Origin of the sequence: Williamsia maris, assembly GCF_024171815.1 — a bacterium.
Taxonomy (GTDB): Bacteria; Actinomycetota; Actinomycetes; order Mycobacteriales; family Mycobacteriaceae; genus Williamsia_A; species Williamsia_A maris.
This window is the reverse complement of the sequence record NZ_JAMTCJ010000004.1, coordinates 171020-228098: the sequence shown is the minus strand read 5'-3', so window position 1 is coordinate 228098 and position 57079 is coordinate 171020. Positions and strand designations below refer to the sequence as shown.

At 64.4% G+C, this 57079-nt stretch carries 59 protein-coding genes and 1 pseudogene (2 of these 60 cut by a window edge); 31 read left to right on the top strand and 29 right to left on the bottom strand.

Annotated features, from left to right (window positions below):
* The 8 genes from LX13_RS19715 to LX13_RS19680 all read right to left on the bottom strand — a co-directional run.
* A protein-coding gene (locus LX13_RS19715; RefSeq protein ID WP_253663037.1) for an MCE family protein crosses the window boundary here: on the bottom strand, positions 1 to 635 show its 5' portion. 619 nt of this gene lie to the left of the window's left edge; the window shows 635 of its 1254 coding nt (coding positions 1-635); it begins with the start codon at positions 633 to 635; the stop codon falls past the left edge of the window.
* Positions 636 to 1270: 635 nt separating this feature from the next.
* Entirely contained in the window at positions 1271 to 1972 is a 702-nt protein-coding gene (locus tag LX13_RS19710) for a TetR/AcrR family transcriptional regulator (RefSeq protein ID WP_253663036.1), read from the bottom strand.
* 96 nt (positions 1973 to 2068) lie between these two features.
* Positions 2069 to 2683, bottom strand: coding sequence for a hypothetical protein (locus LX13_RS19705; protein ID WP_253663035.1), 615 nt, complete (start codon positions 2681 to 2683; stop codon positions 2069 to 2071).
* Positions 2684 to 3119: 436 nt separating this feature from the next.
* A complete protein-coding gene (locus LX13_RS19700) occupies positions 3120 to 4004 on the bottom strand; it encodes an alpha/beta fold hydrolase (protein WP_253663034.1) in 885 nt (294 codons plus the stop codon).
* Positions 4001 to 5251 carry an MCE family protein gene (locus tag LX13_RS19695; protein ID WP_253663609.1) on the bottom strand — a complete coding sequence of 417 codons (1251 nt, stop codon included), beginning with the start codon at positions 5249 to 5251 and terminating at the stop codon, positions 4001 to 4003. The genes LX13_RS19700 and LX13_RS19695 overlap by 4 nt, the downstream gene beginning before the upstream one ends.
* A 179-nt stretch (positions 5252 to 5430) precedes the next feature.
* On the bottom strand, positions 5431 to 5898 hold the full coding sequence (locus LX13_RS19690) for a hypothetical protein (protein WP_253663033.1): 468 nt from the start codon (positions 5896 to 5898) through the stop codon (positions 5431 to 5433).
* A 13-nt stretch (positions 5899 to 5911) separates the two neighbouring features.
* Positions 5912 to 7399: a GMC oxidoreductase gene (locus tag LX13_RS19685; protein ID WP_253663032.1), complete on the bottom strand. Its 1488-nt coding sequence runs from the start codon at positions 7397 to 7399 to the stop codon at positions 5912 to 5914.
* Positions 7396 to 8043: a carboxymuconolactone decarboxylase family protein gene (locus LX13_RS19680; RefSeq protein ID WP_253663031.1), complete on the bottom strand. Its 648-nt coding sequence runs from the start codon at positions 8041 to 8043 to the stop codon at positions 7396 to 7398. Before LX13_RS19680 ends, LX13_RS19685 begins: the two co-directional genes overlap by 4 nt.
* A gap of 76 nt (positions 8044 to 8119) precedes the next feature.
* Here LX13_RS19680 and LX13_RS19675 point away from each other — a divergent pair, with 76 nt between their 5' ends.
* The 4 genes from LX13_RS19675 to LX13_RS19660 all read left to right on the top strand — a co-directional run bounded on the left by LX13_RS19675 (position 8120) and on the right by LX13_RS19660 (position 12724).
* Positions 8120 to 8893 carry a TetR/AcrR family transcriptional regulator gene (locus tag LX13_RS19675; RefSeq protein ID WP_253663030.1) on the top strand — a complete coding sequence of 258 codons (774 nt, stop codon included), beginning with the start codon at positions 8120 to 8122 and terminating at the stop codon, positions 8891 to 8893.
* A gap of 283 nt (positions 8894 to 9176) precedes the next feature.
* Positions 9177 to 11393, top strand: a complete 2217-nt coding sequence (locus LX13_RS19670) for a molybdopterin-containing oxidoreductase family protein (protein WP_253663029.1) — start codon at positions 9177 to 9179, stop codon at positions 11391 to 11393.
* Positions 11394 to 11403: 10 nt separating this feature from the next.
* Complete coding sequence (fdxA, locus tag LX13_RS19665) at positions 11404 to 11721, top strand: ferredoxin (RefSeq protein ID WP_253663028.1); 318 nt, start codon at positions 11404 to 11406, stop codon at positions 11719 to 11721.
* Entirely contained in the window at positions 11714 to 12724 is a 1011-nt protein-coding gene (locus LX13_RS19660; RefSeq protein WP_253663027.1) for an NAD(P)/FAD-dependent oxidoreductase, read from the top strand. Before fdxA (LX13_RS19665) ends, LX13_RS19660 begins: the two co-directional genes overlap by 8 nt.
* An 8-nt stretch (positions 12725 to 12732) precedes the next feature.
* Here the strand turns inward: LX13_RS19660 and LX13_RS19655 are convergent, their stop codons facing one another.
* The gene (locus LX13_RS19655) at positions 12733 to 13746 is read right to left on the bottom strand and encodes a helix-turn-helix domain-containing protein (RefSeq protein ID WP_253663026.1); all 1014 of its coding nucleotides are present in this window, start codon (positions 13744 to 13746) and stop codon (positions 12733 to 12735) included.
* Between the two features lie 204 nt (positions 13747 to 13950).
* Between LX13_RS19655 and LX13_RS19650 the strand changes: the two genes are divergently transcribed.
* The 4 genes from LX13_RS19650 to LX13_RS23565 are packed head-to-tail and all read left to right on the top strand — an operon-like array spanning position 13951 to position 17024.
* On the top strand, positions 13951 to 14511 hold the full coding sequence (locus LX13_RS19650; RefSeq protein ID WP_253663025.1) for a molybdopterin synthase catalytic subunit: 561 nt from the start codon (positions 13951 to 13953) through the stop codon (positions 14509 to 14511).
* Entirely contained in the window at positions 14508 to 15527 is a 1020-nt protein-coding gene (moaA, locus tag LX13_RS19645; protein ID WP_253663024.1) for a GTP 3',8-cyclase MoaA, read from the top strand. The genes LX13_RS19650 and moaA (LX13_RS19645) overlap by 4 nt, the downstream gene beginning before the upstream one ends.
* Positions 15528 to 15566: 39 nt before the next feature.
* Positions 15567 to 15809, top strand: a complete 243-nt coding sequence (locus tag LX13_RS19640) for a MoaD/ThiS family protein (RefSeq protein WP_253663023.1) — start codon at positions 15567 to 15569, stop codon at positions 15807 to 15809.
* Positions 15810 to 17024, top strand: coding sequence for a molybdopterin molybdotransferase MoeA (locus LX13_RS23565; protein ID WP_253663022.1), 1215 nt, complete (start codon positions 15810 to 15812; stop codon positions 17022 to 17024).
* A 314-nt stretch (positions 17025 to 17338) separates the two neighbouring features.
* On the opposite strand, the gene LX13_RS19630 is transcribed toward LX13_RS23565, so the two are convergent.
* The 3 genes from LX13_RS19630 to LX13_RS19620 form a co-directional block, all read right to left on the bottom strand.
* Positions 17339 to 17527 carry a hypothetical protein gene (locus tag LX13_RS19630; protein ID WP_253663021.1) on the bottom strand — a complete coding sequence of 63 codons (189 nt, stop codon included), beginning with the start codon at positions 17525 to 17527 and terminating at the stop codon, positions 17339 to 17341.
* Between the two features lie 13 nt (positions 17528 to 17540).
* A complete protein-coding gene (locus tag LX13_RS19625) occupies positions 17541 to 18260 on the bottom strand; it encodes a MucR family transcriptional regulator (RefSeq protein WP_253663020.1) in 720 nt (239 codons plus the stop codon).
* A gap of 79 nt (positions 18261 to 18339) precedes the next feature.
* Entirely contained in the window at positions 18340 to 18714 is a 375-nt protein-coding gene (locus LX13_RS19620) for a hypothetical protein (protein WP_253663019.1), read from the bottom strand.
* Positions 18715 to 19090: 376 nt separating this feature from the next.
* Between LX13_RS19620 and LX13_RS19615 the strand changes: the two genes are divergently transcribed.
* The 4 genes from LX13_RS19615 to LX13_RS19600 all read left to right on the top strand — a co-directional run bounded on the left by LX13_RS19615 (position 19091) and on the right by LX13_RS19600 (position 22088).
* Positions 19091 to 19744: an MspA family porin gene (locus LX13_RS19615; RefSeq protein WP_253663018.1), complete on the top strand. Its 654-nt coding sequence runs from the start codon at positions 19091 to 19093 to the stop codon at positions 19742 to 19744.
* A complete protein-coding gene (locus LX13_RS19610) occupies positions 19741 to 20970 on the top strand; it encodes a hypothetical protein (protein WP_253663017.1) in 1230 nt (409 codons plus the stop codon). Before LX13_RS19615 ends, LX13_RS19610 begins: the two co-directional genes overlap by 4 nt.
* A 423-nt stretch (positions 20971 to 21393) precedes the next feature.
* On the top strand, positions 21394 to 21597 hold the full coding sequence (locus tag LX13_RS19605) for a hypothetical protein (protein ID WP_253663016.1): 204 nt from the start codon (positions 21394 to 21396) through the stop codon (positions 21595 to 21597).
* Positions 21594 to 22088, top strand: coding sequence for an Rv0361 family membrane protein (locus LX13_RS19600; RefSeq protein ID WP_253663015.1), 495 nt, complete (start codon positions 21594 to 21596; stop codon positions 22086 to 22088). Before LX13_RS19605 ends, LX13_RS19600 begins: the two co-directional genes overlap by 4 nt.
* A gap of 466 nt (positions 22089 to 22554) precedes the next feature.
* Here LX13_RS19600 and LX13_RS19595 read toward each other — a convergent pair whose 3' ends face one another.
* Positions 22555 to 25074, bottom strand: coding sequence for a molybdopterin-dependent oxidoreductase (locus LX13_RS19595; protein WP_253663014.1), 2520 nt, complete (start codon positions 25072 to 25074; stop codon positions 22555 to 22557).
* Between the two features lie 211 nt (positions 25075 to 25285).
* On the opposite strand from LX13_RS19595, the gene moaA (LX13_RS19590) reads away from it, so the two are divergent.
* Complete coding sequence (gene moaA / locus LX13_RS19590) at positions 25286 to 26350, top strand: GTP 3',8-cyclase MoaA (protein ID WP_253663013.1); 1065 nt, start codon at positions 25286 to 25288, stop codon at positions 26348 to 26350.
* Positions 26343 to 26603, top strand: a complete 261-nt coding sequence (locus LX13_RS19585) for a MoaD/ThiS family protein (protein ID WP_253663012.1) — start codon at positions 26343 to 26345, stop codon at positions 26601 to 26603. The genes moaA (LX13_RS19590) and LX13_RS19585 overlap by 8 nt, the downstream gene beginning before the upstream one ends.
* Positions 26604 to 26609: 6 nt before the next feature.
* Here the strand turns inward: LX13_RS19585 and LX13_RS19580 are convergent, their stop codons facing one another.
* The 3 genes from LX13_RS19580 to fdxA (LX13_RS19570) are packed head-to-tail and all read right to left on the bottom strand — an operon-like array spanning position 26610 to position 28613.
* On the bottom strand, positions 26610 to 27050 hold the full coding sequence (locus LX13_RS19580) for a molybdenum cofactor biosynthesis protein MoaE (protein ID WP_253663011.1): 441 nt from the start codon (positions 27048 to 27050) through the stop codon (positions 26610 to 26612).
* Positions 27034 to 28263 carry a molybdopterin molybdotransferase MoeA gene (locus LX13_RS23560; RefSeq protein WP_253663010.1) on the bottom strand — a complete coding sequence of 410 codons (1230 nt, stop codon included), beginning with the start codon at positions 28261 to 28263 and terminating at the stop codon, positions 27034 to 27036. The genes LX13_RS19580 and LX13_RS23560 overlap by 17 nt, the downstream gene beginning before the upstream one ends.
* A gap of 20 nt (positions 28264 to 28283) precedes the next feature.
* Positions 28284 to 28613, bottom strand: a complete 330-nt coding sequence (gene fdxA / locus LX13_RS19570; protein ID WP_253663009.1) for a ferredoxin — start codon at positions 28611 to 28613, stop codon at positions 28284 to 28286.
* Positions 28614 to 29133: 520 nt separating this feature from the next.
* Here fdxA (LX13_RS19570) and LX13_RS19565 point away from each other — a divergent pair.
* The gene (locus tag LX13_RS19565; RefSeq protein ID WP_253663608.1) at positions 29134 to 30390 is read left to right on the top strand and encodes an MCE family protein; all 1257 of its coding nucleotides are present in this window, start codon (positions 29134 to 29136) and stop codon (positions 30388 to 30390) included.
* Between the two features lie 998 nt (positions 30391 to 31388).
* On the opposite strand, the gene LX13_RS19560 is transcribed toward LX13_RS19565, so the two are convergent.
* Entirely contained in the window at positions 31389 to 31847 is a 459-nt protein-coding gene (locus tag LX13_RS19560) for a hypothetical protein (protein ID WP_253663008.1), read from the bottom strand.
* A 390-nt stretch (positions 31848 to 32237) separates the two neighbouring features.
* A complete protein-coding gene (locus tag LX13_RS19555) occupies positions 32238 to 32405 on the bottom strand; it encodes an antitoxin (RefSeq protein WP_253663007.1) in 168 nt (55 codons plus the stop codon).
* A gap of 501 nt (positions 32406 to 32906) precedes the next feature.
* On the opposite strand from LX13_RS19555, the gene LX13_RS19550 reads away from it, so the two are divergent.
* From LX13_RS19550 to LX13_RS19540, 3 genes are read left to right on the top strand one after another with little or no spacing between them, the layout of a single operon-like run.
* Positions 32907 to 33074: a hypothetical protein gene (locus tag LX13_RS19550; RefSeq protein ID WP_253663006.1), complete on the top strand. Its 168-nt coding sequence runs from the start codon at positions 32907 to 32909 to the stop codon at positions 33072 to 33074.
* Between the two features lie 12 nt (positions 33075 to 33086).
* Positions 33087 to 33227: a hypothetical protein gene (locus tag LX13_RS19545; RefSeq protein WP_253663005.1), complete on the top strand. Its 141-nt coding sequence runs from the start codon at positions 33087 to 33089 to the stop codon at positions 33225 to 33227.
* Positions 33224 to 33460 (top strand): hypothetical protein, encoded by a 237-nt coding sequence (locus LX13_RS19540; protein ID WP_253663004.1) that lies wholly within the window; start codon positions 33224 to 33226, stop codon positions 33458 to 33460. The genes LX13_RS19545 and LX13_RS19540 overlap by 4 nt, the downstream gene beginning before the upstream one ends.
* A gap of 100 nt (positions 33461 to 33560) precedes the next feature.
* Here LX13_RS19540 and LX13_RS19535 read toward each other — a convergent pair.
* The 6 genes and pseudogenes from LX13_RS19535 to LX13_RS19510 all read right to left on the bottom strand — a co-directional run.
* Positions 33561 to 33885 (bottom strand): annotated as a pseudogene (locus tag LX13_RS19535) (Mce/MlaD family protein); the annotation flags it as partial.
* A gap of 629 nt (positions 33886 to 34514) precedes the next feature.
* On the bottom strand, positions 34515 to 35753 hold the full coding sequence (locus LX13_RS19530; protein ID WP_253663003.1) for a condensation domain-containing protein: 1239 nt from the start codon (positions 35751 to 35753) through the stop codon (positions 34515 to 34517).
* Positions 35754 to 35892: 139 nt separating this feature from the next.
* A complete protein-coding gene (locus LX13_RS23555) occupies positions 35893 to 37212 on the bottom strand; it encodes a phthiocerol/phthiodiolone dimycocerosyl transferase family protein (RefSeq protein WP_253663002.1) in 1320 nt (439 codons plus the stop codon).
* 21 nt (positions 37213 to 37233) lie between these two features.
* On the bottom strand, positions 37234 to 39330 hold the full coding sequence (locus tag LX13_RS19520; RefSeq protein WP_253663001.1) for a VC0807 family protein: 2097 nt from the start codon (positions 39328 to 39330) through the stop codon (positions 37234 to 37236).
* Positions 39327 to 40772, bottom strand: coding sequence for a phthiocerol/phthiodiolone dimycocerosyl transferase family protein (locus LX13_RS19515; protein ID WP_253663000.1), 1446 nt, complete (start codon positions 40770 to 40772; stop codon positions 39327 to 39329). Before LX13_RS19515 ends, LX13_RS19520 begins: the two co-directional genes overlap by 4 nt.
* Positions 40765 to 41520 carry a phthiocerol/phthiodiolone dimycocerosyl transferase family protein gene (locus LX13_RS19510; RefSeq protein ID WP_253662999.1) on the bottom strand — a complete coding sequence of 252 codons (756 nt, stop codon included), beginning with the start codon at positions 41518 to 41520 and terminating at the stop codon, positions 40765 to 40767. The genes LX13_RS19515 and LX13_RS19510 overlap by 8 nt, the downstream gene beginning before the upstream one ends.
* Positions 41521 to 43201: 1681 nt before the next feature.
* On the opposite strand from LX13_RS19510, the gene LX13_RS19505 reads away from it, so the two are divergent.
* The 6 genes from LX13_RS19505 to LX13_RS19480 all read left to right on the top strand — a co-directional run bounded on the left by LX13_RS19505 (position 43202) and on the right by LX13_RS19480 (position 46503).
* The gene (locus LX13_RS19505; RefSeq protein ID WP_253662998.1) at positions 43202 to 43981 is read left to right on the top strand and encodes a DUF2382 domain-containing protein; all 780 of its coding nucleotides are present in this window, start codon (positions 43202 to 43204) and stop codon (positions 43979 to 43981) included.
* Positions 43982 to 44191: 210 nt separating this feature from the next.
* Positions 44192 to 44500 carry a GlsB/YeaQ/YmgE family stress response membrane protein gene (locus tag LX13_RS19500; RefSeq protein WP_253662997.1) on the top strand — a complete coding sequence of 103 codons (309 nt, stop codon included), beginning with the start codon at positions 44192 to 44194 and terminating at the stop codon, positions 44498 to 44500.
* Between the two features lie 81 nt (positions 44501 to 44581).
* Positions 44582 to 45232, top strand: coding sequence for an LGFP repeat-containing protein (locus LX13_RS19495; RefSeq protein ID WP_253662996.1), 651 nt, complete (start codon positions 44582 to 44584; stop codon positions 45230 to 45232).
* A gap of 11 nt (positions 45233 to 45243) precedes the next feature.
* A complete protein-coding gene (locus LX13_RS19490) occupies positions 45244 to 45810 on the top strand; it encodes a DUF2382 domain-containing protein (protein WP_253662995.1) in 567 nt (188 codons plus the stop codon).
* Positions 45807 to 46172 (top strand): P-II family nitrogen regulator, encoded by a 366-nt coding sequence (locus tag LX13_RS19485; RefSeq protein ID WP_253662994.1) that lies wholly within the window; start codon positions 45807 to 45809, stop codon positions 46170 to 46172. Before LX13_RS19490 ends, LX13_RS19485 begins: the two co-directional genes overlap by 4 nt.
* Before the next feature lie 64 nt (positions 46173 to 46236).
* Positions 46237 to 46503: a hypothetical protein gene (locus LX13_RS19480; RefSeq protein WP_253662993.1), complete on the top strand. Its 267-nt coding sequence runs from the start codon at positions 46237 to 46239 to the stop codon at positions 46501 to 46503.
* A gap of 33 nt (positions 46504 to 46536) precedes the next feature.
* Here the strand turns inward: LX13_RS19480 and LX13_RS19475 are convergent, their stop codons facing one another.
* Positions 46537 to 47253 carry a TetR/AcrR family transcriptional regulator gene (locus tag LX13_RS19475; RefSeq protein ID WP_253662992.1) on the bottom strand — a complete coding sequence of 239 codons (717 nt, stop codon included), beginning with the start codon at positions 47251 to 47253 and terminating at the stop codon, positions 46537 to 46539.
* Complete coding sequence (locus tag LX13_RS19470) at positions 47250 to 47705, bottom strand: hypothetical protein (protein ID WP_253662991.1); 456 nt, start codon at positions 47703 to 47705, stop codon at positions 47250 to 47252. The genes LX13_RS19475 and LX13_RS19470 overlap by 4 nt, the downstream gene beginning before the upstream one ends.
* Before the next feature lie 146 nt (positions 47706 to 47851).
* Here LX13_RS19470 and LX13_RS19465 point away from each other — a divergent pair, with 146 nt between their 5' ends.
* From LX13_RS19465 to LX13_RS23605, 4 genes are all read left to right on the top strand, one after another.
* Positions 47852 to 49108, top strand: coding sequence for an MCE family protein (locus LX13_RS19465; RefSeq protein ID WP_253662990.1), 1257 nt, complete (start codon positions 47852 to 47854; stop codon positions 49106 to 49108).
* 247 nt (positions 49109 to 49355) lie between these two features.
* On the top strand, positions 49356 to 50084 hold the full coding sequence (locus tag LX13_RS19460) for a hypothetical protein (RefSeq protein ID WP_253662989.1): 729 nt from the start codon (positions 49356 to 49358) through the stop codon (positions 50082 to 50084).
* Positions 50085 to 50291: 207 nt separating this feature from the next.
* Positions 50292 to 53228: an MMPL family transporter gene (locus LX13_RS19455; RefSeq protein WP_253662988.1), complete on the top strand. Its 2937-nt coding sequence runs from the start codon at positions 50292 to 50294 to the stop codon at positions 53226 to 53228.
* A gap of 38 nt (positions 53229 to 53266) precedes the next feature.
* Positions 53267 to 54136, top strand: coding sequence for an alpha/beta fold hydrolase (locus LX13_RS23605; RefSeq protein ID WP_372499966.1), 870 nt, complete (start codon positions 53267 to 53269; stop codon positions 54134 to 54136).
* A gap of 328 nt (positions 54137 to 54464) precedes the next feature.
* On the opposite strand, the gene LX13_RS19450 is transcribed toward LX13_RS23605, so the two are convergent.
* From LX13_RS19450 to LX13_RS19440, 3 genes are all read right to left on the bottom strand, one after another.
* Positions 54465 to 54713 carry a hypothetical protein gene (locus tag LX13_RS19450; RefSeq protein WP_253662987.1) on the bottom strand — a complete coding sequence of 83 codons (249 nt, stop codon included), beginning with the start codon at positions 54711 to 54713 and terminating at the stop codon, positions 54465 to 54467.
* Between the two features lie 83 nt (positions 54714 to 54796).
* Entirely contained in the window at positions 54797 to 55435 is a 639-nt protein-coding gene (locus tag LX13_RS19445; protein WP_253662986.1) for a hypothetical protein, read from the bottom strand.
* Positions 55435 to 55938 (bottom strand): hypothetical protein, encoded by a 504-nt coding sequence (locus tag LX13_RS19440; protein WP_253662985.1) that lies wholly within the window; start codon positions 55936 to 55938, stop codon positions 55435 to 55437. The genes LX13_RS19445 and LX13_RS19440 overlap by 1 nt, the downstream gene beginning before the upstream one ends.
* Positions 55939 to 56104: 166 nt before the next feature.
* Between LX13_RS19440 and LX13_RS19435 the strand changes: the two genes are divergently transcribed.
* From LX13_RS19435 to LX13_RS19425, 3 genes are all read left to right on the top strand, one after another.
* Positions 56105 to 56419, top strand: coding sequence for a hypothetical protein (locus LX13_RS19435; RefSeq protein ID WP_253662984.1), 315 nt, complete (start codon positions 56105 to 56107; stop codon positions 56417 to 56419).
* 5 nt (positions 56420 to 56424) lie between these two features.
* The gene (locus LX13_RS19430; RefSeq protein WP_253662983.1) at positions 56425 to 56724 is read left to right on the top strand and encodes a hypothetical protein; all 300 of its coding nucleotides are present in this window, start codon (positions 56425 to 56427) and stop codon (positions 56722 to 56724) included.
* 261 nt (positions 56725 to 56985) lie between these two features.
* Positions 56986 to 57079, top strand: partial view of a hypothetical protein gene (locus tag LX13_RS19425; RefSeq protein WP_253662982.1) — the 5' end (the start) only. 182 nt of this gene lie beyond the right edge of the window; the window shows 94 of its 276 coding nt (coding positions 1-94); its start codon is at positions 56986 to 56988; the stop codon falls past the right edge of the window.

Here is a 57079-nt window from a genome sequence, read left to right as displayed (position 1 = left end):
GCTTGGGTCGCCAGCGCGGTGTTGGCGTGGCGAAGCAGAGAGACTGTCTGCGCGAGGTTGTCGTGGCCCGACTTTGCGAGTTGGGACAGCGAATCGATCAGTGTAGACAGGCTTTCCCCGTTGCCGTTGAACGCTTTGCCCAACTCAGTGATGACGGTCTTCAGGTCCGCGAGAGGTAGTGAGTCAGTGAACGCCACGGCACTTGCGATGACATCTTGAACCGGTCGAGGTGTCGAGGTGTCAGTGATGAGTGACCCGTCGACGAGGGTCGGGCCGCCAGCGCTGGCGGGTCGTAGGTCGACGAACTGTTCGCCGATCGCAGACCGGTTAGCGACAACTGCTTGCGCCGAGGCGGGTACAGCGGGGCCGGCAGAGTCGAGCGACAGGTTGACACGCACTCCGCCGGGACGTAGTTCCAGCGACCGGACGCGACCAACTGGGACACCTTGGTAGGTGACCTCGGCGTTGACGAAAATTCCTCCGGAATCGGAGAAGTCGGCGTGAACCGTGTAGCGATCGATACCCGCCAACTCTCCTATTCGGGCATAGGTGAGACCGACATAGACGATGGCCGCGACCCCGACTATGGCCAGCGCCACCAGCTGGATGACCATCCGCTTGTTCAGGACACTCATCGCGAGTGTCGTTCGATTGGAGCGTGCGCGGTGATGTTCCGCATCACAGTCAACGTTGCCATCGGCGAATGGTAGCGTTTGTCGGGCAAACGTACAACGACTTCGGGCAGTCGGTTGCAGAGCGGGGCCAGCAAACTGCTCCCAATCTGGACTGTTGCTGTTGCAGAGACTAATTCGGCGATCTTACCGTCCATCACTGAATGCGAACACCCGCGTGCGCGTCCGTCTCCGACACAAGATAGAAGCCGCCGATCTGCGGCCTGGCGTCAGTGATCATTTGTGATGATTCACAGACTCGGTGGGGGTGATCGTCGTCCCGAGTTCCGTGATCGACCCATGTGGGCATAGGAGCGGTGCGCCAGTGCCTGACGATTGGGGGCGAGGCGTGCCCGCGAAGCGTTGGAACGGTCACAGGTAGTCCGTTGCAGGGGTAAGGGTTCTGACGGGAACCACTGGCAGGTCGAGCCATCGCCGGCATACGTGGCATTGGACTGCCTCGGATGTGCGGGGTCGGGTGTTGCTGATGGGGGCGCCGCATCCGAACACGATGTGGGGTTCACCGTGTCGTAGCTCGAGTCGTTCAGCCGGGCATGCCGATGTCTGCCAGGGAGGATGGTCTGCGCCGTCGGGTCGAGTCATGGTCGCACCGAGCCCAGTGTCGGCGGATGTCGTCTGCTCAGTGCCGTCATCGCTATGGAGATGTGGCGTGCGGCTGCATGCGGTGGTGCGACCGTGGCGACCAAGGCCACGGTGATGAGGTGATCGACCGCGGTTGAGTGTTCGACGTCGGTGGTGAATTGCGAGGCGGCGAGACCGTCTGACCAAATCTGGGCCATCTGGTGTCGCCACGGCAGCAGTGTGTGGTTGTAGAGGTGCCGTCGCAGTGGGCCCGGACTGAGGTGCAAGTGCAGCTCGACGTAGCACGACCCGACGCTGCGGCGCAGAGCTTCCGTGAGTGCGATTGTTGTCTGGGCCAGTTCTGTGTCGAAGGCGAGTCCGTGTGGTCGGGGCGCGGGGCGGGCAAGAAGGCTGGCGACAGCGTCGATGAGGAGTTCGGTGCGCGATGGCCACAGCCGGTACATGGTCGCTTGTGACACCTGTGCGCGTTGGGCGATCGCGTGCATCGTTGCTGCCGCGACTGATGATTCGACGCATATCGCAGCTGTTGCGGTGCAGATTCGCCCGCGGGCTGCGTCGCTGCTGGGGGCGTGGCAGGTGTCGGCATCGGCGTTGAGCGATCTCGAAGAACGCGCGTTGCTCATTACGCTGTCCTCCCTGGCTGTCTCGTAGCGTTCGGATCGCGCCGCCGTTTGTTGCCGTGGTGATTGGACGGTCACCGCGGGGTGGCGGTCAATGTTGTCTCAGTCGGGTGTGCGGGCCAGAACGCAAAAAACCGACCGGCAGCGCAGCGACGGCAGTCGGTGCGCTGCGTGCTAGATGGGCGGGCTGTCGAGGGTCACCATGAACGTCGCCGTCAGCGTCGTGAGGTCGCGGCGAAACGCGGGGCTGGTACTTCGTGTCAGCGGCTCCACGACCAGCGACACCGCGATGTACTTCCTTGCCGTCTTGACCACCACGACACGCATGGTCGCGGTGCGTTTCGGGAGAGACCCGCGGGCGGGTTGGGTGACCGTGAGCAGTTCGCCAGGCAGTCCACACACCGGGTCAGCGACAACAATCAGATTGGTGCCACCCGCAGCTGTGATGGAGTGGTTGTGCACCCGCAGTGCATCGTCGGCGGTGTGCACGTGGGCGGAGATCTGGTTGACGGTCACCACGGCGGCGGCGTCACCGCGAGGGGCGATTTGCCCGAATACCGCCAGCCCCCACGCCAGACGCTGGGTGCGTTTCCAGCCTGGTGGCCGCGCCACCGCGACCGACAATCGGGCCACCGTGGTGGCCACGGGAACCATCGCCACCCCGGGTATCCCTGGGGTGCATCCCAACCCGGGAACGGTCTGCGATGCAGACGCGATACCGGTTGTCGGCGTGTCGATGGCACCGGCGTCGATGGATCCGCACGCAGCCACACCAACGGTCGAGACCATTAACGCACCCACCACCGACAGTCGGTGCCGACGGCCATGCACGTTGCCTCGGCTACCACGCCGGGCCGTGCCGCCGGCCGGACACGTCGGCGGGCGCTGCGCCGCAGCATGAGTCGCAGCGCATGGCAACGCGGTACGCACCGTCATGCGTCTGTATCGGTGGGTCATGGCCGCACCGCATCGAATCGGCCGTCAATGCACCGTCGGCGTGCACTGTCGCGACCCTCTATGTGCCGCAGGCCACGTCGCCCTGACGGCAGGTGGGTGGGAGCGTGCGCGACACGGCGGTCGAGGCGCGACGTCGTGTGCGTGTGCTGCGTGACGGCGGGCCAGCTTTGCCGTTCGGCGTGGGCGATACATGCACCGGTGAGCACAGCCACCGGGATCGACAGGACAAGCCATGCCACTGCAGCGGCGAGGAGGTAGTGCCCTGGGCTCATCGTGGCCCCGAGCCGGACACGCGGTCGGGTGGTGCCGACGTCTGCGAGCTGTGCGGTGGGTCGGTGAGCAGCGCCACGCACGTCGCGGGGTTGTCGGCGAACGGGACATGCCCGGCCGAGTCGATGGTGACGTGCCGGGCGGTAGGAAGGGCGGCGGCGGCGCGCCGGCTTTGGGTGCGGTGGGTCAACAAGATGTCGCGCCGACCCCAGGCGATGGTCACGGGAATCGCTCGCAGCGCAGTGTGATCGCTGAGGGTGTAGCCGGCGAACGAGGCGACCGCGTCAGCGAAGCCGGCGGCGCGTTGAACTGCTTCGAGGTCGGCCGCGAGCTGGGTGGGGGGTATGCGGTGCGGGTGGGCGAACATCAGGCGCAGTAGTTGCCGGCCGGGTTGGTGGGTCAGCATCGCGGTGCTCAGCCCGGGTAGATGGACGAATGATGATCGCAAGGTTTGGGTGGCGAGTTGACACCACAGCAGCTCGGCTCTGTTCCAGAATCCGATGGGTGAAAACGCCGTCACCCGGGACGCGACGCCGCGGCAACCCAGTTCCAGAGCAATGGCCCCGCCCATGGAGTTCCCGGCGACTTCTGGGCTGTCGATTCCGATGTCGGTGAGGAAGTCCGCGACGTGGTCGGTCAGTTGATCGACCGTGCCCGCCCCGACCGCGGCGCTGGCGCCGAAACCAGGGAGGTCGATTGCGATGACGTCGCGTTCGAGGGCGAGGGCATCGATGATCGGGGTCCAGACACCTTTGTGGCTCCCGAGGCCGTGGATGAGCACGAGAGGTCGGCCGGTGCCGCGGCGCTGGTAGACCACTCCCCTGTTGGTGACTCGGGTGGCCGCGGGCGGTGACGACGGGTTCATCTGGAACGGACCTCTCATGGGGTGTGCACTCCCAGCAGTTGCGCGATCTGTGTGGCGAGGGGGTTGAGGTTGAGTTTGTCGGGGTCCTTCTTCGCGATCCGATCCCATGGCTGGGCGGTGTTGGGGTCTGCGAATTTCGCGTTCTGTCCGCCCCGGACCGCGACGGGGCTGCCCTGCCCAACACCGCAGTGGGCGCGGGTGTTGAACGGGAAGTCGTCGTAGTTGATGTCGAACGACGGGTTCTTCTTTTTCATGGCCGCGATCTCGGCCCGGGTGCTTTCATAGCCCACCGTGCACGAAGCCGGGTTGTTCACCTCGGCAACGAGATTGAACCGGATGGTCCCGTCGAACCTGGGACTGTAAATGGTGCTGTGGCTGGCAGCCGAGACCAGCGAGAGCATCGACAGCGCCGGAGAAACCCCGTAGAACGTGCCCTTCATGTTCCGGACGTCGGTGGCCAGGTTGCGCACCACGGTCGTCGCGTCGCCGCCGCTGCGCGTCAGTAGTGCCGAGATCTGGGTGGCCGACGCGGTGCCGCTGGTCAGCAACCGGCGGATCGAGGGATCGCTACTGGCGAGTTGGGTGGTGATCAGGCCCAGGCTCTTCGACCAGTCCAAGATGGCGTCGGACTGATCGGCCTGGGTGCCCAGGACGGTGTCGGCGTTGCGGAGCAACGAGATGGTGGCCGGGAGGTTGTCGTGTCCTGACGCGGCGAGCTTTGAGAGCGAATTGACCAGGCTGCGCAGGTTCTCACCGCGGCCGTCGAACGCGTTGCCCAACTCGGTGACCACTGTGTGTAGGTCATCGACCGGGATGGAATCCGACAATGTGATCGCGCTGGAGACAACATCTTCGACCGGAATCGGAACTGTGGTGTCGGTGATGACCGATCCGGCGTGCAGGTAGGGCCCGGTCACTGTCGCTGGCCGCAGATCGACGAACTGTTCGCCGATTGCCGAGCGGTTGGCCACGACGGCCTGGGCGGTGGTGGGCACTCGCGGACTGTCTGAGTCGAGCATCAGCTCCACGCGAACTCCGTTGCTGGCCAGATGCAGTTGACCGACCCGCCCGATGGCGACGCCTTGGTAGGTGACCTCGGCGTTGGTGAAGATTCCGCCAGAGTCGGTGAAGTCGGCGTGCACCGTGTACTGGCCGGAGCCCAGAAGGTGGTCGAGGTGGACGTAGCGCACCCCTACCGTGCACAGGGCTGCGGTCGCGACGACTACCAGTGCGATCAGTTGCCGCCATTGACGCGGCGAAACCATGTTCACGAGGTGGTCTCACTCTCTTGGTCGGCGGGATGGTTTGGGGTGCCCGGAGCGGCCCCGGATCGCTCCACGGGGGTGGGGCCGCCCCGGGCGTGCGCACAGGCCGGGCACCGTTACGAGGGTCAGAAACCGGCAGCGGCCTGGCGCTGGCTTGGGGGTGGCAGGTTTGGGCGCGGCTATCGTTCGAGGGTGAAATAGAGGACCGTCATCTCACGGTTCTTCACTCGGAATGTCATGCGCCCGAGCAGTATTTCGGGGCCGATCGTGGTGATCTCTCCGCGGAATGCCCGCAGTAGTGCCGGGTTCGAGTCGACGGCGTAGTCGAGGCGTGCGCGCCCGGCCGTGGAGCTGTGGGTGAAGTCTCCGTATTGGCGGGGACGCGACCAGCTGAACCACAGGTTGGATCCGCTGCCGCCGGGAGTGAGGCGTTTGCCCATCCAGATGGTGCCGGTCACTCGGGCGACGAGGGGTGTGATCAGGTTGCCCAGCCAGCGTGGGAGTCGGTTGATGACGGCGACAGCGACGATCCGCGCCTGGTAATCACCCACCGGTGCGTGGCTGGAGGTGGGTTCGGCGTCGAACGCGACACTGATTTCGTCGAAACGGAAAGTGTCGTGCGCGGTGGGGACGGTGTGCAGTGCCATGGGTTTTACCTATCTAGGGGGTGGTGGAGGCGAGGATGAGGTCGCTTTGGCGTTCGGCGAGAGCGGCGATGGTCATCGCCGGCGGGATTCCCGGCGCTCCGGGGAGCAGGCTGCCGTCGCAGACGTAGAGGCCTGGGTGATCGAAAACCTGGCCGGTGTGGTCGACGACACCCCGCTCACGTGAGGTGGCGATAGGGATGCCGCCGAGCGGGTGCACGGTGAACATCCGTCGGCTGCGACGACCGAACGGCGCGTTGATGAGTACCCGGCGCGGCGACAGCTCGTGCGCAATCATCGCTGTGGTTCGGTCGATCTGGTCGTAGACGTCGGGGGCGCTGGTGCGGGCGGTGTCGGCGCGGAGCGCACCGCGGTCGTCGAGGGTGACCTCGGACTTGATGGCATCGGCCCCCATCGCGAACAACACCATGGTGCGGTCGAGTCGCCGTCTCGCAACACCTGGCAGCGGGAGAGCGTGCAACGGCAGCCCGGCTGCAGCAACCAGGTAGTCGCCGTCGTCGTGTCGCATCTGTACGTAACTACTGATGCTGGGCCCCGATCCGCTGCCCACGCTATCCGCGGTGCGATGCAGCAAAGCCGCGCGGTCACCGTTCGGGGTGAAGCCATGGCCCAGTGCGGGACTGAGGTCGGGCAGCGTGTGGTGGCGGTCGCGGGCGGTCAGCAATATCCGTAGGGTGCCCAGCGTTCCTGCCGCGACGACGACCCGCGCGGCGGTCACGGTGTGTGTTCGACCCTGGTGGTGGTCGCGGAAGCGGACTTCCCACCCGCCGGCGGCGTTCGTGCCCAGCGCCGTCACCTCACACAACGCCCGCACGGTGGCGCCGTGGTCGATTGCCTGCGCAAGATAGGTGCGGTCGAGGCTGCGTTTGGTGCAGTCGTTGCTGCCGAGGATGCACGGTTTATGTGCCGCCCCAGAACCCGTGCCGGTCTTGGCGAAGTCGATCGCGAGATCGGGGTGGCGGATCTGGCCCAGCCGCGCCGAGGCAACCGCGGCGTCGAAAGTGGCGGTGCGGGTCCGGGGGAAAGGGTCAGGCACGGGCCGCTGCATCGCGGCGACTTTGTCGTAGTACCGCGTCATGTCCGTGGCGGTGATCTCGTCGGGAAATCGATCGAAATAGGGGGCGGGCGCTCTGACGTGCATGTTCGTGTACACCAGCGACCCGCCGCCGACACCGCTGGCCGTGAGACACGACAGCTGATCGAACTGATTGAGCTCAAACAGTCCGTCGCGATACGGGGTGATCGACCCGCTGCGGTCAGGACCTGACCAGCGCACCCCTCGTAGCGCCCGCCGGATTCCCAGGGGCCCACGCGGGAACTCCCGGACACGACCCGGTTCCACCCGCAACGCCTGGTCGCCCCACCACGGTCCGCGTTCGAAGACCAAGACACTCATGCCGCCTTCGGCCAGTCGTGCCGCGGTGACCGCGCCCCCGAAACCCGATCCGATGACCACGACGTCGACCCCCGCCGAGGCGGTCATGCCGCCGCGGCGATGGCCGCGCGCGCTTCCCGAAACGCCACCGCCGGCGACTTGCCGCGCATCCGGGCTGTCAGCAGCCCTTGCGGAACCGCTCCCAGGAAATAGCCCACCCCGATGACGAGTTCGTCAATCAACCGGCTGTGGGTCACCCGGTTACCCCGTAGTCGGCGCACCAGCGCTTCGAGGGTGTTGCCGCAGAGGTTGTTCAACGTCATAACGCGCACCACCGTCTCTATATCGCGGCGTTGCTCCTCGGTGAATCGTTGCGCAAGAGCGTGTTCGAGGAGCTCGCCGATCTCGCCGAAGCCTGTCTCGGCGTAGCGCTGCGCCCACATGATCGCCACGATGGCGTCGTCGTCGAGAGGCTTGTCACTCTGGTCGATCAGACTGGCCAGGTCCCCCACATCGGCCCCGACCTGCAGAGCGGTCTCGTGGTGGATGTACGTGCAAAACCCGCACGCGTTGACCGTCGCCACCGCCACCATCACCTGCTCGCGTAGCTGTGGATCCAACCGCGGCTCCGCCCAGATCGCTTTCATTTCCTTGCGGCGCGAGGCGAGCACGCGGGCATCGGACGCCAGATGGCCCAGCGTGTAGGTGCGCTTGCGGAACACCGACGGCCCACTCGACACGGACATTGCCATGAGAACCCCTTTGTTATCGACGATGATTGTGCTATCACCGATAACTATGTGGGTGGTGTGCGGTATTGTCAACACCGTGCCCATACCCACCGACGAAGAACAGCCAGACGCGGTGACCACGAGCCGAGCCCGCCCGGAACCGTCGAGGCAACAGGTTCGCCGCGCAGCCACCATCGACGAGATCAAACGCCGATCACGCGAAAAGCTGGCCGACGCAGGCCACGGCGGGCTATCACTACGGGCGGTGGCGCGCGACATGCGCATGTCCTCAGCGGCGATCTACCGCTACTTCCCGAACCACTCCGACCTCGTGACCGCGCTGTGCATCGACGCCTACACCGCACTCGCCGACACCATCGACGAGACGCGCCGAAGCCGTGGTGACAACCCAACTTCGGACCAGATTGCGGCCGCATTCGCCGCCGCACGAGCGTGGGCCAAAGCCTTCCCCCACGACTTCGCGCTCATCTTCGGAACCCCAGTGCCCGGCTACCACGCACCAGCAGAAGCGACCGGGCCGGCCGCTGCACGCGCGGTCACCACGATGGCCCAAATGTATGCTGAAGCCTTCACAAGCGGTGCCGCACAACCAGAACCCTTACCGGCAGTCCTCGACGGAGAAAAAGGTCCTCTCGCGACCTACCTCATGTCGATGAGCGAAACCCCAATCTCCGACGACGTACTCGTCCACATGCACAGCGCATGGGCAAGCAACCTCGGGTTCATCTACTCCGAACTGTGGGGCAACCTCGCCCTGCTCTCGACCAACGTCGACGCAATGTACGACCACCACCTCACCAACATCCTCCGCGCCCTCGGACTCACCAATCCCGCCCCGGCGCAGACATAACGCAAACTATCGGCACGATGTACCTGTTGCGCGACTGAGGCCGAACTCGATCGCGGTGTCGCCACCGAGCTGTGGTTGGTGGTGCTGTGCCAGATCGGCGGGTACTCCTCGGGTCACCGACTCGTACCGCGACTCGGGGCCCGAGTCGTCCGGCACATCGGCCCGCGACGTCGTCCTCGTCGGTTCCACACTTGGTCAATAAGCTGTCGCTGACAGTCATGTCGCACCGCCACCGGGACAGGACGATTAATGGTGAGCCCATTCACCGCCCCCTGGAGTCCCGATGCCGACACTGTCCGAAATCAGCCCGCCGATCGCCGACCCGTCCGCCACAGTCCATTCACCCGCGAAGGAACTGACCGTTCTGGGTGCATGCCCGCAGGACTGCCCAGACAGCTGCGCCATGGTGGTCACCGTGGCCGATGGTGTCGCCACGAGTGTCAGCGGCAGCAAGTCCATGCCGTACACCAACGGCGGACTGTGCGTGAAGGTCGACAACTACCTCGACAAGGTTTACAGCCCGGACCGGCTGCTCTACCCGATGAAGCGCTCCGGACCGAAGGGCAGCAATCAGTTCGAGCGGATCTCCTGGGACGAGGCCATCGCCACCATCGCCGAGAAGTTCACCTCGATCAGCGAGGAATTCGGCTCCGAGGCGATCATGCCGTGCAACTACTTGGGCACCCAGGGGATCACGCAGGGGCTCAACGTCGGTGACGCGTTCTTCAACCGGCTCGGCGCCACCGTCGCCGAACGCACCTATTGCGACGCCGGGTCGTGCACCGCGTATGCGATGACCGTCGGGGACACCGCAGGTGTGGACCCGGAGAGCTTCGTGCACTCGAAGTTCATCCTCGTGTGGGCGTCGAACGTGATGAGCACAAATCTGCACCTCTGGCCCTACATCGCCGAGGCCAAGAAGCGCGGTGCGAAGGTCGTCGTCATCGACCCGGTGAAGACCCGCACCGCCAAAGCAGCGAGTCAGTACATCCCCATCCGGCCCGGCACCGACGGCGCACTGGCCCTGGCGATGATCCACGTGATCATTGCCGAGGGACTCACCGACGACGCCTACATCGCCGATCACACGGTGGGTTACGACGAACTCGTCGAGCGTGTCGCCGGCTACACCCCGGAGTGGGCATCCGAGGAAACCGGCATCCCGGTCGATGACATCTGCACGCTCGCTCGTGAATACGCGCAATCCCAGCCGTCGGTCATCCGGATCGGCGTCGCTATCGAGCGCAGCGCGGGCGGTGGACAGGCCGTGCGTGCGATCTCCTGCCTGCCCGCACTGGTGGGCGCGTGGCGCAAGCCGGGTGGCGGACTGCTGCAGCTCCCGCTGTGGGCGTTCCCGGTCAACTGGCCCGCGTTCCTACAAACCGAGCTGCAGACCCCGGGTACCCGGGTGATCAACCTGTTCCGCCTCGGCGAGGCGCTGACAGGCGGCCTCGAGCTCGACACGCCACTCAAGGGCCTCATGGTCTACAACTCGAATCCCGTCGTGGTGTGTCCCGACCAGGACCGGATGATCGAGGGCCTCTCGCGTGAAGATCTGTTCACCGTGGTCAGCGACCACTTCCTCACCGACACCGCGTCGTACGCCGACATCGTCCTCCCGGCGACGACGCAGCTCGAACAGGACGACATCAACTTCTCCTGGGGGCACCTGTTCGTCACGTACAACAACAGGTCGATCGAGCCGCGGGGAGAGGCCATCCCCAACAGCGAGTTGTTCCGGCGACTGGCGGCAGCGATGGGGTTCACCGAGGCGGCGTTCCTGCGGACCGACGAGGAATTGCTCGCCGACGCCTACGACTGGGATGCACCGGCGATGGAGGGCATCACCCTCGAGTCACTACGGGAGAAGGGGTGGCAACGGCTGAACCTCCCGTCTCCGGAGGAGTACGCACCGCACGCCGAGGGGAACTTCCGAACCCCGTCGGGTAAGACCGAATTCGTGTCGTCGGCGGCGGCCGGCGGGAACTTCGTCCTGCCACTGTTCCGTCAGGGGTCCAACGATCACCAGCCGGGACAGCCCGTCGACCCACTTCCCCACTACATCGCACCACGGGAGACCAGTCGAGCCAACCCCGAACTGGCGGACAAGTTCCCGCTCAATCTGCTGTCGCCGAAGTCTCACGCGTACATCAACTCGAGCTTCGCCAACATCGCGATGCATCAGAAAGTGCAGCGTGAACCCAGCCTGCTCATCAACCCGATCGACGCGGCGGCACGCGGTATCGAATCGGGTGCGCAGGTGCGGGTCTTCAACGACCGCGGCGAGTTCATCGTGATCGCGAAGACCGACAAGTCCGTGATGCCGGGTGTGACCGTCTGCTCGATGGGCTATTGGCGCAAGAACTCCATCTCCTTGTCGACGCCGGCGTCGTTGAACCCCACCGTGTTCGCCGACCTCGGCAACGCACCCACCTTCTCCGACACGCTCGTCGAGGTAGCCCTTGTCGAGCAGGTTGGCGTCAACACCGAGAACGGATAGGAGAACACCGATGGCATACGTGGTGACCGACGCTTGCGTCGACGAACTCGACAAGTCGTGCGTCGAGGAATGTCCCGTCGACTGCATCTATGAGGGTGCACGCATGGTGTACATCAATCCCGACGAGTGCGTCGACTGCGGGAAGTGCGTACCCGCCTGCCCGAACGACGCGATCTTCTGGGAGCACAAGATCCCGGCGGACAAGGCGTTGTTCGTCGACATCGCCGTCGACTTCTTCGACGAGACGGAAGCCTCCGGCGGCGCCGAAGATTTCGGGCCGGTCGGCCGGGATCACCCGGCGGTGGCGGAGCTGGGCGGGAATGACTGACCCGGACACGACCCGGGGGCCCGACGCGACGACGATCGACTGCGATCTGATCGTCGTCGGAGCCGGACCGGTCGGGCTGTACGCCGCCTACTACGCCGGTTTTCGCGCGATGAGTGTCGTCATCATCGACGCCCTGCCCCATCCCGGTGGTCAGATGACAGCGCTGTACCCGGAGAAGCTGGTCTTCGATGTCGCCGGCTTCCCGGCCATCCGCGCCCAGAGTCTCGTCGATGCGCTCGTCGAGCAGGCGTCACGCACGGCGCCGGTGTATCTCCTGGAACACGTGGCGATGACCGCCGACGACGACGGCGACGGGGTGCGGGTGACCACCGACCGCGGCACAACCGTGACCGGTAAGGCCATCCTCGTCGCCGCAGGTATCGGGAAGTTCACCCCGCGCCCGCTGCCGGCCGGATCGGAATTTGCCGACCGCGGGCTGCGGTACTTCGTCCCGCACCTTGACGAGTTGGCCGGGCACGACGTACTCGTCGTGGGCGGTGGCGATTCGGCCGTGGATTGGGCGTTGGGTCTCGAGTCCATCGCGAACTCGGTGTCCCTCGTGCACCGTCGCAACGATTTCCGTGCGCACGAGCACAGCCTCAAGCTGCTCGAGGAGTCCACGGTGTCGGTGCTGACGCCCTTCGAGGTGTCTCGCATCTCCGGTGAGACGACGATCGACTCGGTCACCGTCATCGACGCCGACAGCGGAACGAGCAGAGATCTCCCGGTGACCAGCGTGGTCGCCGCTTTGGGCTTCAAGGCCGCGTTGGGGCCGATCAACGCCTGGGGGCTGGAGAAGCATCAGCGCGACATCGCCATCGATCGCGCGATGCGGACCAATCGGTCCAGAGTGTTCGCGGCGGGCGACGTCGCCGGGCACGAGAACAAGGTGAAGCTCATATCGGTGGGCTTCGCCGAGGCCGCAGTGGCGGTCAATCACATCGCCGCGCTGGTCAACGCCTCCGAGCCGGTGTCGCCGGGCCATTCCAGCGACCGCGTCTGATCGACGGATCACTCCGGGTCGCCGGGTCGACGCGGTCGGGTGACGGCGTGTGCGTCACCCGACTGCTCGGCCACCATGGCCCGGTACTGCCGTGGGCTCATGCCGAACTCGCTCTTGAACGCCCGGCTGAACACCGCGAGGTCGGTGAAGCCCCAGCGGCGCGAGATCTGGCTCAGAGACCGATCTACAGCCACACACGCGATGATCTCGCGTCGGCACTTCTCGAGGCGGCGCGTACGTATCGACCGCGACACCGTCATCTGGTGGTCGGCGAACAGCCGGTGCAGGTGCCGTGTGGACACACCCATCGCATCGGCGATGACCACCGGGGACAGGGTGGGATCGCCGAGGTGATCGTCGATGTATCCGTTGATATCCCGCAGCGAACTGGAGCCGATCCCGACGGGCGGAACACCGGTGGCAGTTCGGGCGATCACGCTGACCAGGTCACCGATCTCGTCGGCGACGGCGTGCGCGCCCGCGGTCCCGGCACCCGATCGTGAGACCACGAGGTCGTGCAGGAACCTGCCCAGCACTCCACTCATCCCGTTCCGGCCGTCGAGCCGGATGGCCGTGAGATCCGACGAGTCCCGTTCGGTCAGCGCCAGTGTGGCGCGGGGCCAGGTGAACACCTCGAGCGACCACTGGTCGTCGTGAGGATCACCGGTGCACATCCACTCGAACGGTCGGGTGGTGTCGTAGACGACGAAATCGTCCCTGCCGAGAGCGCATTCGCGACCGTCTTGGCGGACGACCGCGGTGCCGCGACGGATCATCCCCACCTGGATGAAGTCGCCGCTGTCGGCGTCGATCAGGGTGCCGTTGCGCTCGATCCGTTGGCTCGTCGAGTCGACGCTGGAGACCTGCAGATGTGCGATCGATTGTGAGCGAACCGAGCCGGTGAACCGTTCGGTCCCCACCTCGGGGACGTCGAGCGCCACGAAGTGGGTCCGCAGCAGATCGATCCAATCGCCGTGACTGGTCGTCCGCGCGGGCACGGTGAATCCCGATCGTGTCAGCATGGATTCCTCCATTCCTCGCGGTCGCGCGTAACCCGCCACGCGGTCTCAAGTCTATCGCTGCATGTTGCGCCGATGTGTACCGATCGTGACGATGCCAAGAACTCCTGACCAGCGAATACGAGCGCCGACAAGCCGTCTCTGTCAGTCAACATCTGGTCGCTGGGCGACAACCGCCACCCCGCTGACGACCGGCACAGTCGGGTCATGAGCAACAACTCACGAGGCGCGGAGTCCGACGGCGATGTGATGATCGGTCAACGCGCCGTCGTCTCGGCCAGTGTGCTCGGCGAGCCCCTGTCGGGCGTGGACGTCACCGCGCATGTCGCGTCACCGGGCTGCGGCGCGGTGGTCACCTTCAGTGGCACCGTCCGCGATCACTCGTACGACCACCACGGCGCGCTGATCGACGGGGTTACGGCCATCGACTACGAGGTGTACGAGCGACACGCCGTGGACCGGATGGAGCAGATCGCACACGCCGCGGCGCACCGGTGGACCGACGTCGGCGGGATCGCCATCGTGCACCGCCGCGGCGTCGTGCCCACCGGTGAGGCCAGCGTCCTGGTGGCCGTCGCGGCCGGACATCGCGCCGCCGCGTTCCATGCAGCACAGTTCTGCATCGACGTTCTCAAGCTCGCCGTGCCCATCTGGAAGCGTGAACTCCACCGAGGCGGGGGATCGTGGGTGGAGACCGGTGCCGCGATCGACGATGTGGCCGTCGCCGCGAACGCCTGGCGTCCCGTACCCGTAACGGCGGGCGCATGACCACGCACGACGTACGCGACACCCGAGGGCGCCCACTGCGCGATTTGCGCATCTCCCTGACCGACCGGTGCAATTTCCGCTGCGTGTACTGCATGCCGCGCGACGAGTTCGGTCCCGATCACGCCTTCCTCCCGTCCGACCGTCTCCTGACGTTCGACGAGATCGAGCGGGTGACGCGCATTGCCATGCAGCTCGGGGTTCGCAAGGTCCGGCTGACCGGTGGCGAACCCCTGCTGAGGTCAGGGGTCGAGTCGCTCATCGCCACGCTCAAGGGCCTCGATGGCCTCGAGGTGGCGATGACCACCAACGGGGCGCTGCTGGCCGCACGCGCGGAAGGCTTGGCGCGCGCGGGCCTCGACCGCGTGACCGTGAGTCTGGATTCCACCGACCCGGAGGTCTTCCGTCGGATGAGCGATACCCGGGTCCCGGTGGGCCGGGTACTCGACGGTATCGACGCCGCGGCCGACACTGGATTGGGTCCGGTGAAGGTCAACGTGGTGGTTCGGGCCGGGGTCAACGAGTCGTCGGTGTTGGCTCTGGCCGAGCGTTTCCGCCACTCCTCGGTCACCGTCCGATTTATTGAATACATGGACGTCGGTTCGACGAACGGATGGGACGGCGAACAGGTCGTCCGTGCCGATCAGATCACCGCCACCATTGCTGCCGCGCACCCCCTCGAGGTCCTCCCCCCGCGGTATGAGGGCGAGGTGGCCAGGCGCTATCAATATGTCGACGGTGGCGGTGAAATCGGCGTCATCGGCTCGGTGACCACACCCTTCTGCGGTGACTGCACACGCGCACGCCTGTCTGCCGACGGTCAGGTCTACTCCTGTCTGTTCGCCACCGCGGGCACCGACCTTCGTACCCTGATGCGGTCGGGGGCCGACGACGACGTCGTCACCGAGACGTTGCGGCGCCTGTGGACACGACGCGACGACCGATATTCCGAACTGCGGTCGGGCCCGGGTGAGGCGCCGGCGGGCAAACGTGTCGAGATGTCGTTCATCGGTGGCTGACCGCGTACACGTCACCCGACAGACGAATGGAGAATGCCGATGGCGAAGGTCCTGATGTTCGCGAGCGCGCGGGAGGCGTCAGGCGCTCGCGCGCAGGAGATCCCGGGTGACTGCGTCGTGGCGGTGATCGATGCCGCCGAGCAGATGTACGGCCCGCGGTTCGGGGAGGTCGTCGCGTTCTCGCGCATCTGGCTCAACGGCGATCCCGTCACCCGGGACGGTCGACAACCGTGCACGGCCACCGACGAGCTCGCGATCCTGCCGCCCGTAGCAGGTGGGTGAGTGCGCACGGTCGCCGAACACCGCGCGCGGATTCGGGCACTAGGGATCGTCGCAGCGCCGCGTTCGGTCCCGGTGGACGATTCCGTGGGCCACGTTCTGGCCGAGGACATCTCGGCGCCGGTGGCGGTGCCGGCCTTCGACGTGTCCGCCGTCGACGGATTCGCCGTGACGATGAATGACCTGTGCACCGGTTCGGCACCGGCGGTGCGGGGCCCGCGTGTGGCCGGCCCGGTCACCGACCCCGAGGTGCACGTGGCGCCGGGGACGGCGATCCAGATCATGACCGGCGCTCAGGTGCCGTCGGGAGCACAGGCGGTCGTGCCGGTAGAAGCGACCAGCGGATTCGTCGACGACTTCACGTCCGGCCACGTGCGAATCAGTGGTTCTTTCGCGAAGGGCGCGAACATCCGTGTCGCGGGCGGGGACATCGCGGCCAACGAGAAGGTCCTCACGGCGGGAACACGACTGTCCCCGAACCGCATCGGTGTCCTCCGTGCGTTGGGACGAACGCACGTAAGGGTCCGTTCCGCCCTCCGCGTGGCCGTCGTTTCCACCGGCAGCGAACTCGTGTGGGCAGGCGAGGACACCCGACCTGGGCAGATCCACGAGTCCAACGGCTCCATGCTCGGGGCAGACCTCGCGGCGTGCGGCGCGACGGTACGCCGCCCGAACCCGATCGGTGATGACGTTAACAGCCTTCGAGACACGCTCGAGCTTTGCGCCGACTGGGCCGATCTCATCGTCACCACCGGCGGGATCAGCGCCGGCACTGAGGACGTCGTACGGCTTGCGCTTCAGGGTCGGGACGCCGACTTCGGGCCTGTGGCCCTGAAACCGGGCCGTCCCCAGGGACTCGGCCGCGTCGACGGCGTCCCCATCGTCTGCCTACCCGGCAACCCGGTCAGTTCCTTCGTCTCATACGAGGTCTTCGTACGTCCCGTCGTACGGGCCGCTTTGGGCCACCGGGCCATCGATCGACCTACCCGCGAGGTTCCGCTCCTGTCCACACTGAACGCGGGGCGCGCCGGGTACACGCGCTATCTGCTCGGGATACTCGAGATCGACGGTGTCACACCGTGTGGCCCATCCTCGGGATCGATCCGCGCACTCGCCGCGAGCGACTGCATCATCGTGGTCGACGACACCTCCTTCGATCACGGCTCACAGGTGCGCGCGTGGGTTCTCGATAACTCGTCGTGTGACCGGTTTCGGTGAAACCGACGGCCGATCCGCACACCAAGCGGCACCTGGTGGGGTGAGCACGGTGAGCCCACCTCGGGTGGTCGTCTCTGCCGTGGCGCACTTTATGCCGTTGTGATTCCCAGGTTCAGTGCCGCGTAGACCGTGTTGTCGCCTTTCTGAACGGTGAGAAGTCCCGACTTGTCGTAGATGTGATCGGTGTCGTTTCTTGTATCGCGGCCTACCAGCGACTTTCAATGTGGCCCGACATAATATAACTATCGGCGCGTGAGATACATTGCTGTGGACAGGCTTTGACGGCTTCCTGACATAGTCGCGGTTTTCGGACGTCAGTCCTGGGGCCATTGGTCGGCGATGGTGTTCCAGTGGGCGGTGATGGTGTCGGTGTCGATGTTGCGGGCGGTGAGGAAGCCTGCGTGGAAACGCTGGGCGTGGGTGCGGGTGTCGGGGTGGATTATCTTGATCGCGAACTCGACAGCGGTGAGCGCTTCTACGGTGTGAGCGGGTGTCGTCGGCATGAGGTCGGTTCCGTTATGCCGACCGCGGGTGACGCTGCTGATCGTGTTGTGTCACGGGTGACGAAGCATGGGCGATTGCTGATGGTTCCGGTTCCGGTGCGGTGTCGCGGGTGGCGAGGATGCGGCGTATCGCGCCCAGGGGCAGGCCGTGGTGACGTGCCACCTCACGCACCGTCTGGCCCATGCCATGGATCTGGTGGCGGATCTCGGTGTCGCGGGCAGCACGCTCGGCGGCGGTCAGCTTTTTTCGGCGGGCACCGACGTGTCGTCGACACCGTTCGCTGCACGTGACCCGCGGTGTGTCGGTGGTGGCCAGGTTGCACCACTGCGCCCCACACCCCGGACACGTCCACACCGCCTCACGGCGGGCAAGGTGTTTACGTTGAGCACGCAAGCCGCTGGTGAACACCTCGCGGTACTCGGCGAGGGTCTCGCGGTGACGCTGCGCAGCCACCGTCTGATCGACCTTTGTTGCGATCGCACGCATGTAGTCCGCGCCCTGGACCGCCCGCACCCCGGCCGACATCCGCTCCGAGACCGCCTTCGAACACAACGCCTGACCGAGTGGGAGTCCGTGGCGGACTTTGTAGTCCCGCGCCGGAATGTCATGGACCCGCACGACATGGGCGGCGATCGACTTCAACCGCCGCCCACACTCATGACACAACACCGTCGCACCGTCGTCGTCGAGATCGCCGAACCGGCCGAACCCATCACGCTCACCCAACCGCACCAACAACCACCACCCCACTACCGCTGCTGTGCCGCCAGCCCCGCTGCACCCACATCCGATCCACCAGGGTTATCCGGGTCTATCGCGGTGTAAGTACCCCGACGTAGATGGTCGTCCGGTTCGGCAGTCCTTTGACCGAGGTCTCGAACTTCCCACCCGGGGTGTTCGCGGCGATGCCGGAGTATCGGTTGACCAGCGTGCCCACCGACTCCTTCGTGCGAATCCCACGAAAACCGGGCAACACAGCGTCGATCACCGGCTTGAGATTCGCGTTGTGGATTGCCCGCGCCTCGGACTGAGTAGTGACGACCGTCGCCCCACCCGGTGCCGGCGCCACGGTGAACGCCGACGCCAACGGAGCACCCACCACAGCACCCGCACCGATCACCGCGCACGCACCCGCGGTCACTGCCACACGACGCACCAACACCATGAGGACCACCCATTCAGTCATTAAATACACGTTTTTCGCGGTTCGCGATATGGAACCGACTAGCGCACACCACGATTCGGGTGCGCGCCCGATCAAGCTGACACGAAACCGCCTTGCCCACAACAACGCGCAGCTGAAAATGGCGTATTTCACACCTCGCTGACCAGCGTCGATGGTCACAATCTGGTCACCAACCATGTTCACAGCCCCCGCGCCAGGACGTGGTGTCAACCGCCGCAGGGGCCGTTAGCTGCGGAAACAGTCCGGTGGGTGATCCACACCACCAACCGCGGGGGCGATTGGTGATGTGTAACCAATTGCGTTGCCGCAGGGGGCGTGTCATTGTTCCTGATCACAACACCGCTCAGGTGTACAACTTTCGGGAGGACCACTTCAGATGGCGTTGGCACGACACACGGCCACACCCGCGGTCGCAACATTCATAGCTTTGGCCATCGGCGCTGGGGCTGGCGCCGCGCATGCCACTCCCCCACGCCCGGCCGCGAATTCGTTCGCCGACCGGGCGGTCACGAAAGTCACTGATGATGGGTGGCGGGTCACCGCCACCAAATCCCACGAACACGTCCGCTCGGTCCCGCCACTCAACCAATCGCCCTGGACCCGCGAGGGATTCCTGTCGTTGAAGGCCGCCGGCGGGATTGCTGGTGCAGGTAGCTCACCGGTGACCGCGGGGACTGTGACCGGCGGGTTCCAGGTCGGTTGCAACACCGACGTAAGTTCCGGAGCCACCATCGGCATCGCCGGCGGCCCGAATGCCACCCTCAACATCTCCTACCCACCCGCATTAGGCGTGGGAGCCAGTGTGCAGCCATCGATCTCATCGACGCTGAAGCCCGGCACCATCACCGACATCCCACTCGGCACCAAAAAACTCGCCGCCGCCCGCGGAGCCATCACCACCGACGGCATCCACATCCGCGTCGACGGCTGCCTCGGACCCGTCACCCTGCGCTCCTACGTCACCGTCGCGATCTCCACACCCGCCAACGACAACACCATCAACGTCTACGGACGGCCCCACCACCTATGACCACCAGCAACGCACCGATGAAACGTACTGCGGATCAGCACCAGTCGCAGTGGGTGCGCGTGATAGCGATTGCGGCAGTCGTGCTGGCAGCCACAGGGGTACTGAGCGCCAACGGTGCCTGGCTATCGAAGCCCGCGCCAGCAAGTGCCGACGCACTCTGTGATGCCATGCGCAAACAGTTCGGCCCGGGCTACCCCTGCATTAGTGTCCCGACCAACACCTTCACCCCCACCGCACCAGCAGCACCCACCATCACAAGCCCCAACGGACAAGGACAGACCGGCGGCCCACAAGTCGGCATCGACACCGGCCCAGGCCCCGGAACTGGCGACGGAACACCTATCGTGCCCGTCCCCACCCGCACCGCCGCGCCACCCCCGACCGCCAACCGGCCCCAGCCCACACCCGCCGCCGGCGACACCGACACCGACACCGACACCCGCGACGGCTTGACCACACCTGTTGTTCCTGGGCGAACCCCAGCCGCAGCGTCACCGCGCACCCTTACCGCGCCGCTGCCGATGGGCCCATACACCTACGCAGACTTCACCAGCATGGGAATGGGTCCGAAATTCACCCAGCTATCCGGCTGCGGATTCCTTGGCGTGGATTGCATCTGGCACGGCGTGGTCTGCGCGAGCAGCGTCCTAGCAGTGGTCCTGCCGCTACTGAGATTCGCACGAATCCTTAAAATCCTCGAGCAGGCGGCGAAGTTCGTCAAACCGTCCACCGCGTATCGGATTTCCGATCTCATTGACGAGATCAAGAAGGGCGATAAGAGCCCAAAGTGGATCTGGAACGCCATCAGCGGCGACCCAGACATCAGAGATTTCGTATCCGAAATCGCAGGGATCAAAGCCATCATTGAATGCGCCAAATGGATAGGCGATGCCCTCGGCGGAGACTCCGATTCCGGGGGCGGGTCGAATGGGGGCGGGTCCGGCGGTAGCGGTAACGGCGGTAGCGGCGGTAGCGGTAACAGCGGAGGTCAAAACGGTGGTGGCGGCGGCGAGTCCGAAGGTCCGAACGGTGACGTGCCCGTGACGCAGACACCAACTCCGCAAGCACCGATACCGACGCAAGAACCTCAAACTCAGGAGCCGACGACCCAGGACCCTGTGCCCCAGACCCCGCAGGCGCCTCCGCCGACATCGCAAGCGCCACCACCACCCCCGGCCACCCCCGACCGGCCGACGTGCCAGCCCTACCCGGCGTGCCGAGCATGAGCCGGCTAGTCACGCTTGCCCGCGCCGCTACCGTTCTGGTGTCAGTTGTAGCTGCGACCGCATGCGGAACTAGCCAATCGACGGGCGGGGACAAGACACCGGTAATCGACGTGCAGGCACCCGGTTTGCGAGATGCGGTGAGCAGCTACTACACCGCTGTCTTCGATAGGGAATACGAGCGGGTCTTCGGGTTGCGGTCCCCCGTCTGCACCAAGGGGACCACCGCCGCACAGTTTGGCGACGATCTCCGATCGTTGCTGAGCGGATACGACGGCCGCCCGTCGGTGACAGCTGTCAGACTGGTCGCGCGCGCCCCGGGCTCAGCCGTGATCGAGTCCACCCTGTCCGACGACAAGGCCCCCCGCTTTCTAGCAGGCCCACGTAAGTGGACACGAATCGAAGGACAGTGGAGATTTGACAACTGTGTCTGACAGCAAAAAGCGCCGACGATTCGACGGCTATGACTACTTTGTGTGCTTCATCGTCATCGTGGTCACGGTGCCAGCCGTCGTCTCAGCAGCCCATGGTCACACCGGCATCCTCGACGTCGCCGCATTCTGCGCGGCCGCGCTACTAGTTGCTTACTACGCTCGGCGATTCTTCACTGGCAGGAACCAGTCGAAATGAGTCTTCGCAACAAGCAGATTCCAGCGACGTGGGTTACCGCTGGTGCTCTTCTCGCGGTACTCGCGCTCGTGATCGCAGCATGCGGGTGGGCCGGCGTGTTCGGAGCCTCATCTGAAGTAGCGTCCCGCGACAAGTCCACCAAGGGCGTCGAACAAGCTGTAACAGGATTCTTGACCAGCTATCGCGACCGCGATTGGACCGCCGCATCAGATCGATCATGTGGCGACATCCGAATCCAGCTACTCGACAAAGAACACAGTGGGCTGATCAGCACCCCCACGACCCAACGCGCCGCAATCGTTTCCGCAAACGACTTCCATTACACGCAGATCGACGGACCGGTAGCCACCACCTACGCCCGCGTCACAATTGGCGTGCCCGGCGACCCAGAAGGAAATACCCCCGCCATTGCGTTCTTCGCGCTTGCGCAAACCGACAACACCTGGAAAGTGTGCACCGCCGCCAATGCCGCAACGGGTGCCCTCCAGTGAACTGGAGACAATAGCGCACCTGGCGTAACGTAAATTATTGGCAGGTTGTCGTTTGCTAGGCGCCCCCGAGTCAGAGTCGTTCCGTCAAACCGGGGTGTTCACCGAGCAGGAATGTGTCGCTAATTGGCGCCGCGGTCGCGCGGGTACTGCCCGTCTGGGGGTGTAGTCACTCCCCCGGGCGGAAGACATCTGCTGTGCGCCCGGCGCAGCAACACTGGGGTCACTGCAGACCAGAATGCCCATCTTAGGGCGACAACCAGGGGGGTTAGTCTCGCCGGGGGCGGAGTTGTTCTGCGACCCGAACTCTGACCGCTACCGCTAGCGCGACACCGAGTGTCCCCAACCCCACACTTCGGCGTGGTCATTAAAGACGACGACAGCCCGCGCAACAACGCCCGCGTTCGGCGAGGGTGCTGCCGCGTTGGGTGGTGTCGGTGACGGTTATGTCGGTCTCCCTAGTCCGTAGTCAGAATCTCGCAGGAGGTGGTGCGGCGGAGTCGAGAACTTCGATTCGGACTGGAACGGTTTTGTGCCATGGATTGCCGAAAAACTTGTCACGGCGGGTGACCGTCGTCAGGGTATTGAGCGGTACTCCTATAACTGTCTCGCCGTTTGGGCCGGGATATGAGACACCCATGCCATTGGGCAGCGATACATGCCCAGGCTGCATCATGTCGCTGATTTCTACTGTCGTCGTGGCGGTGCCGGTCTCCGTCGTTAGTCGCACGATATCTCCGGTGTCTACGGCAAGTTCGGCCGCGTCCTGCGCGCTCATGCGCAGGGCCCCACTCTTGTCACGCCGCCGCCAATCGGGGTCGCGAATTATCACGTTCGCGGTGAATGACCGTCGCTCGCCAGCCGACAGAACAAAGGGGAATTCAGCAGTGGTGTAACACGGTTCCTCAGCGTCGAGCCGCCGGATCTCGTCCATTAATTCCGGGATCATTAAGTGAAACTTCTTGTCCGCGTGACGGACGTAGCTCCACGCGTCGCTATAGGTATCATCGGTGAACACCACACCTTCGTGCCGGTCACAAATTGCGCCGAACAGGTGCTCGCCCTGTCCGTCGCCGTCGTCGGTGAAACCTGCCCTTCGTGCCGCGTCGGGTTGCGCGATGGTCGCGAGCTGGGCGAACCCCCATATGAGCGCCTGCGCTTCGTCCCCGGGCGCGAAGGTCGCGCCAAGAGTTCGGTAGAGAATGTAGGGCAACAGTCCTGCGAGTTGCTTTTGTTGTTCGAGTGTTGAGAACAGCGCCAAGCTGTACGCAGAGCGCCCGACCTTTGCAGCCGCCGTCAGCGCGCTGATCACGGTCGAATCCACAAGGTGGAGGCGATCAATCAACGCTGCGTATATCTCCGGTTCTGAACGTGTTCCCGGCATGGGCGACATGAGTGGCCGACGCATCTGGAAAGTGTTGTGCGGAAAATGAAGTGTGAACAGTGATGCCTCGTACTTCTCGAACTGACTGGCCGCGGGCAACACGTAGTCGGCCGCGCGGGCCGTCTCGGTGAGAGCAACGTCGACAACCACACTCACGTCGAGGCTTCGCATGGCGCGTCGGAAGCGGTTCGAATCGGCTAGAGAATGCAACGGGTTCGAGGAATCAATCCACAGGGCGCGGAGTCGATCGGGATGATCAGTGAGGATTTCGTCGGCGATAGAGTTCGCGGGAATCAATCCGCCGATAATCCGTGCGCCAGTGACGGGTGTGAAGCCCTCCTGCGTGCCGTTGCCAACCAGGCGGGCAATCGGATCGGCTGCGGGTACCGCCACCGAGGCGAAGAACGCCTTCAGTGTCCTTCTCGCGATCCGTTCAGCGATCCGGCCTGATGCCTTCTCGCCATCGAGGCGTGAGAAGACCGCGCGCATCGCGGCGGCCCCGTATCGCATCGACATCAATCCCACAACGCGACGCGTCCGGTCCAGCGGGACCGTACTCTCCCGCTCGATCGGGAACCATGGACCCGCCAATGGGAAGACCCACGAATGAATGTGCATCCCGCCAGGTTTGGCGAAGCTCCCGGTGAGAATCCATAGCATCTTCTGCAGATAGGAACTCACAGTGCTGTTCGGTGACTGCTGGACCCCCAGGTCTTCGTAGGTGGCAACGCTTGTCGCTCGTCCGATGCGGCGGGCGGCTGAACGGATGGACTCTTCTGCTACGCCGCATCGCCGCGCGTAGTCGGCGATGTCGATTTTGCGAAAGAGTTCTAACACTTCTTCCACGCCCACCGCGTGGGCCGTTAGCCACTGTGAGTCGATGAGGTTCTCCTGCACTAGCGTGGCATCGAGTGCGCCGAGACACCACACGTCGGTTCCGGGTTTGATCTGCAGATGATGATCGGCCATCGCGGCCGTCTCGCTCTTCCGGGGATCGATCACAATGATCGAGCGTTGGGGGTCGCGAGCCATCTCCTTGAGGGTGGGCCGCGCACGCGCCACACCGTGAGACTGCCACGGGTTCTTGCCGACGAACACCGCGACCTCGGTCTTCTCGAAGTCGCCGGACGTGTGGCTGCCGTAGAGCTGTTGATCAACGTAGGCCTCGCTGGTCTTCTCCTGAGCGAGCGCGTTCGACATGTACTTAGCGCCAACCGCATTGAACAATGCGCGGCCGTAGGCGCCACCAAGGTGATTGCCCTGACCGCCGCCACCGTAGAAGAAGATTCGCTCCCCACCATGTGTGTCCCGCACGGCGGCAAGTCGCTCGGCGATCTCATCGAGCGCGATGTCCCAGCTGATCTGTTCGTACGTCCCGTCAGTCCTACGTCGCAACGGGGTGTCGATGCGATGCGCACCGTTCTGGTAGCGATCCAGACGTAGCGGCTTCTCGCAGCTGTATCCCTGGGATGCGGGATGGTCTTTGTCGCCCCTGATCTTTGTCAGCGAACCGTCTTTGACTAAGACCTCGAGACCGCAGTTGCACTCACAGAGAATGCACGCGGTCTTCTGCCACTTGGGCGTTGGCTGCTCATCGTGGGCCATGTCGAACCTCCGTCTATTTATTCAGCTATAGTACATAGATTCCTCACTACGGCGGGTGGCTGCAGGTCAGCCATCCGACACGTTGAGCGCCGGGGAGTCGGTACGCGCGTTCGGTGCAGCCCAGACAACGCGGAGGAGGCAAGACCGTCTACGCATATGCACATGTCCGCCCCAGTGCGGTTGACCGAGATGAGGAGCCGGAGGCAGGTCCATGAACTCGATACCCCTGGGCATCCCGACAGCACGTGATCTGTCGGTCGGCAGGCCTGATGTCCCCGGTCTCGTCGATCGGTTCGGTCGTGTGGCAACAGATCTGCGGGTGTCGGTGACCGACCGATGCAATCTGCGATGCACGTACTGCATGCCCGCCGAGGGCCTTGAGTGGATGCCCGGCGACGAGTTGCTGTCGACGACAGAAGTGAGTCGACTCATCAAGATCGCCGTCGATCACCTGGGCATCGAAGAGATCCGCTTCACCGGCGGCGAACCCTTGCTGTTCCACGGACTCGGCGAGCTCATCGGTTGCGCTGCCGATCTTGTTCCACGACCACAGATCTCGTTGACTACGAATGCGCTTGGACTGGAGCATCGGGCGGGTGCACTTGCAGCCGCGGGCCTCGATCGGGTGAACATCTCCCTCGACACCGTCGACCGCGACACATTTGCGTCCATCACACGACGCGACCGTCTGCCCGCGGTGCTCGCCGGGATCGACGCGTGCCGCGCGGCTGGCATCGCTCCCATCAAGGTGAACGCCGTGCTCCTGCGCGGGGTCAACGACGATGGCGCCTGCGACCTCTTGCGCTATTGCATCGACCGTGATGTCGAACTCCGCTTCATCGAACAGATGCCCATCGACTCCGACAACGCCTGGGCCGCGCAGAACATGATCACCGCCGAGGAGATCCTCGCGATACTGCGGTCAGAGTTCTCACTGCACCCAGAATCGGAGGCGCGTGGGTCGGCGCCTGCGGAACTGTGGACTGTGGACGAGAGCCGTCACCGGGTGGGTGTCATCGCGTCGGTGACTCGACCATTCTGCGGGGACTGCAACCGCGTCCGTCTGACCGCCGACGGAAGCGTCCGTAGCTGCCTGTTCGGTGCCGAGGAATTCGACCTGCGTGGGCAGCTCCGGTCGTCGGAACCGACCGAGTCGGTGGACCGTGCGATAGCGCAGAGGTGGAGAGAGGCCGTGTGGCGTAAACAGCCTGGACACGGGATCAACGACCCCGGCTTTTTACACCCGACCCGGCCCATGAGTGCGATCGGTGGGTGACAAGGCCATGACGATGGAGATCCGCTACTTCGCGGCTGCGAAGGCGGCAACCGGTGTCAGAACCGAGCGGGTTGTCTGCGCGCCGACCGATCGGATCTCGGATCTGCTGCGATCCCTTGAGGAGTCCCATCCAGCGCTGCAGGCCGTGCTCCCGCGGTGTTCGTTCCTGCTCGATGCTGTCGCTGTGACCCGCGATCGGCAGGTGGGATCGGCCGCGACGCTCGACGTCCTTCCCCCGTTTGCCGGGGGATAGCGTCGCTCAAGCGCAGTTAACCCATTCTGTGGATCCGTCGGCGAACTGCTGGACCTTCCAAATGGGCAGTTCCGCCTTCACTTTTTCGACCACATCGAAGCACCCCGCGAAAGCGGCGCCCCGATGAGCGGAGGCGACAACGGCGACGAAGGCGGCATCTCCGATCGCGAGGCGGCCGGTCCGATGGGCAACGGCGATTACGCAGTCGGGATGGGCCGTCGCGCTCTCCGCGGTGAGCCGGGCGATGACCTCCGACGCGCTCGGGTGAGCAACGTACTCCAGACCCATGACCACACGATTATGGTCATGGTCGCGGACGGTGCCTTCGAAGGAGAACACGGCACCGAATCTAGGCTGCCGCACCAACGCCGTAAGGTCTGCGACCGACAACGGTTCGCCGGTGACCACGGCACAGACGACACGTGAGGCGTCACCGAGCGAGATCACCCGGGGCCCCACCTTCGACGGTGACGGTGACCAGGTCGCCCGCGGCGAGACGCGGGCGGTCGGTATCAAGAAATGTGAAACAGTTGGCGCCAATCACGGCCGAGAGTCCCCTCCCCGTCGTTGTGAGGTCGACCACCGGCACCGATCCGGATGGGGCGTTGGCGACGGCACCGAGGATAAATCGCACCGTCCCTGGCCGTGTATCGATTGTGTGGTTCAGCTGTGCGCGCAGTGTGGGACGACCGTCTCCGCTGAAGCCCATGGCTGTTCGGAGGGCGGGGCGAATAAACGCCTCGAACGAGGCTAGCGCGGCCAGCGGGTTGCCGGGCAGTGTCACCACCGCAACACCTTCGAACCTCCCGGCGCCCTGCGGGCGACCCGGTCGCATGTTCACGATGCACAGATCGACGCCGCGGTCCCGAAGACTCGACTTAACGACATCGTGGTCACCAAAACCGATGCCTCCTGACGTGATCACGACGTCGGCCAATGCGCCCGCTCGGGTCATTGCGTCGAGAAAATCCTCTGGATCGTCAGACACTGTCGCTGTGTGGACAACCGTTGCGCCGCATTCCGCGACCGCGTGGGTCAGCATGATTGCGTTCGACGCGAGGATCTCACCGGGGCGCAGCTCGTGACGAGGCGAGCCCGCGGACCCCTCCACGAGCTCGGATCCAGTGGAAAGGATCGCGACCCGCAATTTCGCGTAAACCTCGACGGTGTTTATTCCCAGGGCCGCACACAGACCCGCCAGCCCGGCTGTCATGACGGCGCCGCGGCGCGCAATCACAGCGCCATCAGGCACCTCTTCTCCCGCCGCCCGAATGTTGAGGCTCGGCGCGATGCCCCCGGCGATACGAATTCGATCACCGTCGCGCGTGACGTGTTCCTGTGCAACGACGGCATCCACGCCGTCGGGTACAGGCGCACCAGTCATGATGCGTAGCGCCAAACCCGCGACGAGTCGGGGATACTCGCCGGGTTCAGCGTTAATCTGCCCCACCAGTTCGAACTCTTGTCGTTCGTCAACGGTCAGGCGGCGGCCGCCTGCAGCCACCGCGAATCCATCCACCGCAGAGTTGTCGAAGCGGGGGAGGCGCGTGCCGGCGACGATCGTCGACGCCGTAACTGATCCCCGGGATCCGCACAACGGGACTGTCGCCGTCACGGTCGGGCCGATCAGCTCGGCAACAACAGCGGCGTGCTCGGCCACCGATCTGGCGATCGGGGCGCTCACACCGGGGGGCACTCTCCACGAGGGAGCTGCGCGATCGCATCTACGTCACTCGTGTATGGGCCCACCCTGGCCGCACCTCCGGGAGAGCCGATCTCAGCGAAGAAATCGGCGTTGGCCGACGTGAAGTGGACCCACTCATTGGGGACGTCGTCCTCGTAGAAGATGGCCTCCACCGGGCATACCGGTTCACATGCCCCACAGTCGACACACTCGTCGGGATGTATGTAGAGCATTCTCGGGGCCTCGTAGATGCAGTCGACGGGGCATTCGTCGACGCAGGCGCGATCAAGGACATCAACGCACGGCGACGCAATCACGTAGGTCACGGGTACATCGCAGTCGACGCGCGACCACCGGCAGCAAGATTACGTGTCGGCGCGGCAAGCGCCCTCGTCGCAGCCGATCCTTTGCATTTCCGATTATGCCACATGCCAGACAACATACCTTATCCAAGGTCGCTTGGCCGGCGGATCACCGGTGGTGCTGCATGGCGTGAGTAGTCGCAGCATCCACGTGATTGTCCCGAGACCCATTCCCCCACCACGTGACTCGCCGATAGTCCAGGAGGCAAGCCGGATCCGGCGGTGTCGGCGAGACTGAAGATGCGATAGCGCAAAGAAACTGACAGCCATTGCAACAGGTCGACCTCACGAACTCTCGGGCGAGAGTGGGGCTCGTCACGCAACTGGCGCGTAGGTGGTGAACCCCACTACGTATGCAATGCTAAATGTGCCATTTCGGGATGGCGTTGTGGTGCTTTCGGTGACATGTTTTGGTGGACGCATCCGCGTCCGTGGGCGGTGCTTGGTAACGGCGGCCATCCGAGAGGGAGCGTTCGCGGTGAACATGGTGAGTCGGCTTCAAATCTGGCAGCTCGTGGCGCTGGGTTTGGTGGCTGTGATCGCGTTGTCGGTGGTCGGGGTGCGCTACGCGCGTCTCGATTCCCTGGTCGGTGTTGGTTCGTACACGGTGCACGCCAATTTTCGTGATTCGGGTGGGATTTTCACCAACGCCGAGGTGACCTATCAGGGTGTCGCGGTGGGCCGAGTGTCGGCGTTGTCGCTGCGCCCCGACGGTGTGCGCGTCGATCTCGATCTCGACTCCGGCGGCCCGAAGGTGCCTGCCACTGCGCAGGCGGTGGTGGCCAACCGTTCGGCGATCGGTGAGCAGTTCGTCGATCTGCGCCCCTCGAGTGTGGGCGGCCCGTATCTGCGCGACGGGTCAGTCATCACAAACACCACAGTCCCGATACCGGTCGAAGACGTTGTATCCAGCGCGATCACACTGTCGGACTCAATACCGGTCGACGACTTGCACACCGTGGTCACCGAACTGGGCAAGGCGTTCAACGGCAACGGCGAGAACCTGAAGGGCCTGGTCGATTCGCTGTCGAACCTGGCCAAGACCGGCAACGACAACCTCCCGGCGACGATCTCGCTGCTCCGCAACGCCAACACCGCCCTGGGCACCCAGGCCGACCAGTCCGACGCCATCCTGGACTGGTCGAAGAACCTCGACCTGATCACCACCCAGCTCGCGAGCAGCGACCCATCCATCCGCCGATTGCTGACCACCGGAACCGCGTCGGCAACCCAGATCTCAGCCCTGCTGACACGCAGCGGCGGCGACGCGACGACCGTCGTCCGCAACCTCGCCACCGACGTCCGAAACATCAAAGGCACCTTCTACGGGGTGTCCCCAGCGCTCGCGATGCTCTCGTTGGTCTCTGTCGCCAGCCACACCGTCATCAACACACCCCCGGGCGACGGGACCATCAGGTTCAACCTCATCGCCGAGGTCAACAACCCAACCCCGTGCACCGTCGGCTACGAGAGCACCCAGGCCGAGATCGCCGCCATCAAAAAGAGAAACCCCAACTTCGACATCAACTACGACGACTTCCCGCTTAACACCAAAGCCAACTGCACACTCGCGCAGGGCAACCCGACAGTCGTTCGCGGCGCCCAGAACGCCAAATACGACGACCCCGCCACCACCCAGCCCTGGGACAACAAACCCAAAAAAGACCCCGACAAACTCAACCTCAACCCGCTAGCAGCGCAGATCGCAGCACTACTCGGCGTCGCCCCTGTCAGGAAATGACCGTGCACGACAGCTACGCGAGGACGGACAACACGAGGCACCCCCCGTCCTGCGGCCACCCAGCACCACGCCCTAGCGACCGGCAATCAGGTCGCCGACTCACAGTCATCACATGCAGTCTCGGAACCGCCGCGCTCAGCGGACTCAGCTGCTTCATTGCGGGCTGGCTTTACACCGCACTTCACATGTCGCACAACATCATCAACACACCAGGCATGGACTGCACCCCAATACTCGCCGTGGCCGCCCTCACCGGCGCCACCGGCACACTCATCGGTGGACTGGCCGGCGGACTGATCGGAAAGATAGAGAACAGATCCCAGGGGCGCCGCACGCCACCTTTCGACCCCATATAACGACCGACAACCCGGCGGCTGCGTTGGATGTGGGCCAATGAGTAGGAGATCCTGACCGTGTTTTTAGCTCTGTCATCGCACGGCAGCAACACATGGTTGACGCCGGTTCCGCGACCTGCGCGGGTAGTGGGCGCTCACATACTCGCCGGCACCATCTGCTTTGCGTTCCAATGGTGGTGGCGCGATCCAGGAGATCACCCGGTGCGGTCCACGATGGTCTGGCTGACGTTGATGGCCATCATCGACGTTCCGTACATCGCATTCGCAGCACGACAGCGGCGGCGGAACGGCCCGCGCCACCACCCTCACTGACATGCCTCACCGCAACTCAACGCAGCTGGACCTCGCATCGCAGGCGTTGGTGGCCCGCACCCGGCAGCGCCGCGGCGGCATCGTGGTCTGCTCTATTGGGGTGCCCACTGGGAAGTCGCCTACTGCCACCGCCCGACGAGGACGTCGCCGACTGCCACCGCCCGACGAGGACGTCGCCGACGACATCGGTGCATATGTCCCACGTCTTGGCGGGCCCACAGCGGATGGCCCAACTCTGATTCCCGGCAGCTGCCCACACCAAGTCCGCCGCACTGCCTGGGCGGGCACTGCGATCCTCGCCCGCCCCGGCACCGACAACCTGGGGCGCTTTTATTTCAGCATTCTCATCGACGACCGGGCCAGCCCGCTGAGCCGGTACGCCGCCGACACATCCGGGCCGACCCCTACCAATGGTTTGAGTCTTACCTGCGCCTGCTCACATAACGCTGTCGCACGGTGTATCGACACCGACTGCTGGCGGTTTTCCCACCCGGCACCGCCCATGCCCGAGAACACATCGCTGGTCCATCTACCTACCGTGGCAAACCCTTCGGCATCAGCTGCCGCAGTCCACCGCACCGATTGTTCCGCGTTCGGCGACAACGCAATACGCACACCGGGGATCACGAATCCGTTTCCCGGGCCGGTCTCGGGGAACTGCACCGCAGCCATCGCCCGGGCGATCTGATCACGCACCCGCCACGCCGCGGCCTCGACGACCAGATCGTCTGACTGAGTGCGCACCACCTCGCCCAGGGCGCTACATGCCGCCGACAGGTCGTCGAGCACGTCAGCAGGGATCCACGACACTCCTAACCGGGGTTGGGGCGCACCGCACACCTCATCGAGACGTTCGGTGCACCACCGCCCGACCCACTCGAGATCGGCCCGCTGATGGGCCCGCGACCGGTGCACCCCCACCGCTATACCGGTTGCCTGCAGCCGCAACCGGCGATAAACGACAGCGGTGACTACCGCATCACTCAAGCCACGACGACGCCCGAACATCGACCCCACCCTCTTCCCTACTTCCCCGGTGTGATTTTCTGAACGGGCTCTTTGCTCACCTCTGGTGCGGGCCCCTGTTTCTTGTCGAGATCGCGACCAAATACGAACTCACCCACCCCCGGGGTATCAGCAGGGGGTGGGTGCATTCGCCGTGACCGCGGCTGGGTGCGGTCAGTCCTGGGGTCGGGTGGCGTCTTTGGCTTTGCCGACGACCTTGTCGATCTGCTCGTCGTGACCGGACGCCTTCTTCTTGGCGACGGCGCCGACTTTGTCGAGGCCCTTGTCGACCTTGTCGTCGTGCTTGCCCGCTAGGTCCTCGATTTTGTTAATGAACGACACGTCGCCTCCTGCCTAGCTTCTTGGTGGGCGGTGGCGCGGTGTGCAGGAGAGGGAACGAACCACACCCGCACACCGCGCCACCTCACCCATTTCCGTGAGACCGGTCGGGGAATCGCCAGAAAACCTGACCAGTCGTTAGCAATCCTAACTCCTTTGGTCGGGAATGTGCTCGGCGGTGCGCGCACACCCTCGACCCTGCGCAGCCCTCTCGATGAGGGTGAGTGGGTGGTGCGACGCCCGAGCCCCCCGACACGCCGCACCACCCACTCGGGTGACCAGCGACGAGGCGGAGTGAAACGGGGGGTCTCAACGCGGACACGCCGCTGATCGTTTGCAGCTCTAACCCTGACATCAGCAAATGGCACGTTTGTGACGTGAATCATGTCCAGTTTGGCTAACGCGGCTGTGACCAGGCCCGATGTAGACAGTAGTTGTTAGCAACCATAAATATGTGGTCGTTAATTTGTGAGAAGTGATATCGAACCTGAAGGGGGCTCGGTGATGACTGTTCTTGTAGTGATCGTGGTGGGGCTGTTCGTGTGGTGTGTCGTATCGGTGATCGCCGCGGTGGTGTTCGGGCGGGTGGTGGCGCGCGCTGATCGCGACGCCCAACTCCAGCAACGCGACTTCGAGCGGCACTCCAACCCGCAGACCCGCACCGCCGCGTAGACAGGGCCATCGATGTTTGCTCACTTCACCGACCCCATCGTGCTCACGGGACTGGGCATGGTCGTCGCCGGCGGACTCCTCCACGCCTCCATGCTCTCGCTCATCGCGAACTCCCACCCGGCAGTCCCTGCCGAACACCGCAGGCAGCGATGACCCAGCAGCATGACACCCCACCATCGTCGACAGCGTGGACCGTCACCGGCCAACCACACCGCACCAAACCCGTGACCATCGCCCTGGCCGCCGGCGCAACCAGCAATCTGCTCGCCCTGGCCACCCTCACCACCATCCTGCTCGGCGGCCCCGTCTGGCTGGTCGCGGCCAGCACCCTCGCCACCGCCCTAACCGCAGGCCGAGCTAGCCGAAGCATCCGCACCATTCCGTAGACCGCAGGACCCAATAGAACTGGCCACGTCGGAACTGACAGGCTAGGTTGTCGTGCTCCAATCACATACCCAAGCCTGCCACCGCCTTGGTGCCGGACTAGTCGGACTGGGCGCCCAGGACGGTGTTGCGGATCAACGAGATCGTCGCCGGGAGGTTGTCGTTGCCCGCCATGGCGAGGTTCGACAGCGGGTCGACGAGGCCCCTATGGTTCTCGCCGTTGCCGTTGAACGCCTTGCCGAACTCGGTGACCACGGTGTGCAAGTCATCGATCGGGATTGAGTCCGATAAGTGTAATCGCGCTGGACACAACGTCTTCGAGCGGGATCGGAACTGTGGTGGTAGTAACGACCGACCCGTCGCGCAGATACGGGCCGCCCACACGCAAGGGGCGCAGATCGACGAACTGCTCACCGACCGCCGATCGCCGAACGGATGGCCACCACCGCCTACTCGAAGGCCAGCTCACTACGAACCTATGTTGCTACCGGGGAACCGCGCTATTGCAGCATTGGGGGCAGGCGCGGACATACTCTACTGCTCCGCACGCGACATAGCCCAAGAAGACGAAGCCGCCGCTGGCACACGCCCGGTCCTTAGGCCGCCCCACTCGCAGCGGCGGCGTTCACTGGGGTCAGGGATTTCAGTTGGCCGCTGTGGCGGTAGCGACGGCGGCAGATTGGCCCAACTTCTGTTGGAAGCAGTTCACCACAAGCCGGGCCGCTGCCGGACCAAACCTCCTACTAGGCGTTCACCGGGTACGTACTTGCTGGCAGCGGAACGTAAGGGTTGCATAGCTGACGGCACCGTGGTGTACGACCTGTCTGACGACTCGCTTCGCAACACTGTCGGGTCGTCAGAGGGAGCGCGGTGGTGCCTAGTTAGTTCCCTCTCCCACCGCATTACCACTCTTCACAACATCAGTCTCGGAACTAATTTCGAATGTTTGCCTTCCATCGGCCACCGACATGTCCTTTATTCCCACAACGTGGAGCGTATTGGGTTGCTCGGCTGTGTAAACAGTAGCCGACAGAGACGGCCACTAGGTAGCCGAAACTAACGCTCGGTGCTCAAGCTGAACCTCTCAAGTGCATTATCTAGCAACTGATCCCACGTGCAGGTTCCGGGTAGGCGGAGGTTGGTCGCAGCAAATACAGCGAACTCATGCTCGGATCCGGTCCACCCGAAGTACAGGTATTGACGTCTGGCGATCGGCGTGCGGCCGGGTAGGGCAGCCCAGGTGAGTCGGAACCAACTGGTGTCCGCCGGTGATCCGTCGGGTCGGAACACGCCCGGGTCGAGAGTGCCGAGCCCGGCGCATGTAGTGACGGGTCTCGCAAGGTCCGCCGGAGCCTCGATGAGCGCACCAAACAACTTCTTCGGTAGGAACGGTGTCAGAGGAAGCAGACGGTCGAACTCGTGCGGATGGTCAGTCGACGCCACCAAGGCGGTACGGAGATCGCTACGAATGCCGGACAAGTCAATAGTCACCGCCGCGGGGTCGATGTCGATCTGGACCTCTGTCAGGGCATTCGCGCGAGCATCGTTTGATGATGTTCGTTGGTTGACCGACAGCGCGACTGTCGATTCCCCGGTAAGTGGGTTCACCCACCCGAGATCGGCGGCCAACTGTGTTGCGACACCACACAACAGGGTGGTGTCGGTACCACCGCGTTCACGGGCCTGTACGGCGACGTCGTTGACCCTGACGCGGGCGACGGCCCACACGTCGCGGCGTTCAGGCGGTGCGGTACTGCGCTTGGAGCCGGCGCTGCTCTGCTGCGGCGTCGGGGCTGTTGCCTCGGGCGTTGGCTCAACCCGCAGTCGAGTGCGCATCAGTCCCACCGCCGATACCAAGGCCCGGAACACCTTCGGAATCTCTCGGACGGTCTGCAACCCGTCGTGGAGAAACCCGCGGAAAGCTCCGCGTGTGCGTGGCGGGCGATAGCCCCAAGAACGGGATCGACTGGCGGCCGCATCGGCGGTCGCCAAGGCCATTCCCACCCCGTCGACCAGAGCGTGCGATGCCACAAGGGTTACGACCGTACTGCCGTCGTCGACCGGCAGGACACCAATGTGCCAGGCCGGCCCTGCCCATGGATCGATAGGTATCGATGCGCGGCGATCGACCCAACCCGCGACCTCCTCAGAGGTGCCGAGTGAGTCGATGTCAACAGCAGGAGCCGACGGTTCGTCGACCCAGCGGTCACGCGCCCACGGGAACGCAGACTTTTCGATCCTGCGCCCAAGCCGTCCCGCTCCGAGTTGGGTGTTGAAACGCTCGAGCCCCGCCATGTCTACCGGCCTGTTGTACGTCCAGGTGACCTGCACCAGCGAGTTGCGGCCGGTTGCTTCGACGCCCGCCGCAGCCGCATGATCCAGTGGCGCAAGCCGATCCCCGCCTCGGGCATGGCGGCGCTTGGCTCCCTCCCCATTATTCGCCATGATGTGCGGCCAATTGCTGGAGGTCGATCATCGCATCTGCCTGCGTGTGAAGCTGCGCCAGGATGTCCGACACGATCGCGTCGGCGACTCTGACGGGGACAGATCCTGGGACGCCACGCATCTCAATGCTCAGTCGTCCGGCGAAACTCATAACGTGATAGTGCATACCCATCAGAGCGGGCAGGCTCTCCCCAGGCGGGGACAGTGCGATAAGGGCCCGAACGGCGTTCATATCGACGTGGGAACTGGTGTGAAAATCTCGGCACGCCAGGTTCGAAGGTAGTGCCGGTTCAGGCATGAGTCCGATGTTGCTGATTCGTATCGGAGCGGCGGTCTCGGCTGTACCGGGTTCATGGTCCCCGGTGCCGAACAAGTCTCGGTGGACACTGGTGTCCTCGATATCAGAATGCAACTGCGCCGAAACCGCTCTACCTATCGCAATCGGGTCGCTGGCGGCCGTGACGTTGACCGTCACCCGTGACGCTCCGGCAAAGTTCGTCACAGCGGCGCTACCGATGGCCGGACGGAATCGGGATCGAAGATCGACCGGGCTGAACACCCCCATCGGCACCACCGCATCAGCCCTCACGCCGGCAAGTGTCCGTCGCTCGGCGAGGGTGATCACACCGGAGACGAACGCATGAACAGAGACACCAGCAGCTTTCGCGTGGTGTCGCACTCGAGTGAAGGTCGATTCATCGACCACCACTCTGCAGAAGTCGAAAAGCTCGCCGCCCACATCGTTGGCCGTCGGCATGATCCCGTTGGATCGTATTTCGCCAAACCCCCTGGGCGGCGGACCGTCTGCAAGGACGCCGACCTGCTGCGCCGTCTGCGACGGTGAGCTCGGGAGCGGATTCCGTGCAGCGGGGTGCGCCTGACCAGTCTCGATAAGGCAGGTGTAGTGCTCCCACAGGCGCAGCAGTAGGAATGCCGCGTGCGTTCCGTCGGCCACCGCATGATTGACCCCCAGTGTTGTCTGATGCCGGTCACCATCCGTTACGACGAGCACGCCACTCAACTGGTGGAGCGGCTGAAGCTTGAGGTGCACATCACCGGGTGTGAATTTCCTCTGCTCCTGCACGAACACCGGTGAGGCGTCGGTATCGCCCGCCACCAGTTCGGCCCCGTCCGCACCGATCGCGATATGTCCGGCAAGCACCGGGAACTCACGCTGTAGCGCCTGAAACGCTGCAGCCAATGTGGGCACCTCCAGCGAGCCCTGCAGGACGAACGTGCCACACGAAATCGTGTTGGTCTGTGCATAGGGCAGTTCGAGCGCAGACAGTGCGCGTCGTTCATATGTCACGGGCGGCACCTCTCACCTTTCTCACTTGTCGGCCAGTACGGGGTCGGGGAACTGGAGCGCCGCGCTGTCTGGTCGTGGTTCCGCGGCAGAGAAGTCCATCGCAACCGCGGTGGTGGGCACTGCGCCGGCGACGTGAGGTCGAGTCGATGTGTCACCAAGGATGGCCATGTCGACGAGGCGGGCTGCACGCTGCGCCGGTATTGCACCCAACGCGATCAGTACCGACAATCGTTGGGCGCGCAGTGTGGCATCGGGGCCGAGGAGGAAGTCGAACCCGGTGTGTAGTCGTCGTGCATCGAGCTTTTTGATCGGAATGCACATCCCCACACCGAGTTCGGTGACGCGCGTGCCCCAGAATGGTTGATCGGCCAGTACGGGGCAGATCAGTGACGGGAGTCCGGCGCGCAGCGCGGCAGCGGTTGTTCCTGCCCCGCCATGGTGGACCGCGGCCCGGCACCGTGGCAGCACAGCGGAATGGTTGACGGACTCGACGACCTTGATGTGGTCGCCGTAGGAGTGGTCGTTGAGGTCACTCCATCCGACGACGATCAACCCGCGTTGTCCACGCTCTCGACAGACGTCGGCGAAATCGGCGGCCAGCCGGTCCGGGTCTTCTACTCGCATGCTGCCAAATCCCCAGTAGATCGGCGGCTCGCCGGCGTCGAGCCATTCATCGAGCAGCGGGGGTACCTCAGGAACTCCGGTGGCCCGGGTCCAGGCGTGCGATGGAACTTCTAGAAAACCGAGCATCGGCTTGGCCGATCCGAATTCAGGCGCCAGGGCTGACGTCAATGCGGCGTCGTAAAGCTGCAGATCCTGGACGTGTGCACATGCCCTGTTACGTTCCCGACGAGATCGATACGGCGCCAACCCCAAGGCGGCCCGGTGCTGATTCACCGCTCCCTTCACGTGGTACCAGGTAGTGAAGTCACCCCAAGTCCAGGTCAGACGTTTAACCCACCGGGGGGATCTGTCCAAGACCGCCTTGACCCATCCCGTAGAGGTGTACTGAGTGACCGAGTAAGCGCCGTTGGTAGTGCCCGGAAAGAATCGGTAACCGACGACCACGCGCCCCTGAGCAGACGACACCGCAAAATCCAGGCCATCGGAGTGCGCCACGATCACCTCGGCATCAGCACACGCGTCGATGATCTCGCGGGACATTGTGTCGACGTGAGCGTCCAAGAAGCGGCCGTATGCCCGCATCCGTTTGATGGGCCGATCGAGCACGCGGCGGTAGCTGTCATCATGATCAGGCACCGTGTCGCTGAGGGGATGGGCCTCAACCCCTGCCGAACGCACCAGTGCAACCAGGCCTGTTCCCATCGCTGCGATCTTGACTCGATGACCACGTTCCATCAACGCAAGAGCAAGCGCGATGGTCGGCTGTACATCACCCCGACTACCCAACGCCAGAATGCATATCGAACGCGCCACACCGGAGCGCCGCCCACCCAAATCGGTCGGCGTCGCAGCCGAAGCGTGAAGGTGGCGGCGTAGTTCCCGGGTCGACACCCACGTGGCGACCACGCCGGCGGCGGCGGCGGCGAATGGAATGGCCTGACAAAATATGACGGCGGCGTCGAGAGGACTCATCGCGGCTACCGCCAGGCTGGCCGTGGTGCTCACTATCGCGGTCATCACCCAAATCAACTCCAGGCGTCTCCATTCGCTACCGGCCGCACGGTGGTGCACGCGCTCGTCCCAGCGCCCTGCTCGCGCGCTGTCCCCCCGAATGAGAAACTGCGAGAGAAGTCGCGCGGCCACCGGTCGTCCGGTCAGAGCGCCTGCTACCAGGACGCCGCACAACACAACTCCCGCACACGACTGGATCACCAGGACCACACGTGGTTGGCCGGCTACGACCGCCGCAACAATCGACACCAGAATCATTCCGAGTATCAACAGCTCGACCAGTTCGGTGCGGCGGCGGCGGGCGGTCCTCACGGCGATGCGTGAGGCCACCACACCCGCACCGACCGACAAAGCGATTTCGGGACTCGCCCCGAAGGCGTACTTCGCGACGAAGTAGCAGACAACCTGCGCTGCAACGTCGATCAGCATCGGCCACGGCCGCTCGGGAGGCGGTGCCACGTCGTGCGTGGGCAGCGGCGTCACCGGCGGGCCATCCTGTCGTCGCCCACGAATTGTTGCAACGGTGACGTGACCGTAGCCCCGGCCGGGGCCAGCGATTCTGGCCGGCCGCCTCGAATGAGAGCGTCCACATCGTTCAACAGGGTGTGGAGCCGTGCCATGATGGCGCAACGTGTTCGCCGGTCCAACGTGCCCGGTAACACGCGCATCTCGATACTGAGTCGGTCACAGAAGACCGAGATCAGGTACGCCGATCCCACGGGAACTGGCGGCTTGTCCGGGCCCGGCCACCGGCGAGTCCATTCCTGCAGACCCACCGCGCTCCGAACGATCTGGCTGTGAAAGTCACGTGCGATCAGGCACTGAGGCAATTCCACGGCGGGGAACGTTCCGACATTGCTGATGATGACCGGGGGCCCGTGTCGGCGGGTGGAAGGAGCTGGCATCGGAGAGACCGAGGATCTCAATACTGTGCCGTCGGCGAGATCACTGCGCAGTTGATCTTGGACTACTCGCGCTATATCGCGCGGTTCACCTGATGCTGCACACCTCGTCGATACGAAGGAGAACCCGCATAGCGCGGTCACCTCTGCAGGCGCGATGGGCGGAGTGATGCGTGATCGGAAGTCGACGGGAAATAGCAACGCCACCGCAGGATCGGCGGCCTCCATCACCGATGCCTCGGCCGCTGCAATCGCACCGGCCACGAGTGAATGCGTCGACACGCCGAGCGTCGTTGCAGCCCCTTTCAGGCACGCAGTGGTGTCACGGCTCACGCGGATCCGCTCGACGTCATCAGCAAGGTCGTATTGGCCCGTTCGCGTCATCGTCCCGCTCCAGGTCGTGTGGGCCAGTCTTCGTTCGTAGGGCACCGACTCGGCCACAACTCCACGCTCGGCCATGATGAGATGCGGTTCACGGGGGAAAGGGAACTGTCGGGGGGCTAGCTGTCGTCCGTCCGTTGCCGCGGTGAAGAGTTCGAAGATTCTCTTCGTCAACGCTATGATTCCGCCGCCGTCGGTGGCGCAGTGACTGACCCACAACGTCACCCGGTGCTCCTCGCTGTCGGAGGTGACCTCGAGCGCGCACAAAAGCTCGAGAGACGCGAGAAGCGTGGGCGGGCGTTGGGTGAAACCGGACCATCGACCCGATGATTGCCCGAACCCCGCAGCGGCCACCCATGCGGCGTCGCCGGCCGCGAACATCGGCACGTCGTCGACGGTGCTGATCGTCGCGGTGAGGATGGGATATTCGAGGAGGAGCTCACCAAACGCAGTCCGCATCGCAGCGATGTCGAGGTCGCCAGCGAGGTGCAGGGATGCACCGATGATTTCGCTCGATTCTGGGTGAATAAAGGAGCACTCGCTGAAGGTGAGCGGCCGGAACACTTTTCCGCTCTCACCGTCGCTCGCTATGCGCGGGCCACAACTCTCCAGAACAACCTTTGTCCGTAACGTCTCAGACATTCGTCACCTCCGCCTGTGTGCGTGTGCGAGCTCCAGCCAGACTCCGCGCGGCAGTGCGGACGGGATGGCCGAGCGCCCACGCACGCAGCCTCTCGGTCAATGCGTCGGCAACAGCCTGTTGGACCTTGGGCAATACCGTGCTGCCGAGGTTGATCATCTCGATGCCGATACGGCCGCCGTAGCTGCTGATCTGGTAAGTAGTTGCGATAGGCGCGGGCCTGGTGTCGGAATCGGTGTCATCACCTCGGAACCCGTTGGCGTCAACCCACAGTGCGGGTCGCACATCTGTGGCGGTCAACGTGGTGGGAAGGACCAGGTCAGGGATCCGGCCCAGGTTACTGATCACCACAGGTGGATGACCAAGGCCGCGATGGCCGCCGCCCGTTTCTGCGTCCACCAACCCCTGCAGGCATCGGCCGCTGGCGATGTCGTCGCGCACCGCACCAACGAGGCCCTCTCCGATCAGCACGGGATCGCTGCGCCTTCCGACCTGCACGGCTTGGTAGCAAGGTCCGGCGAAGTTGGTGACGTCGACCGCAGCTCGTTGCGGGGTGACCCGCTTTCGGAGGTCAACCATTGTCATCACACCCAACGAGACTGGTCTGTCTTCTCCCAGAGCGTCGAACCCACAGCGCTCTGCGCACACGATGGCACCGCTGATCGCGGCAAGGACACCGACACCCGCGTCGGCAAGTGCATCCAGCAGTCGACGCGAGGTAGTGCGGTCAAGTCGAAGTGATTGCACCATCGGCCAATCCGGGGCGCCAGTCGCTGCTCCCCGAGGGGGTCTGCCGTACCAGAGCGCATCGTCGACACGCAGGTGTGTCGCACCCAGCGGGTCCTCGCCCCCCTCCCCCTGGTGGAGACGCCCCACAGCAGCGCCAGACGACGGGAATGGGCGTACACCCAAATCAGGTGACCCACCTGACCCGATAGCTGCAGCTGTGTACAGCTCGAACAATTCGGTCAGCAACGCAATGGCGTGCGCACCATCGGCCATCACGTGTGCAATGTGCAACGTGACCGTGTGCGTGTCATCCAGTGTGAGGACATCAATCGCACTCAGTGAGCGCGACAGGTCGATCGTCGGCGGTATCGGTGCTGGCCCCACAGCCGATGACGTCCTCACCGCCACGTGCTCTGCAGTGTTCGCAGCAATCTGCGGCGTGACAAAGCTCTTTTTGTCATCATTTGACGTGTGGACGCAGGCCGCGAGCGCAGGGTGACGAGTACGTAGCGATGCGAACGCGTGCACTAGTCGAGTGACGTCGAGGACCCCTCGAAGAGACACCTCCAGCGAACACACTGTCGGGTGATCACCCGCAAATCCGTTCTCCGAACCCGTCAGGTACCGATGTCGAACGACCACGACACACCTCGCCAGTTAAACGGGCAACGGCATATACAGTCCTGCGCCCGAGATGATTTCGTCGACATCAACGTTGGCGCGACGGTGCAGACGCCCGCGCACTGACCCAGAAGTTTGAACTGGTGCGCCGGACGTTGCAGCGACAATAACGCGCAGGCGTCGCCCACCGATGAAATCGTGATTAGCTTCACTAAGGAACGGTGGATTACGCAGCGTCTCAATGTGATTCATCATCACTGCCTGATATCGACCGATAACAAATCGCAGAGCTAGCGGGAGCAGAGCTGCCGTCGGCCATACATTGAGAGTCCCGTACTCGGCGCCCGGCTGCCCTCAGGGTAATAGCTCGCGCCCGAGCCCCCTCAAGGCACGAACCTGCCCCAGAATGATCACGCCTCCCGGTCCACGACGACCGGACTGCACCCCGAGGGTCCAATCAAGCTGCCCGGTGGACCGACACCGCCGAGCACTGGACCCACAGAACAGCTCGACCTAGCGCTATCGCCCTACAAGTTCGAAGCTGCCACTGCCCTCGCCGCGCGCAGGCAGGTACTCGCCGGAGCGAGACTCCGATACGTGGAGCGCCGCAGACGGATCAGCAGACTTCGCGACGCGCCCGCACCCATGTGGGAGATCACGGGTCAACACCACCGCCAGCACCAACACTCCGCACACCCTCGCGTGGCCGCTGCGCCGGGGACTCGTGACGGTTTGGTTAGTCAGTTGAGCCACCCCGCGGTGACATCCGCCGACTCGTGGTCGCGCAACCAGACCCCGTTCAACTCACGCCAACAATTGTGACTATGCACAGTTTCGCGTTCCGCGCGACGCAGTCGCGGAGTTCGTCGTCCTGTTGATGACTGGACGGACCCAGGACTTTCTCATTGAGCTTTTCATGCCTGTTGAGGCTGTTTAACCGAGACGATCCATGATCGCAAACTGGTGTGTTTTACGCTACAAACTGCTTTGACAAGCTAATTTCACCGTTCCTCGATGGCACTATTTGTTGTGGTTCATCACAACGAGGGCCGTACTTCCAACGATGAAAGAGAGCTGCGAGATGGCTGGGAACAAGAATTTCGACGCGGTGGTCGGGTCGACCGTGTTCGACAGTGCGGGCGACAAGGTCGGGAAGGTCGAGCAGATCTACATCGCCGATGACAGCGGTCAGCCGCGATGGGTCTCGGTCAAGACGGGTTTGTTCGGGACGTCGAAGTCGTTGGTCCCGTTGGCCGGGGCCAAGCATTCGCTGGATCGCCTCGATGTGGCTGTGAGCAAAGATGCGATCAAGGACGCGCCGCACCTCGACAGTGACAACGGCACGAGCGAGGCCGAGGAGACCACGTTGCTCGAGCATTACGGTCTGACCACCGGCAACTCGGGGTGGACCCAGTACGGCAAGCACACCCCCGAACCCGCCTCGGCCGGCGACACAGCAGAACGCGGAGCAACCGGGACCGAGTCATTGGTCCGCTCCGAGGAGCGACTCAACGTGGGCACCCAGCGTGAAGAGGCCGGGCGAGCTCGGCTGCGCAAGTACGTGGTGTCGGAAGAGCAGTCGGTGACCGTGCCGGTCTCCCACGAGGAGGTTCAGGTGGTGCGCGAACCGATCACCGACGCCACTGCCGTTGACTCCTCGATCGGCGAGGCGGACGCAGAGGTCACGCTGCATGCCGATCGTGTCGTGGCGACCAAGGAGACCGTCCCAGTCGAGCGAGTCGGTCTGGCGGTCAACGAGGTTCACGGCGAGCAGACGGTATCCGACACCGTGCGCAAGGAACGGATCGACACCGATGGCGTGGCGACCACCGACCACGACGCCAAGCGCGGACGCAAGTAGCGCCCCGAGAGGACTTGGCTGTGTCGTTCATCGACACCGCAGTCGGTGAGGCCAAGAACGGCACCGGGTCCCAGCGCTAACCCGCATCCATCCGCGGTCGACGTCCCCGGACGGATTCGACTCTGCGGCATCGTCGCCTCAGACCGTCGCGGATCGTTCGGGGACGTCGACGCCGGACCCCACCAGTCCCCCAACACGTAAGGACATCTTGTGACCAGCACGTTGGCCGTCGAATTCCTCGCGGAACGATCGACCACCACGACCGCCGTCGGGTGGATCGGCTACATCATCATCGGCGGTATCGCCGGCTGGCTTGCCAGCAAGATCATGGGCATCGACGCTCAGATGGGCGTCGCGCTCAACGTCGTCGTCGGCGTCATCGGCGCTTTCCTCGGAGGGTTCCTACTCAGCTTCGCCTTCGACACCGCGAGCGGTGGTTGGGGTTTCACCTTCCTGACTGCCCTGATTGGCGCTGTCCTGTTGCTGACCATCGTCAAGTTCGTCACAACACGCCGGTAGCGCCGCAGCTGTCCACCACCGCATCGCCCCCACCTGCGCCGTACGCACCACCATCACCACATCACTCCTGAAAGGTCCCTCATGTCTACTTCTTCCGCGTTCTGGCACCGTCGACGAGCCAGCACCGTCGCCGTCGCGGCCGCCGCCGCACTGGCTGTCATGACCGCCGCTGGCTGCGACGACGCCAAAGACGCCGCATCCTCGGCCACCTCCGCGGCGGGTTCAGCGGCCGCGGCCGCCACCGACAAGGCGTCCTCGGCAGTCGCCGCTGCCACCAGCAGCGCACCGTCCTCGACAGCCCCCGACAGCTCGGCAGTTCTGGGATCACCCACCGCTTCCGCCCCGCCGGCACCGGCGGTGCCCTCAACCTCTATCGACTCCCCCGACGGCAAGCCCGTGTCGATCACCGATCCCGCGATCATCGCCGAGTACGCCGCCCGCGGTTACGACAAGGGCTACCTCGGCAAGCCCCTGGGCCCGGTTGTCGGTCTCGTCGATGGCGGGAAGTTCGAAACCTTCGAGGGTGGGTCGATCTACTACAACCCCGCGGTGAAGAAGGCGTTCAGCGTGCACGGCGCGATCGGCGGGTTCTGGGGAAAGTCCGGACACGAAGCCGGAACACTGGGCTACCCCGCCGGTGAAGAGACCCCGACCGACAAGGGTCTCGAGCAGAAGTTCGACCGCGGCACCCTCCTCGACGCCGACGGCACCGTCACCACGATCAGCAACTAGGACGACCCTCGATGCCCTGTCCACCCAAGGCGTTCGCGGTGGACAGGGCATCGACGGACGCGTGGCTGTCGCACACCAATTCGCCGATCAGAGGACATGGACCGTTGAGTGATCCTGACCCAGCACCTGCACCGTCAGCCCCACCAACGGTGGTCGACGAGGTGAGTCTGATCGCCTCGCGTGAGGAGCTTGCAGCCACCACCGAACGCGTCGCTGTCGCGACCGCGCGACTGGAAAAGTTCTTGGTGACAGAGCAGCGAACCATCACCGTCGACGTCGTCCGCGAGGAGGTGCGCCTGGTCTACGGCAGACCACCCGATACCACCGTCGAACGGGTGCGGGCGCCCAGCACCACGGACCACCCGGTGGCAGGGTCGACGTCTGACACCGTGGTGTTGTTCGCCGAGGGCATCGAGGTCACCCGGCGGTGGGTGCCGATTGAGACCGTCCGCCTGGCAGTCACCACCGTGACGGGCACCGAGACCGTCACCGGGACCGTGCGCGCCGAACTCATCGACACCTCGGTCGCCCCGATCGGTAACCCCGACGGCGAGCCGGGCGCTGGACGTCAGTCGTGAAACACATTGTCGCAGTGATACGCCCCTCTGCTGTCACCGATATCGAGGCGGTATTTGATGAGGAGTTCCCCGATCTGGACATGTCGGTGACGCGAGCAGAGGGTTACGGACGCCAAAAAGGGCACACCGAGGTCTACCGCGGCGCTCTATACGCCATCGACTTCGTCCCCAAACTACGGATAGACATCGTTTGCACCAACAACGACGCCGACCGGATCGTCGAACTGGTTGTCGCCGAGGTCCGAACCGGCACCATCGGCGACGGAAAGGTGTGGGTACACCCAGTGGATCTGATGGTCACCATCGACAAACTCCCACGCCCCGGATCGATCCAGGGAGAATCTACGAACTTGGCACCGTGACAAGCACTTCGCGCCCAGATTGCACCCGCAGCCCACGCCGACCTCACCCCCGAAGGCTGAGACCATGCCACCCGAACCGACTCCCAGACCCACAGTCCGCCAACAGGAACACATCGACACGCTCTACAACATCGTCGCCGATCGTGAGGCCCTCGAACGCACCTACCGCAACACCATCGTCGCCTGCCTCAACGCGGGACTCACCCCGTCACAGATCGAAAAGTTCGCCGGCGTCAACAGAGAAACTGTGCGACGCAACGCAACTCGGCACTCCGTGCTCGCGACGCCGCCGGTATCCACCCCACCAGATGCCGAGGCAGGCCCCACGTGACTGGTGTGTCAGTGAACTCCGCGTCACCTGCAGTCAGAAATCCGGGACGGCGGTGACCAGCGGGGCGAGGTAGCGGTGGGCGAAGGAACGCACGTTGGTTGGATCGTCGAAATCAACGATGCTGTCGGGATTGACTATCAGCGACAGGCTCAGACGGGTGGTGATCTCGCTGACGGTGCGTAGGTGGGCCATCTCTGCGTCGGAGGGTTCTTTAGATGGATAGAGCTGCAGCTTCCACAGTTGTGCCGAGAATTCGCGGGCGGTGGCGATGAGTTCGTCATCGCAGATCGCGTCGAGGAGAATGTCTCGATCGGTGTGTCTCATCCGGTCCAACAATGTGTTGTTGCGCAGGAACTGGAGGGTGAAGGTGAACCCCGCCGTGAGCGCCTCGTCGATCGACGTCGCAGGAGCTCGTGCGGCCGTGGAGCCGTCGATGAAGCGGCGCATCTCATACTGCAGGATCGCGTTGCGTAATTCGTCTTTGCCGGCGAAGTAGCGATACAGCGTTGCACGCCCGACCTTTGCTCGACGTGCCACGTCGCTCATGGTCAACCGGCTCCAGCCCAGTACGGCGACCGCGTCGATGGCGGCTTCGGCGATGCGTGTCGCCTCCGGGTCGTCGAGGGCGGCACCACCGGCACCGTTGGCGAAGCCGACGAGGAAACCGTCACGCCGGCCTGACACACCGCCGCCTTTGCCCATGCACGGGCCAAGATTACTGTGCGTGAGAATTCGGCGGGCCGCCTTCACCGGCGCAGTTCCACGAAGTGGCCGGCAGTCGTATCGATGCGCTCGCACAGTCGGTGGAGGAGTCTGACGTGGCGTAGTGCGGCGTGGTCGGCAATCACCGTGGCGACGGGAATGGACACTACCAACGAGTCGCTGCCGGCCCCGGCAGCCCACTGGGCGCCGGGATAGCTTCGCGGCGCGATATCGCGGCGTGCTTGCAAACCGACTGTGGCCGCGGTGACCAGTGAGAATGCCCCTGCCGCCGCCACGGACCACGGATAGTGGTCCACCCCGATGATCAACGACGCTGCGGTGGTGGCGCCCACGACGCCGAGCACGACGCCGGCCGCCGCGAGCCGGGAGCCCGCTGCGGCTGTCGCCGCGGTCAGCCGCTGGGTGCTGCCGGACTGCGCGGTCCAGGTGTGGTGAATCGGCTTGGGTCGCAACCACCGATGTTCGTGGGGCGCAGACATTGGTTACCTCCATCGCGCTTACGTGAGACAGTCAGACGTTTGTTGTCTTATCGTCCCATAATGGTTAGCATTCCGCCACGGTCTTCGCCGCAACCGCCACAGGAGCCGTTTGAGGGCGAGAACGAACAGCCAAAGGAGCGTCAGCGATGAATCAGGTGAACCGCATACAAATCGTGCAGCTTTTCGCCTTGGTCGTGCTCGGGGTGATCGCGCTGACGATCGTGGGCATCCGCTACGTCCACCTCGATCACGTTGTCGGCAGCGGAGACTTGCTCGTGCACGCCGACTTTCGTGACTCGGGTGGGATCTTCACCAACGCCGAAGTGACGTATCAAGGTGTACCCGTGGGACGTGTCGGCCGACTGTCTCTGCGCGATCATGGGGTTCGGGTTGACCTCGTACTCGATTCGGACGGCCCGCGCATCCCTGCCGCGGTCGAGGCGGTCGTGGCCAACCGTTCGGCGATCGGTGAGCAGTTCGTCGATCTGCGCCCCTTGCGTGTGGGCGGCCCCTACCTGCACGACGGCTCCGTCATCTCCGACACGTCGATTCCGGTCCCGGTGCAGGACGTGCTGACCAGCGCGGTCCGGTTGTCGGACTCGGTACCCATCGACGACTTACACACCGTGGTCACCGAACTGGGCAAGGCGTTCAACGGCAATGGCGAAAACCTGCAGGGCCTTGTCGATTCGCTGTCGAACCTGGCCACGACCGGCAACGACAACCTACCGGCGACCATCTCGCTGCTCCGCAACGCCAACACTGTCCTGGGCACCCAGGCCGACCGGTCCGACGCCATCGGAGACTGGTCGAAGAACCTCGACCTGATCACCACCCAACTCGCAAGCAGCGATCCCTCGATCCGTCGACTGCTGACCACCGGCACCGCGTCGGCCACCCAGATCTCAGCCCTACTGACACGCAGCGGCGGCGACGCAACGACCGTCGTCCGCAACCTCGCCACCGACGTACGCAACATCAAGCCGACCTTCATCACGATCTCACCAGCACTGGCGATGCTCTCCGCGGTCTCGGCTGCCAGCTACACCATCATCAACGCTCCCGGAGGCGACGGGACCATCAGGTTCAACCTCATCGCCGAGACCAACAACCCAACCCCGTGCACCGTCGGCTACGAGAGCACCCAGGCCGAGATCGACGCCATCAAAAAAAGAAACCCCAACTTCGACATCGACTACGACGACTTCCCGTTTAACACCAAAGCCAACTGCACACTCGCGCAGGGCAACCCGACAGTCGTTCGCGGCGCCCAGAACGCCAAATACGCCGACCCCGCCACCACCCAGCCCTGGGACAACAGACCCAAGAAGGACCCCGACAAGCTCAACCTCACCCCGCTCGCCGCGCAGATCGCCGCCCTGTTGGGCGTGGGCCCCGCATGAGGTGCGACGTCCGGTATGACGATTTTGGTACGTCTGCAGGTGTGCAATGACCTCCGCGATGTATGTGGCCGCCGCCGCGGCGTGGCTGGTCTTGTCGGTCCCGTCGGCGTTGCTGGTGGGCGCCTCGATCTCTCGCGCCGATCAGAACGACCGCTGCGCCAAAGGTCTCACGGCCCACGACGTCACCACGAACCCACGCCGGCCGATCCACCCACGATCGTCCGACGACTCCATGACACGGCACCTGATGGCGCGCACCGCGGCGAGGACGCACCGCCGCCGCACATCAAGCCCCGGCGTCGGCGTCGGTGCGCGGCGCCTGACTGCGATCAGCGGGCTGATGGCGTGGACAATGTGCACCGCCGCGTGCACCAATCACCTCGGCGCCGGGCCACCGGGCGCCGACACGTCGGCAACCAGAATTACCTCCAGCCGAGACCCGTCGCCGCAGACTATTGACGGATTGATCTGCCTCCCCGGCGTTCCCGGCGTATCGATGGTGTCGGTGGCGACACCGATCGCGCGCTTGTCGGTGGCGGTTGCGCGGCCACCCGGCTGGAAGCGGACGCCTCGACCGGCCCCAGAACTGGTCATGTTCGCCGAGGTCGCGCCGCGCGGTGACGCCAGCGCCATGGTGACCGTCAACCGCATTCCAGCAGATGTAGACACGGCCGAGGATGCACTGCGCACGCACAATCGCGCGATCGTAGCGGCGGGTGGAATCGACCTGGTCGCGGTCGCCGACCCGGTATGCGGGCTGCCTGCCGAGCTGCTCACCGTCACTAAACCCGCCCGCGGCTCCATTCCGAGACGCACCGCGACCATGCGTGTCGTGGTCGTCAAGACCGCCGCCCGCTACGTCGCGGTATCGCTGATCGTCGAACCGCTGACACCCACCACGTCCACCTCCTTCGGTCGCGACCTCACGACCATGACATCGACCTTCGTCGTGACACTCGACGGCCCGTCGATCTAGAACGCACCGCAGTCGGACCACCACAACGCAGCCGAGAACCACCGCCATTCCCCACCACGCTGTCCCTGTAGCACCACGAAAGGCAAACCCATGGCTCGACACCAGATGAGGACCTCGCCGCTACGGTGGGCAGCCAGTATTGCTGCACGCCATTCGTGGTGGGTTCTGATTGCCTGGATCGTCATTGCCGGTGGTCTCAACATCGTTGTGCCGCAGCTCGAACAATCCGCAGCCGACAAATCAGCCGCCATCATCCCCGCCGACCTGCCCGCGACGCAGGCGCTACGTGAGATGTCTCGCGACTTCAACGCCCCGGTCTCGACAGCGGTAGGCGCCGTCGTGATCAGCAGCACCCACGAAATCGGAGCCCCCGAATCGCGGTACTACAGCGAGTTGGTAGCCAAGCTCCTCGCCGACAAGGACAACGTCGCCTACGTCCTCGACATGTACGGGAACCCCGCCACCCGCGACTTCGCCATCAGCCCCGACAAGAAGGCCGTGACCCTCACCGTCGCCGGCCAGGGTGACGTCGGCACCGCCAAGGCCCACCACGTCACCAGTGTCGTCCGAGACGCCATCGCCTCCATCTCCAAACCCCCTGGCCTCCAGGCCCACTTCTCCGGCGCCGCCCCGACCGTGGCCGACGAATTCTCCAGCACCGACACCTCCATGCTGATCATCACCGCGATCTCGGTGGTCCTGATCACCGCACTACTCCTTCTTACCTACCGCTCGCTATTCGCCGCGATGATCCCGTTGCTGACCATCGGCATCTCGCTGGCCGTGGCCCGCGCCGTGGTGTCGTTGCTCGGCCAGCACGGTGTGCTGCCCATCTCGAGTCTCACCGTCACCCTCATGACCGCCCTGGTACTCGGCGCAGCCACCGACTACGCGATCTTCCAGCTAGCCGGATTCCACGAAGCCCGCCGCCGCGGACTCGACCCCATCACCGCCGTCATCACCGGCAGCAACCGCACCGCACACGTCCTGGTGGCATCGGCCCTGACGGTCGCCCTCTCCGCGGGCGCACTCGTCTTCGCCAAGATCGGCCTGTTCACAACCTCCGGACCACCCATAGCGGTGGCGCTGCTCATCACCCTGGCGGTATCCCTGACCTTCACACCCGCATTGACCTCGATACTGGGCAGACGCACCCTCATCGAACCCCGGCCCTCACGCCAACACCAATGGCACCGCCTCGGAACCAGGATCATTCGGCGGTCGATACCGCTCGCCGCGCTGTCGGTGATCGTGCTACTCGCACTTGCCGCGATCGCTGTGACCCTGCGACCCAACGGCGATGACCACGCCATGCAACTACGCGCCTCGGACTCCACGCGAGGATACGACGAGGTCGCCCGGCATTTCCCCGCCAACGAGATCCTGCCCGAGTACCTGGTGATCAGAACCGATCACGACATGCGCAACACCAACGACCTCGCTGCCCTCGAGGTCGCCGCGGCCGCTGTGTCGCAGCTGCCCACGGTGGCCTACGTACGCTCCATCACTCGCCCCGACGGGCACCCGCTGCCAGAATCGGCCATCGGGTATCAAACCGGGGTCATCGGGGAGCGGCTCGCAGACGCACATCACCGCATCGACGCCGCACGACCGGAACTGGCACGCCTGGCCGCCGGGGTCACCCAACTCCGCGCCGGCGCGGTCACCGCACGTGACCAACTGCCCGCGCTGGTCGACGGCACCAAACAAGTTGCGGCCATCGCCGGTTCGCTACTCGATCTGCTGCCCACCGCAACCCGTATCGCCCACGCCGCCGGCACCGACGGCAACAACCTCACCGCAACACTCGACCGTCTCCAGAACCTGACCGGAACCCTCACGCAACTCGTGACGACGCTGCAGCCATCGCGTGTGGCGTTCGATCGGCTGGTCGACGCTCTCGCGCCGCTCGCCGCTCCGGGCGCAGCGTGTCCCCCGGGCTGCCTGCCCGCCAAACAAGCATTCACCGCCCTCGATGCGGCGACACATGGTGCGCTGCGCCAGGCCTTCGCCGCCGCTCAGGCCACCCAGGCCATCACACCCGACATGCTTGCCACGGTCAATAAGCTCCTTCCCGACCTGCGCGCCGGCCTCACCCAGATCACCGCACTCGTCTCCTCACTCGACGGTCGCTCACCCGAACAGATCCGCGCCGACCTCACCCGACTCACCACCGGAGTCGACGCACTGAGCAACGGAATCGGCCAGATCGCCGAAGGACTGACCCAAGCCAAAAACGGCACCGACCAGACAGTCTCACTGACCGACCAACTCGCCGCCGGCCTCGACGACGCAGCAAAGTACCTCCGCACTCTCAGCTCACAGACCACCACCGGGCCCGGGGCAGGCTTCTACCTTCCGCCCCAGGCACTCACCGACAACCGATTCGTCGCCGGGTCACGACTGCTCATCTCCTCAGATGGACATGTGGCACGCATGCTGGTCATGGCATCGTCAAACCCCTACGGCAACCGCATCATCGACTCCGTCGGCGACGTCTCCGCCAGCGCACGAGCAGCACTTGAAGGAACAGTGCTTGATGGCGCCGAGGTCGAATCAACCGGAATCGCCTCTGTCACAGCCAACATCTTCGACCAGGTCGAAAAAGACTTCATCCTGTTCGCGATCGTCGCGATACTCGCCGTCTTCCTCATCCTGGTGTTCCTGCTCCGCAGCCTGTTGGCGCCGCTGCTCCTGGTGGGTGCAGTCGCACTCTCGTTCGCCAGCGCCGTGGGAATAAGCGTCCTGGTCTGGCAACACCTCATCGGCATCGAACTGCACTGGTCAGTCCTACCGGTGGCGTTCATGGTCCTTGTTGCGGTCGGCGCCGACTACAGCATGCTTTTCGCCTCGCGAATACGGGAAGACCCCGATACCGGCATGACCCGCAGCATCATTCGCGCGTTCGGCACCACCGGCAGTGTCATCACCACAGCCGGCATCGTCTTCGCGATCACCATGTTCGCGTTGATGTCGGGATCAGTGATGTTCCTGCTGCAAACCGGATTCACCATCGGCATCGGTCTGCTCCTCGATGTCGCCGTCATACGAACAATCCTGGTGCCCACCGTCATGCATCTCATCGGCGAACGCGTGTGGTGGCCGGCCCACCACAAACCGGCATCCGTCGAGACGCCATCGTGATCAGCCGGAAGACCGATGACATTGATTGGTAGAAGACGATGACACGACACACGACAGCCGACACCACTGATCGTATCGGCTGCACACGCCGAGGCAGCCTGGAGCTTCCGATCGTTGATCAGGGTCCGCTCGCGGGCCCACCGGTGGTCCTGCTGCACGGGTGGCCACAGGACCACCGGTGCTGGGCTCCGACAGCTCGATGCCTCAACGCCGCCGGCTTTCGGACCTACACACCTACCTTGCGGGGTGTCACCGCGACCGCACAACCGCGGTGGCGGTGGGACTATCGCCTCTCCGTCCTCGTCGACGACATCGCACACATCATCGACGCAATCGATCGCGGACCAGTCCACCTCGTCGGCCACGACCTCGGCGGGACCGTGGGATGGGCCACCGCCACCGGCCATCCCGACCTTCTCCAGAGCTTCACCTCGGTGTCATCCCCCCATCCGGCAGCGCTATACCGCGACGTGATCAGTAATCCTCGACACGTCGCCGCTCTGGTGCACATGGCGTTGTTTCAGCTCCCCGTGTTCCCCGAACACCTGCTCGCAGATCCCGTTCGAGTAGAGAACCTTCTTCGTCGTGGCGGACAGAAGTACCCCCATGCCAATCGTGATGCCGCCCGGCTGTTGCAATCGGCGATGCGGACAGGCGGGCTCAATTGGTACCGCGGGCTAGCCCTGTCCGGTCCTGGTTGGCGGGCGACCACGCACGTCCCCGTTCTCGAGATACGGGGACAAAAGGACCCATTCGTCGCGTCCGCGGCCTACCAGTACTCACGCCGACATGCGCGCGGAACGTACACGTCCCTGACAATTCCCGGCGTCAATCATTGGATACCCGACCTCGCTCCCGACCGCCTCGCGAGCCCGATCATCACACACCTACGGCGTGCGACGCTGTAGCCCTGCCCGCCCGCTCTCAGTGGTCGTACGCGCTGCTCCCACACACAGAGGCCTGGCCACCGCAACGATATCGCGGTGACGTGAAGGTAATTGCGTTGGAGATACTTCGACTCGGGTTTATTTGACCGAACCGGAACGATCGGCAGGACAATCCATCGCCCACAGTTCGGGCATCGCATGGTCTGACCAGGTTGCACATCGGGCGTCGCGATCGCAGAGCCACATTCCACCGCAACGAGCGGCGCCCCGGGCCGATGCTGGAGACACTGACGGTCACAGGTCATCTGGGTGCTGACGGCCCCCGAGACGCCGCCGCTGGTCTCCGGAGTCAGGGGCTCGCCTGGGGATACGCGTGCGCGAGGTTGTCGAGGATGGCGAACAAGCGACCCACCTCGCGCTGGTAGATACGTACTTGTTCGCGGGCTGCGGCCGTCTGCCATGCCGGCCGCCCGACGATGAAGTCGTTGTAGGAGTCGATCGCGTGGCGCAGCGTGGCCACCCGCCGACGTATGCAACAAAGGAATTGATCCAGTTGCGCCTGTTCGATTTCGGTGGGAGTGGCTGTTGGCGGACGCACGACCAGAGTTTATGCCCTTGCTAACGATCATGCGCGCAATGAATGTTGCGACTCAACATCTTTCATGTGGGCGCGAGGGACCGCTATCGGGACCGACCTAAGGCCACTCGAGCGGCCAGCGCTGTAACCGTGACGACGATGACGCAGGTGCCAACGATGCCGACGGCGGAACCACGATCTGCGTGAAGGAGACACAACCCGAACACCACTGCGAGCACGGCGCATCCAGCAGCGAAACTCTCATGCACTGAGGTCAGCGTCACACTCTCCCATCGCAGGATCGGACGTGGGCGCGGAGGTAGTCGCTGGGCGATGAAGGCGTAGATGGCCAAGATGATGGTGAAGGCGATGTATCCGAGAGCGGCTGCGGCCGGCATCAACTCGGTCTCGGGGTTCGCTTTCATCATGAGGTAGCCGATGTCGGAGGCCGCGGCGCCCAGCAGTGCCGTCGCGAGTACGACTGATCCGACGACGCGGTACCCGCAGATCAGCGGGGACAGGGCCATCAACGCCAGCGTCACGTCGCCCGTCGGGTAGAGCGCGGCTACGAGGATGAAGCCGTTGGCGGGCAGGCCCGCCGAGGTCAACAGCAGAACTACTGCGGCGTAGGTCGCCGCAGTCAGACAGGTGAGGGTCATTGCGCGTTGCCACGGACGGTGGGCCAGCGTCAGTCCGTAGTCACCGCCCCGCATCCACAACGCAACGCCAAATCCGACGGGCATCAACAGATAGCCGATGTCGTGGAGATGCCCGGTCGGAATGGGCTGGTTGCGGATGTTGCGGGCGCGAACCATGCCACCTGGCCCGCAGTCCAAGCCAGTGTCCCACCGGCGAGCGCCGTGAAAAACACGGTCGAGCGGCGGTCTCCTGTGGCCCGGAACTGCCAGGCGCGCCAGCCGAACGCCGCTGTCGCCACCGCGGCAAAGCCGGTCTGAACGAGGTCGGTGACAAACGTGGTGTGCGCGACATTCCGGTCGACGGCCTGCATGACTGCGATGGCCACGCCGCCGGTGAGAAGCAGCCCACACCACACAACCAACGTCGTCGTTGGCCCTCGGGTGGGGAGCACAGAGCGGGGCATGCTCGGCGCCGCTGGGGCTGTCGGGACGCCGTCGCGCGTCCACAGCCGTCGGATCAGTGCGGGGTCGGCGTCGACCGCCGACCCCACTGCTTCGAGCACCGGCCACGACATCGTCGACGCGCTGGTGGTGAACGCCTTGGCCACGGTCGTTGCGTGACAGCACTGATAACCGGTCTGCTGGTGGGGCTGACAAACCTGGACATAGGTCCGAACGGCCCCAGTCTGGCCCCGTCTCGCTCGCCCCGCACCCCTGACCCCATGCGTGGCCGAGACGGGGCCTCCCCATCCCAACTCACCGTGGAGATCAGTCATGGCGGATATCCCTTCGACGATGGTGCGGTGGAGCGTCGCGGCATTCAGTGCGGCCAACCCCACTGAGGTCGTTGCCGTGAGCGGTGTCTGCTCCCGTGTGACACGCGCCCGCGCCGCCGCCGCCGACGCCGCACTAGCGGTGATCTTCGAGCTCCAGGACGCCGGAGTGCTCCTGGTGTCGATGACCGTCGGGTTCACCGAGTCCGTCGCCGGCATCGATCCTGCCGGGCTCGATTTGGGCGAGTATCAACCACTCATCGACGGGCTCCTGCACCTGAAACGGCCGTTGCATTCCTGGCCGTTCGAGTGGTGACCGCGATGAACAGCACGCCACCGTCGCAGATCGATTCTGCGACCGTCTGGATCGTCGAAGTCGACAGCCCGCCCGAGGGTCGCCACATTCACGGCGTCTACGCCGACGAGTCAGGCGCCCACCGCGCCGTCGTCGATCTGATGACAACGCGGTTTGCGCAGCACTGGCCGGGCAGCAGTGTCCGCATCCCGGCGCGAGCCGATTTCGCCACCAGCAGCGACTGGCACCACGCGGTCCTGGCGGCGTGGACCCTCATCGACCCACCCGCGATCTGGATCGTGTCGAAGGAATGGCAACCCCAATGAGCACCATTGCCAGGCCCCGCCGCCCAACGGCCGCCGCAGAATCCCGCTGCCAGGCGTCCTCAGTCGGTCGGCGAGCCACCCGAGCAGATGGATGGGCGATCTCTCACATCGCCCGACCGTGTCCACGGTGGCCGTCGGCTTCGCTGCTCCCTGCGAGCGTCGAGTGGCGATGGTCGGCGATCCATCGCAGCTACGCGCGCCGCGGGGAGCAGCCCCACAAAAAGCGGAGTACCGGCGGTGATCGAGCTGTGGGGGTCTCGGATGAGCGATCCCATGATGATCGCCGGACTCGCCATGATCTGCGCCGGCGCGCTACTGGCCGCACTCATCCTCGACCTCGCACCCAGCCACCGCG

Excerpts from the sequence above, each read along its gene's own strand:
- LX13_RS19705 (WP_253663035.1), bottom strand. The coding sequence starts at position 2,683 with ATGGTCTCGACCGTTGGTGTGGCTGCGTGCGGATCCATCGACGCCGGT.
- LX13_RS19700 (WP_253663034.1), bottom strand. The coding sequence starts at position 4,004 with ATGAGAGGTCCGTTCCAGATGAACCCGTCGTCACCGCCCGCGGCCACC.
- LX13_RS19695 (WP_253663609.1), bottom strand. The coding sequence starts at position 5,251 with ATGGTTTCGCCGCGTCAATGGCGGCAACTGATCGCACTGGTAGTCGTC.
- LX13_RS19690 (WP_253663033.1), bottom strand. The coding sequence starts at position 5,898 with ATGGCACTGCACACCGTCCCCACCGCGCACGACACTTTCCGTTTCGAC.
- LX13_RS19685 (WP_253663032.1), bottom strand. The coding sequence starts at position 7,399 with ATGACCGCCTCGGCGGGGGTCGACGTCGTGGTCATCGGATCGGGTTTC.
- LX13_RS19680 (WP_253663031.1), bottom strand. The coding sequence starts at position 8,043 with ATGGCAATGTCCGTGTCGAGTGGGCCGTCGGTGTTCCGCAAGCGCACC.
- LX13_RS19670 (WP_253663029.1), top strand. The coding sequence starts at position 9,177 with ATGCCGACACTGTCCGAAATCAGCCCGCCGATCGCCGACCCGTCCGCC.
- fdxA (WP_253663028.1), top strand. The coding sequence starts at position 11,404 with ATGGCATACGTGGTGACCGACGCTTGCGTCGACGAACTCGACAAGTCG.
- LX13_RS19660 (WP_253663027.1), top strand. The coding sequence starts at position 11,714 with ATGACTGACCCGGACACGACCCGGGGGCCCGACGCGACGACGATCGAC.
- LX13_RS19655 (WP_253663026.1), bottom strand. The coding sequence starts at position 13,746 with ATGCTGACACGATCGGGATTCACCGTGCCCGCGCGGACGACCAGTCAC.
- LX13_RS19650 (WP_253663025.1), top strand. The coding sequence starts at position 13,951 with ATGAGCAACAACTCACGAGGCGCGGAGTCCGACGGCGATGTGATGATC.
- moaA (WP_253663024.1), top strand. The coding sequence starts at position 14,508 with ATGACCACGCACGACGTACGCGACACCCGAGGGCGCCCACTGCGCGAT.
- LX13_RS19640 (WP_253663023.1), top strand. The coding sequence starts at position 15,567 with ATGGCGAAGGTCCTGATGTTCGCGAGCGCGCGGGAGGCGTCAGGCGCT.
- LX13_RS19630 (WP_253663021.1), bottom strand. The coding sequence starts at position 17,527 with ATGCCGACGACACCCGCTCACACCGTAGAAGCGCTCACCGCTGTCGAG.
- LX13_RS19620 (WP_253663019.1), bottom strand. The coding sequence starts at position 18,714 with ATGACTGAATGGGTGGTCCTCATGGTGTTGGTGCGTCGTGTGGCAGTG.
- LX13_RS19615 (WP_253663018.1), top strand. The coding sequence starts at position 19,091 with ATGGCGTTGGCACGACACACGGCCACACCCGCGGTCGCAACATTCATA.
- LX13_RS19610 (WP_253663017.1), top strand. The coding sequence starts at position 19,741 with ATGACCACCAGCAACGCACCGATGAAACGTACTGCGGATCAGCACCAG.
- LX13_RS19600 (WP_253663015.1), top strand. The coding sequence starts at position 21,594 with ATGAGTCTTCGCAACAAGCAGATTCCAGCGACGTGGGTTACCGCTGGT.
- LX13_RS19595 (WP_253663014.1), bottom strand. The coding sequence starts at position 25,074 with ATGGCCCACGATGAGCAGCCAACGCCCAAGTGGCAGAAGACCGCGTGC.
- moaA (WP_253663013.1), top strand. The coding sequence starts at position 25,286 with ATGAACTCGATACCCCTGGGCATCCCGACAGCACGTGATCTGTCGGTC.
- LX13_RS19565 (WP_253663608.1), top strand. The coding sequence starts at position 29,134 with ATGGTGAGTCGGCTTCAAATCTGGCAGCTCGTGGCGCTGGGTTTGGTG.
- LX13_RS19550 (WP_253663006.1), top strand. The coding sequence starts at position 32,907 with ATGACTGTTCTTGTAGTGATCGTGGTGGGGCTGTTCGTGTGGTGTGTC.
- LX13_RS19545 (WP_253663005.1), top strand. The coding sequence starts at position 33,087 with ATGTTTGCTCACTTCACCGACCCCATCGTGCTCACGGGACTGGGCATG.
- LX13_RS19540 (WP_253663004.1), top strand. The coding sequence starts at position 33,224 with ATGACCCAGCAGCATGACACCCCACCATCGTCGACAGCGTGGACCGTC.
- LX13_RS19530 (WP_253663003.1), bottom strand. The coding sequence starts at position 35,753 with ATGGCGGGGCTCGAGCGTTTCAACACCCAACTCGGAGCGGGACGGCTT.
- LX13_RS19515 (WP_253663000.1), bottom strand. The coding sequence starts at position 40,772 with ATGTCTGAGACGTTACGGACAAAGGTTGTTCTGGAGAGTTGTGGCCCG.
- LX13_RS19510 (WP_253662999.1), bottom strand. The coding sequence starts at position 41,520 with ATGGTGCAATCACTTCGACTTGACCGCACTACCTCGCGTCGACTGCTG.
- LX13_RS19505 (WP_253662998.1), top strand. The coding sequence starts at position 43,202 with ATGGCTGGGAACAAGAATTTCGACGCGGTGGTCGGGTCGACCGTGTTC.
- LX13_RS19495 (WP_253662996.1), top strand. The coding sequence starts at position 44,582 with ATGTCTACTTCTTCCGCGTTCTGGCACCGTCGACGAGCCAGCACCGTC.
- LX13_RS19490 (WP_253662995.1), top strand. The coding sequence starts at position 45,244 with ATGCCCTGTCCACCCAAGGCGTTCGCGGTGGACAGGGCATCGACGGAC.
- LX13_RS19480 (WP_253662993.1), top strand. The coding sequence starts at position 46,237 with ATGCCACCCGAACCGACTCCCAGACCCACAGTCCGCCAACAGGAACAC.
- LX13_RS19470 (WP_253662991.1), bottom strand. The coding sequence starts at position 47,705 with ATGTCTGCGCCCCACGAACATCGGTGGTTGCGACCCAAGCCGATTCAC.
- LX13_RS19465 (WP_253662990.1), top strand. The coding sequence starts at position 47,852 with ATGAATCAGGTGAACCGCATACAAATCGTGCAGCTTTTCGCCTTGGTC.
- LX13_RS19460 (WP_253662989.1), top strand. The coding sequence starts at position 49,356 with ATGGCGCGCACCGCGGCGAGGACGCACCGCCGCCGCACATCAAGCCCC.
- LX13_RS23605 (WP_372499966.1), top strand. The coding sequence starts at position 53,267 with ATGACACGACACACGACAGCCGACACCACTGATCGTATCGGCTGCACA.
- LX13_RS19445 (WP_253662986.1), bottom strand. The coding sequence starts at position 55,435 with ATGCCCGTCGGATTTGGCGTTGCGTTGTGGATGCGGGGCGGTGACTAC.
- LX13_RS19435 (WP_253662984.1), top strand. The coding sequence starts at position 56,105 with ATGGCGGATATCCCTTCGACGATGGTGCGGTGGAGCGTCGCGGCATTC.
- LX13_RS19430 (WP_253662983.1), top strand. The coding sequence starts at position 56,425 with ATGAACAGCACGCCACCGTCGCAGATCGATTCTGCGACCGTCTGGATC.